General features: G+C 74.6%; 58 protein-coding genes (1 of these 58 cut by a window edge). 24 read left to right on the top strand and 34 right to left on the bottom strand.

Annotation, left to right across the window (positions count from 1 at the left end):
- The 6 genes in view from ACFP6A_RS08785 to ACFP6A_RS08760 are tightly spaced (at most 5 nt apart) and all read right to left on the bottom strand, a layout consistent with a single transcriptional unit that may run on beyond the window.
- A protein-coding gene (locus tag ACFP6A_RS08785) for an NADH-quinone oxidoreductase subunit J (RefSeq protein WP_379603118.1) crosses the window boundary here: on the bottom strand, positions 1-441 show its 5' portion. Its footprint begins 126 nt before the window's first position; only the first 441 of its 567 coding nucleotides appear in the window; its start codon is at positions 439-441; its stop codon lies beyond the left edge, outside the window.
- Entirely contained in the window at positions 438-1,337 is a 900-nt protein-coding gene (locus ACFP6A_RS08780) for an NADH-quinone oxidoreductase subunit H (protein WP_379603117.1), read from the bottom strand. Before ACFP6A_RS08780 ends, ACFP6A_RS08785 begins: the two co-directional genes overlap by 4 nt.
- A complete protein-coding gene (locus tag ACFP6A_RS08775) occupies positions 1,330-2,433 on the bottom strand; it encodes a hypothetical protein (protein ID WP_379603116.1) in 1,104 nt (367 codons plus the stop codon). Before ACFP6A_RS08775 ends, ACFP6A_RS08780 begins: the two co-directional genes overlap by 8 nt.
- Positions 2,424-2,762 carry an NADH-quinone oxidoreductase subunit A gene (locus ACFP6A_RS08770; RefSeq protein ID WP_379603115.1) on the bottom strand — a complete coding sequence of 113 codons (339 nt, stop codon included), beginning with the start codon at positions 2,760-2,762 and terminating at the stop codon, positions 2,424-2,426. The genes ACFP6A_RS08775 and ACFP6A_RS08770 overlap by 10 nt, the downstream gene beginning before the upstream one ends.
- Entirely contained in the window at positions 2,759-4,300 is a 1,542-nt protein-coding gene (locus ACFP6A_RS08765) for a multicopper oxidase family protein (protein ID WP_379603114.1), read from the bottom strand. Before ACFP6A_RS08765 ends, ACFP6A_RS08770 begins: the two co-directional genes overlap by 4 nt.
- 5 nt (positions 4,301-4,305) lie before the next feature.
- Complete coding sequence (locus ACFP6A_RS08760) at positions 4,306-4,566, bottom strand: SHOCT domain-containing protein (RefSeq protein ID WP_379603113.1); 261 nt, start codon at positions 4,564-4,566, stop codon at positions 4,306-4,308.
- 167 nt (positions 4,567-4,733) lie between these two features.
- Between ACFP6A_RS08760 and ACFP6A_RS08755 the strand changes: the two genes are divergently transcribed.
- Together ACFP6A_RS08755 and ACFP6A_RS08750 are read left to right on the top strand one after the other, a co-directional pair.
- A complete protein-coding gene (locus tag ACFP6A_RS08755) occupies positions 4,734-5,486 on the top strand; it encodes a response regulator (protein WP_379603242.1) in 753 nt (250 codons plus the stop codon).
- Positions 5,483-6,628 carry a sensor histidine kinase gene (locus ACFP6A_RS08750; protein ID WP_379603112.1) on the top strand — a complete coding sequence of 382 codons (1,146 nt, stop codon included), beginning with the start codon at positions 5,483-5,485 and terminating at the stop codon, positions 6,626-6,628. The genes ACFP6A_RS08755 and ACFP6A_RS08750 overlap by 4 nt, the downstream gene beginning before the upstream one ends.
- A 6-nt stretch (positions 6,629-6,634) precedes the next feature.
- Here the strand turns inward: ACFP6A_RS08750 and ACFP6A_RS08745 are convergent, their stop codons facing one another.
- Positions 6,635-7,162 (bottom strand): DUF305 domain-containing protein, encoded by a 528-nt coding sequence (locus ACFP6A_RS08745; RefSeq protein ID WP_379603241.1) that lies wholly within the window; start codon positions 7,160-7,162, stop codon positions 6,635-6,637.
- Between the two features lie 356 nt (positions 7,163-7,518).
- On the opposite strand from ACFP6A_RS08745, the gene ACFP6A_RS08740 reads away from it, so the two are divergent.
- From ACFP6A_RS08740 to ACFP6A_RS08730, 3 genes are all read left to right on the top strand, one after another.
- On the top strand, positions 7,519-8,157 hold the full coding sequence (locus tag ACFP6A_RS08740) for a DUF305 domain-containing protein (RefSeq protein ID WP_379603111.1): 639 nt from the start codon (positions 7,519-7,521) through the stop codon (positions 8,155-8,157).
- Positions 8,158-8,749: 592 nt separating this feature from the next.
- On the top strand, positions 8,750-8,953 hold the full coding sequence (locus ACFP6A_RS08735) for a cold-shock protein (RefSeq protein ID WP_379603110.1): 204 nt from the start codon (positions 8,750-8,752) through the stop codon (positions 8,951-8,953).
- Between the two features lie 74 nt (positions 8,954-9,027).
- A complete protein-coding gene (locus tag ACFP6A_RS08730) occupies positions 9,028-10,758 on the top strand; it encodes an alpha-glucosidase (protein WP_379603240.1) in 1,731 nt (576 codons plus the stop codon).
- 13 nt (positions 10,759-10,771) lie between these two features.
- On the opposite strand, the gene ACFP6A_RS08725 is transcribed toward ACFP6A_RS08730, so the two are convergent.
- The 3 genes from ACFP6A_RS08725 to ACFP6A_RS08715 form a co-directional block, all read right to left on the bottom strand.
- Positions 10,772-12,445, bottom strand: coding sequence for an alpha-amylase family protein (locus ACFP6A_RS08725; protein ID WP_379603109.1), 1,674 nt, complete (start codon positions 12,443-12,445; stop codon positions 10,772-10,774).
- A gap of 14 nt (positions 12,446-12,459) precedes the next feature.
- Positions 12,460-13,422, bottom strand: coding sequence for a TIGR03885 family FMN-dependent LLM class oxidoreductase (locus tag ACFP6A_RS08720; RefSeq protein WP_379603108.1), 963 nt, complete (start codon positions 13,420-13,422; stop codon positions 12,460-12,462).
- Between the two features lie 152 nt (positions 13,423-13,574).
- Positions 13,575-15,812 (bottom strand): HelD family protein, encoded by a 2,238-nt coding sequence (locus tag ACFP6A_RS08715; RefSeq protein WP_379603107.1) that lies wholly within the window; start codon positions 15,810-15,812, stop codon positions 13,575-13,577.
- A gap of 201 nt (positions 15,813-16,013) precedes the next feature.
- On the opposite strand from ACFP6A_RS08715, the gene ACFP6A_RS08710 reads away from it, so the two are divergent.
- Complete coding sequence (locus ACFP6A_RS08710) at positions 16,014-16,499, top strand: hypothetical protein (RefSeq protein WP_379603106.1); 486 nt, start codon at positions 16,014-16,016, stop codon at positions 16,497-16,499.
- Between the two features lie 9 nt (positions 16,500-16,508).
- Positions 16,509-16,970 (top strand): DUF421 domain-containing protein, encoded by a 462-nt coding sequence (locus ACFP6A_RS08705; RefSeq protein WP_379603105.1) that lies wholly within the window; start codon positions 16,509-16,511, stop codon positions 16,968-16,970.
- Positions 16,971-16,973: 3 nt separating this feature from the next.
- On the opposite strand, the gene ACFP6A_RS08700 is transcribed toward ACFP6A_RS08705, so the two are convergent.
- The 3 genes from ACFP6A_RS08700 to pgm form a co-directional block, all read right to left on the bottom strand.
- Entirely contained in the window at positions 16,974-17,618 is a 645-nt protein-coding gene (locus tag ACFP6A_RS08700) for an ACT domain-containing protein (RefSeq protein ID WP_379603104.1), read from the bottom strand.
- A 105-nt stretch (positions 17,619-17,723) separates the two neighbouring features.
- Positions 17,724-18,890 (bottom strand): PP2C family protein-serine/threonine phosphatase, encoded by a 1,167-nt coding sequence (locus tag ACFP6A_RS08695; RefSeq protein ID WP_379603103.1) that lies wholly within the window; start codon positions 18,888-18,890, stop codon positions 17,724-17,726.
- 4 nt (positions 18,891-18,894) lie between these two features.
- Positions 18,895-20,526, bottom strand: a complete 1,632-nt coding sequence (pgm, locus tag ACFP6A_RS08690) for a phosphoglucomutase (alpha-D-glucose-1,6-bisphosphate-dependent) (protein WP_379603102.1) — start codon at positions 20,524-20,526, stop codon at positions 18,895-18,897.
- Between the two features lie 174 nt (positions 20,527-20,700).
- Between pgm and ACFP6A_RS08685 the strand changes: the two genes are divergently transcribed.
- The 3 genes from ACFP6A_RS08685 (at position 20,701) to ACFP6A_RS08675 (ending at position 23,608) form a co-directional block, all read left to right on the top strand.
- Positions 20,701-21,678, top strand: coding sequence for an EamA family transporter (locus ACFP6A_RS08685; RefSeq protein WP_379603101.1), 978 nt, complete (start codon positions 20,701-20,703; stop codon positions 21,676-21,678).
- Positions 21,647-22,867, top strand: coding sequence for a phosphotransferase family protein (locus ACFP6A_RS08680; protein WP_379603100.1), 1,221 nt, complete (start codon positions 21,647-21,649; stop codon positions 22,865-22,867). Before ACFP6A_RS08685 ends, ACFP6A_RS08680 begins: the two co-directional genes overlap by 32 nt.
- Before the next feature lie 120 nt (positions 22,868-22,987).
- Positions 22,988-23,608, top strand: coding sequence for a hypothetical protein (locus ACFP6A_RS08675; protein ID WP_379603099.1), 621 nt, complete (start codon positions 22,988-22,990; stop codon positions 23,606-23,608).
- 62 nt (positions 23,609-23,670) lie between these two features.
- On the opposite strand, the gene ACFP6A_RS08670 is transcribed toward ACFP6A_RS08675, so the two are convergent.
- The 8 genes from ACFP6A_RS08670 to ACFP6A_RS08635 all read right to left on the bottom strand — a co-directional run bounded on the left by ACFP6A_RS08670 (position 23,671) and on the right by ACFP6A_RS08635 (position 29,447).
- Positions 23,671-24,333: a response regulator transcription factor gene (locus ACFP6A_RS08670; protein WP_379603098.1), complete on the bottom strand. Its 663-nt coding sequence runs from the start codon at positions 24,331-24,333 to the stop codon at positions 23,671-23,673.
- Complete coding sequence (locus ACFP6A_RS08665) at positions 24,330-25,877, bottom strand: sensor histidine kinase (RefSeq protein WP_379603097.1); 1,548 nt, start codon at positions 25,875-25,877, stop codon at positions 24,330-24,332. Before ACFP6A_RS08665 ends, ACFP6A_RS08670 begins: the two co-directional genes overlap by 4 nt.
- Complete coding sequence (locus ACFP6A_RS08660) at positions 25,864-26,316, bottom strand: hypothetical protein (protein WP_379603096.1); 453 nt, start codon at positions 26,314-26,316, stop codon at positions 25,864-25,866. Before ACFP6A_RS08660 ends, ACFP6A_RS08665 begins: the two co-directional genes overlap by 14 nt.
- Positions 26,317-26,473: 157 nt before the next feature.
- A complete protein-coding gene (locus ACFP6A_RS08655; RefSeq protein ID WP_379603095.1) occupies positions 26,474-26,737 on the bottom strand; it encodes a DUF202 domain-containing protein in 264 nt (87 codons plus the stop codon).
- A gap of 8 nt (positions 26,738-26,745) precedes the next feature.
- Positions 26,746-27,111, bottom strand: a complete 366-nt coding sequence (locus ACFP6A_RS08650; protein WP_379603094.1) for a YidH family protein — start codon at positions 27,109-27,111, stop codon at positions 26,746-26,748.
- Positions 27,112-27,141: 30 nt separating this feature from the next.
- Positions 27,142-27,861: a 1-acyl-sn-glycerol-3-phosphate acyltransferase gene (locus ACFP6A_RS08645; protein WP_379603093.1), complete on the bottom strand. Its 720-nt coding sequence runs from the start codon at positions 27,859-27,861 to the stop codon at positions 27,142-27,144.
- Complete coding sequence (locus tag ACFP6A_RS08640) at positions 27,848-28,660, bottom strand: patatin-like phospholipase family protein (RefSeq protein ID WP_379603092.1); 813 nt, start codon at positions 28,658-28,660, stop codon at positions 27,848-27,850. The genes ACFP6A_RS08645 and ACFP6A_RS08640 overlap by 14 nt, the downstream gene beginning before the upstream one ends.
- Before the next feature lie 145 nt (positions 28,661-28,805).
- Positions 28,806-29,447, bottom strand: a complete 642-nt coding sequence (locus ACFP6A_RS08635) for a TetR/AcrR family transcriptional regulator (protein WP_379603091.1) — start codon at positions 29,445-29,447, stop codon at positions 28,806-28,808.
- A gap of 122 nt (positions 29,448-29,569) precedes the next feature.
- On the opposite strand from ACFP6A_RS08635, the gene ACFP6A_RS08630 reads away from it, so the two are divergent.
- Positions 29,570-30,433 carry an Fpg/Nei family DNA glycosylase gene (locus ACFP6A_RS08630; RefSeq protein ID WP_379603090.1) on the top strand — a complete coding sequence of 288 codons (864 nt, stop codon included), beginning with the start codon at positions 29,570-29,572 and terminating at the stop codon, positions 30,431-30,433.
- A 181-nt stretch (positions 30,434-30,614) separates the two neighbouring features.
- Here the strand turns inward: ACFP6A_RS08630 and ACFP6A_RS08625 are convergent, their stop codons facing one another.
- Positions 30,615-31,067, bottom strand: a complete 453-nt coding sequence (locus ACFP6A_RS08625; RefSeq protein ID WP_379603089.1) for an SSI family serine proteinase inhibitor — start codon at positions 31,065-31,067, stop codon at positions 30,615-30,617.
- A gap of 91 nt (positions 31,068-31,158) precedes the next feature.
- On the opposite strand from ACFP6A_RS08625, the gene ACFP6A_RS08620 reads away from it, so the two are divergent.
- Complete coding sequence (locus ACFP6A_RS08620) at positions 31,159-31,485, top strand: rhodanese-like domain-containing protein (protein WP_379603088.1); 327 nt, start codon at positions 31,159-31,161, stop codon at positions 31,483-31,485.
- A gap of 53 nt (positions 31,486-31,538) precedes the next feature.
- A complete protein-coding gene (locus tag ACFP6A_RS08615; RefSeq protein ID WP_379603087.1) occupies positions 31,539-32,729 on the top strand; it encodes an ATP-binding protein in 1,191 nt (396 codons plus the stop codon).
- A 21-nt stretch (positions 32,730-32,750) separates the two neighbouring features.
- Here the strand turns inward: ACFP6A_RS08615 and ACFP6A_RS08610 are convergent, their stop codons facing one another.
- Positions 32,751-33,392, bottom strand: a complete 642-nt coding sequence (locus tag ACFP6A_RS08610; RefSeq protein WP_379603086.1) for a methylated-DNA--[protein]-cysteine S-methyltransferase — start codon at positions 33,390-33,392, stop codon at positions 32,751-32,753.
- The gene (locus ACFP6A_RS08605; protein ID WP_379603085.1) at positions 33,389-33,880 is read right to left on the bottom strand and encodes an RNA polymerase sigma factor; all 492 of its coding nucleotides are present in this window, start codon (positions 33,878-33,880) and stop codon (positions 33,389-33,391) included. The genes ACFP6A_RS08610 and ACFP6A_RS08605 overlap by 4 nt, the downstream gene beginning before the upstream one ends.
- Before the next feature lie 49 nt (positions 33,881-33,929).
- Between ACFP6A_RS08605 and ACFP6A_RS08600 the strand changes: the two genes are divergently transcribed.
- The 4 genes from ACFP6A_RS08600 (at position 33,930) to ACFP6A_RS08585 (ending at position 37,015) form a co-directional block, all read left to right on the top strand.
- A complete protein-coding gene (locus ACFP6A_RS08600) occupies positions 33,930-34,796 on the top strand; it encodes a glycerophosphodiester phosphodiesterase family protein (RefSeq protein WP_379603084.1) in 867 nt (288 codons plus the stop codon).
- Positions 34,797-34,885: 89 nt separating this feature from the next.
- Positions 34,886-35,395: an ATP-binding protein gene (locus tag ACFP6A_RS08595; protein WP_379603083.1), complete on the top strand. Its 510-nt coding sequence runs from the start codon at positions 34,886-34,888 to the stop codon at positions 35,393-35,395.
- A gap of 67 nt (positions 35,396-35,462) precedes the next feature.
- A complete protein-coding gene (locus ACFP6A_RS08590; protein WP_379603082.1) occupies positions 35,463-36,419 on the top strand; it encodes a DUF5926 family protein in 957 nt (318 codons plus the stop codon).
- An 89-nt stretch (positions 36,420-36,508) separates the two neighbouring features.
- On the top strand, positions 36,509-37,015 hold the full coding sequence (locus ACFP6A_RS08585; protein ID WP_379603081.1) for a hypothetical protein: 507 nt from the start codon (positions 36,509-36,511) through the stop codon (positions 37,013-37,015).
- Here the strand turns inward: ACFP6A_RS08585 and arcA are convergent.
- Positions 36,993-38,240 (bottom strand): arginine deiminase, encoded by a 1,248-nt coding sequence (gene arcA / locus ACFP6A_RS08580; protein WP_379603080.1) that lies wholly within the window; start codon positions 38,238-38,240, stop codon positions 36,993-36,995. The two genes, ACFP6A_RS08585 and arcA, sit on opposite strands and share 23 nt — an antisense overlap.
- A gap of 189 nt (positions 38,241-38,429) precedes the next feature.
- Here arcA and ACFP6A_RS08575 point away from each other — a divergent pair, with 189 nt between their 5' ends.
- Positions 38,430-39,152, top strand: a complete 723-nt coding sequence (locus tag ACFP6A_RS08575) for a glycosyltransferase (protein ID WP_379603079.1) — start codon at positions 38,430-38,432, stop codon at positions 39,150-39,152.
- Positions 39,153-39,186: 34 nt separating this feature from the next.
- Here the strand turns inward: ACFP6A_RS08575 and ACFP6A_RS08570 are convergent, their stop codons facing one another.
- Together ACFP6A_RS08570 and ACFP6A_RS08565 are read right to left on the bottom strand one after the other, a co-directional pair.
- Positions 39,187-41,436: a hypothetical protein gene (locus tag ACFP6A_RS08570; RefSeq protein WP_379603078.1), complete on the bottom strand. Its 2,250-nt coding sequence runs from the start codon at positions 41,434-41,436 to the stop codon at positions 39,187-39,189.
- Between the two features lie 9 nt (positions 41,437-41,445).
- Positions 41,446-42,066, bottom strand: coding sequence for a TMEM165/GDT1 family protein (locus ACFP6A_RS08565; RefSeq protein WP_379603077.1), 621 nt, complete (start codon positions 42,064-42,066; stop codon positions 41,446-41,448).
- A gap of 46 nt (positions 42,067-42,112) precedes the next feature.
- Here ACFP6A_RS08565 and pheA point away from each other — a divergent pair, with 46 nt between their 5' ends.
- Positions 42,113-43,069, top strand: a complete 957-nt coding sequence (gene pheA / locus ACFP6A_RS08560; RefSeq protein ID WP_379603076.1) for a prephenate dehydratase — start codon at positions 42,113-42,115, stop codon at positions 43,067-43,069.
- Here the strand turns inward: pheA and ACFP6A_RS08555 are convergent.
- Together ACFP6A_RS08555 and ACFP6A_RS08550 are read right to left on the bottom strand one after the other, a co-directional pair.
- Positions 43,041-43,673, bottom strand: a complete 633-nt coding sequence (locus ACFP6A_RS08555; protein ID WP_379603075.1) for a phosphatase PAP2 family protein — start codon at positions 43,671-43,673, stop codon at positions 43,041-43,043. The genes pheA and ACFP6A_RS08555 overlap by 29 nt on opposite strands.
- Before the next feature lie 6 nt (positions 43,674-43,679).
- Positions 43,680-44,801: a diacylglycerol/lipid kinase family protein gene (locus tag ACFP6A_RS08550; RefSeq protein ID WP_379603074.1), complete on the bottom strand. Its 1,122-nt coding sequence runs from the start codon at positions 44,799-44,801 to the stop codon at positions 43,680-43,682.
- Positions 44,802-44,908: 107 nt separating this feature from the next.
- Here ACFP6A_RS08550 and serS point away from each other — a divergent pair, with 107 nt between their 5' ends.
- From serS to ACFP6A_RS08525, 5 genes are all read left to right on the top strand, one after another.
- Positions 44,909-46,177 carry a serine--tRNA ligase gene (gene serS, locus ACFP6A_RS08545; protein ID WP_379603073.1) on the top strand — a complete coding sequence of 423 codons (1,269 nt, stop codon included), beginning with the start codon at positions 44,909-44,911 and terminating at the stop codon, positions 46,175-46,177.
- Positions 46,174-46,995 carry an HAD family hydrolase gene (locus ACFP6A_RS08540; RefSeq protein ID WP_379603072.1) on the top strand — a complete coding sequence of 274 codons (822 nt, stop codon included), beginning with the start codon at positions 46,174-46,176 and terminating at the stop codon, positions 46,993-46,995. The genes serS and ACFP6A_RS08540 overlap by 4 nt, the downstream gene beginning before the upstream one ends.
- A 14-nt stretch (positions 46,996-47,009) precedes the next feature.
- Entirely contained in the window at positions 47,010-47,825 is an 816-nt protein-coding gene (locus ACFP6A_RS08535) for an HAD family hydrolase (protein ID WP_379603071.1), read from the top strand.
- Positions 47,826-48,117: 292 nt separating this feature from the next.
- Positions 48,118-49,398, top strand: coding sequence for a lycopene cyclase family protein (locus ACFP6A_RS08530; protein ID WP_379603070.1), 1,281 nt, complete (start codon positions 48,118-48,120; stop codon positions 49,396-49,398).
- An 84-nt stretch (positions 49,399-49,482) separates the two neighbouring features.
- Complete coding sequence (locus ACFP6A_RS08525; RefSeq protein WP_379603069.1) at positions 49,483-50,118, top strand: VOC family protein; 636 nt, start codon at positions 49,483-49,485, stop codon at positions 50,116-50,118.
- A 32-nt stretch (positions 50,119-50,150) separates the two neighbouring features.
- Here the strand turns inward: ACFP6A_RS08525 and ACFP6A_RS08520 are convergent, their stop codons facing one another.
- The 5 genes from ACFP6A_RS08520 to ACFP6A_RS08500 all read right to left on the bottom strand — a co-directional run bounded on the left by ACFP6A_RS08520 (position 50,151) and on the right by ACFP6A_RS08500 (position 54,640).
- Positions 50,151-50,894, bottom strand: coding sequence for a CPBP family intramembrane glutamic endopeptidase (locus tag ACFP6A_RS08520; RefSeq protein ID WP_379603068.1), 744 nt, complete (start codon positions 50,892-50,894; stop codon positions 50,151-50,153).
- A 124-nt stretch (positions 50,895-51,018) separates the two neighbouring features.
- A complete protein-coding gene (locus ACFP6A_RS08515) occupies positions 51,019-53,250 on the bottom strand; it encodes a heavy metal translocating P-type ATPase (RefSeq protein WP_379603239.1) in 2,232 nt (743 codons plus the stop codon).
- A gap of 152 nt (positions 53,251-53,402) precedes the next feature.
- Entirely contained in the window at positions 53,403-53,615 is a 213-nt protein-coding gene (locus ACFP6A_RS08510) for a heavy-metal-associated domain-containing protein (protein WP_379603067.1), read from the bottom strand.
- A 43-nt stretch (positions 53,616-53,658) separates the two neighbouring features.
- Positions 53,659-53,952, bottom strand: a complete 294-nt coding sequence (locus ACFP6A_RS08505; protein ID WP_379603066.1) for a metal-sensitive transcriptional regulator — start codon at positions 53,950-53,952, stop codon at positions 53,659-53,661.
- A gap of 130 nt (positions 53,953-54,082) precedes the next feature.
- Complete coding sequence (locus tag ACFP6A_RS08500) at positions 54,083-54,640, bottom strand: hypothetical protein (protein WP_379603065.1); 558 nt, start codon at positions 54,638-54,640, stop codon at positions 54,083-54,085.
- Positions 54,641-54,835 lie beyond the last annotated feature (195 nt).

Here is a 54,835-nt window from a genome sequence, read left to right as displayed (position 1 = left end):
CACCCCGACGACGATCATCACGAGCATGTGCGAGCCCATCACCGCCTCGCCGAGCTGGCGGGTGCTGTCGGCGGGCCGGGGGCCCGCGGGCTCGGGCCAGTCCACCGTCCAGATCCCGGCGGTCAGCACGAGGAACGTCGTCAGCCCCACCGCCGCCGACCCCCTGGCGTTGTGCACCATGGTCATCGGCATCAGCCCGGCCGGGTTCATCATGAACATGATCATGAAGACGGCCATCACGGCCATCTCCATCGTCATCATCAGCGCGGTGACCAGGGCCAGGTAGGGCAGGTCGAGGACGAGCAGCATGAGCGCCACGGCGAGGAACGAGGCGAGCAGCGCGAACGTCGCCCGGGCCATCGAGTCGACGACGAAGACGAGGACGCCGGCTGCCACGGCCAGTGCGCCGAGGGCCCCGAGGACGACGGTCAGCGTGCTCACCGGTACACCCCCGCCAGGGCCAGCACCGACACCACCAGGGCCTGCAGCAGGGTGAGCGGCACGAGCACCATCCACGCCACCTCGACGAACCGGTCCGGGCGGATCGCGGGCACCCGGCGCCCCACGGTGACGAGCACGGCGAGCACGGCGAGCGTCTTGACGGCGTGCCAGGCCGTGTCCGGCAGCCACGGGCCGTGCCCGGCACCGAGGAACAGGGCGGCGGCCATCGCCGCCGACACCCCGAGGAAAACGTACCGGCCGAGCTGTACGAGCAGCCGGTCGGCGCCGGCCAGGTCGGAGAGCAGCCCACCGCCGGCGTCCGCCGACACCGGCGGGTCGAACGGCCCCCAGAACGCGAACGCCGCGCTGCCGGCGAGGAACACGACGAACGCCACCGGCATGGTGACGACGAACCACAGGTCCTGCTGCGCGGAGACCACGTCGGTGACCCGCAGCGACCCCGCGCCCACCCCGACGGTGATCAGGGCGAACATCAGCGGCAGCTCGTAGGCCAGGCCCTGGGCGAGGAAGCGGTAGCCCCCGACCAGGGAGTACACGGCGTTGGGCCCCCAGCCGACCAGCCACAGCGCGGCCCACAGCAGCGCCTCGGCCGCGTTGAACCACACCAGCTCGGCCGAGGAGGGAGCGAGGACCTGTCCCCCGAGCGGGACGACGGCGGCGGCCAGGACCGCGAGCACCGGGACGGCGACCACCCCGGCCCGCAGCAGCAGCACGTCCGGGCGCAGGGTCCGGCGCGGCTGGGTGCTGAGGTGCCGCAGGCCCGCGCGCACGGGGTCGGACCACGCTGCGGCGCCGTGCAGCACGACGGAGTCCGCGGCGGCCACGACGAGCCCGGCGCCCAGTGCGACGGCGAGCACCACGAGGGCCTCAGCCATGGCCGTGCTCGTCCGGTGGGTGGCTGCCGGCCGGCGTGGTCGCCGGCGACGCGTCGAGCGTGGCGACGGCCAGCCGGACGGCGGCCAGCTCCGCGCCGTCCGTCATCGCGGCCACGGCCTGCGGGGACGCCGGCGGCGGCGGGTCGCCGTCCCCGGTCAGCGAGCCGGCCCACTGCCGGACCCGGTCGACGGCGTCCCGGCCCTGTTCGTCGTGGCCGACCCCGCGCAGCGACCAGGTGAGCACCCGGGAGCCGGTGACCCGGCGGGCGAGCCGCTCGGCGTTCGCGCCAGCGCCGGCCGTCCCGGCCACCAGGTCGGCCCGGGTGCGGCGGGCCTGGCGAGCGGCCAGCGGCCACCCTGCGACGAGCAGCAGCCGCGACAGCACGTCGGCGGCCACGACCTGCGGGGAGGCCGGTGGGGGCGGTGCGGCGTCCGGATCCACCCAGGTGACGTGCGGCTCGGTGAGGACGTCGCCCTGCAGCCGGCCGTGCACCACCAGGCCGGTCGGCCAGCCGGGCAGCCACGGGCCGATGGTCACGGCCAGGGAGTCGAGCTGCAGGCCGTCTCGGTCCGGCGCGGTCTGGGCCATCGCCAGCCCGGCGACGTCACCGCCGCCGTGGTCCCCGTGCCCGCCGTGGTCCCCGTGCTCCCCGTGGTCCATGTGCTCCCCGTGGTCCATGCCGTCCATGCCGTCCATGCCGTCCATGCCGTCCATGCCGTCCGTGCCGTCGTGCACGTCCGGTCGGGGGGCTGCCTGCCACGGGTCGTCCGGTGCCGGGTCCGCGCCGGAGGCGGCCAGCCGGGCCGCAGCGTCGGCGAGCGACTCGGCGAGCGCGGCCGGCGTCCGGGCCTGCACCCGGAGGCGGGGGGCCGGCAGCTGGCTCCACAGCAGGTCGACCGCGGCCGCGAGCCCCGGCCCCGGCTCTCCCAGCACGAGCAGGACGTCGGCGTCCGCCGGGGAGAGCGCCGCGGACCAGCCCCGGCGGTCGAGCTCCGCCTCCGCGGCCCAGCGCAGCGCCCGCGCCTCGGGGGAGTCCACCACCAGCACCCGCGGACGAGCCAGCGCCCACGACGTGACGGCCGCTCTCAGGCCCACCGCAGCCCCCCCTCCCGCCAGACGTAGACGACCCCGACGAACAGCACGGCGAGAAAGCCGAACATCTCCACGACGGCCGTCGTCCCCATGTCCGCGACGACGACGGCCCACGGGTACATGAACACCATCTCCATGTCGAAGGCCAGGAACAGCAGGGTGACCGCGTACCAGCGGACGTGGAACCGGGAGACGGCGTGCTGCTGCGGCACCGAGCCGCCCTCGAACGGCAGCACCCGCGCCGGGGCGCGGGTGACCGCGAGGGCTGCGGCCGCGCCGTACACCCCGACCACGAGCGCCGCCGCGGCGCCCAGCAGCGACACCGCGCTCATGGCCCCGACCCCTCGGCGAGCACCGTGCCCATCATCCCCAGGTCCTCGTGGTCGAGGATGTGGCAGTGGTACACGGTCAGCCCGGGGAAGTCGTCGAAGCGCACCCGGACCGTCACCGTCCTGCCGGCCGGGACGTTGACGACGTCCAGCCACCGCGGCGGACCCTGGACCGGCGCACCGTCGCGGGCGACCACCTGCACCGGCCACACGTGCAGGTGGAAGGGGTGGTCCATCGGGCTGTCGTTGGCGACGGTCCACTCCTCCACCGTGCCCACGGTGACCGGCGTGTCCACCCGCTCGGCGTCGAACTCCCGCCCGTCGATGGTGAAGGCCATCCCCCGGCCCATGGCCATCCCCATGGCGAAGGTGAGCGTGCGGCGTCCGTCGACCACGGCCTCGCGCAGGTCGGGCAGGTCCACGAGCCGGTCCGGCAGCGCGGGACGGTCGGCGGAGGTGGCGCCTCCGGTGAGGTCCAGCAGCACCGTGGCGTCCTGCTCACCCCGGCCCGGCCCCGACGGGCCTGCACCCGTCCCCGGGCCCGTCCCGGGCCCCCTGCCCATGCCCATGCCGCCCCGGTCGACGGGCAGGGTCGTCAACCGGGCGTGCGCCGCGGTGGCCCGGGCGAGCAGCTGCACCCGGTTCCCCGGGGCCAGCAGGACGTCGTCCACCTCGACCGGCTCGGCCAGGTGACCGGCGTCCGCCGCGACCTGGACCAGCTCCCCGCCGTCCAGCCGCAGCCGCAGGAAGCGGGAGGTGCAGGCGTTGACCACCCGCCAGTGCTCCCAGCTCCCCGGCTCGACCTGCACGGTCGGCCGCAGCTGGCCGTTGACGAGCACGAGCTGGCCCTCGCGGCCCATCATGACGTCCATCGGGCCGGCGGCCGCGACCCGGTCCCCGTCCAGGCTGAGGTCGCTGACGACGAGGACCCGTTCCCGGCCGGCGGGCAGGTCCGGGTCGTCCTGCGACTCGATGACGATCGCGCCGGCCAGGCCGCCGAAGAGCTGGTCGGCGACGAGCCCGTGCAGGTGCGGGTGGTACCAGAACGTCCCGGTCGGGTGGTCCGGGGGGACGTCGTACTCGTACCGGAACGTCTCGCCGTCCTCGATCCGCACGAGGGGGTTGTCCCCGTTGTCCTGCGGGGACACGTGCAGTCCGTGCACGTGCAGGTTGGTGGCGGTGCCCAGGGCGTTCTCGACGTCCAGCCTGACCCGGTCGCCGGGCCGTAGCCGCAGCGTCGGTCCGGGTACGGACCCGTTGTAGGACAAGGCGTGGACGGTCCGGCCGGCCAGCGTCACCGGCCCGGCGGCCGCGCGCAGCCGGGCCTCCAGGACGCCACCGGCGCTGCGCAGCTCGTCCGGCTCGGTGAGCGCGCTGCCGCGCACGTCGTCCAGGGGTGTCGTCCCGGTGCTGTCGTCGGTGCCGTCCCCGGCGCCCCACCGGCCGATGACACCGGCCGCCCCCAGCGAGATCGCGGCCACCCCGGTCCCGGCGAGGACCAGTACCTGGCGCCGGCTGGGACCGCTGCGCTCGTCCGGCACCCGGGTCAGTCCCCGTCCAGCTCGTGCCGGCGGGCCCGGTACTCGGCCTCGTCGATCTCCCCCCGAGCGAAGCGCTCGTCGAGGATCCGGCGCGCCGAGGACTCCCGGGGTGCGGTGCCGGCGTCGGAGGACCGCCCTCCCGAGGACCCGCCGACGGTGCGCGCCAGCACGACGACGAGGACGATGAGGCCGACGAGGACGAGCAGCCACCACAGCCACATCCAGCCCATGCCGGCCCCCCAACCCATGCCGAAACCGGGTCCCATCGGTCCACCACCTCTCCTCGCCGAAGCCCATCCTCGGTCGACGGCCACCACCGTGCCAGCCGGGCCTGGGCGCAGGCGCGGAAGAGCGTCAAGGTTCGATGAAGAACCGTCCGGGCGGGCCGCCGGGACGGCTGCGGCGGTCGGCCCGGTTCCCCGAGGGCGGCACCATGGAAGGCATGGTGCCCAGCCCGGACGGACGACGCGCCCTGGTCGTCGACGACGAGCGGCCGTTGGCCGCCGTCATCGCGAGCTACCTGGAGCGGGAGGGGTTCGAGGTGGCGCAGGCCTACGACGGCCCCGGCGCTCTCGAGGTGGCCCGCGAGCTCGACCCGGACGTCGTCGTCCTGGACCTCGGCCTGCCCGGGCTCGACGGGGTGGAGGTGTGCCGGGTGCTGCGCACCTTCTCGGACTGCTACGTCGTCATGCTCACCGCGCGCGGCGACGAGACGGACACCCTCGTCGGCCTGTCCGCCGGCGCGGACGACTACGTCACCAAGCCGTTCAGCCCCCGCGAGCTCGTCGCCCGGATCCGGGCGATGCTGCGCAGGCCCCGTGCTCCGAGCCGCCCAGCCGACGACGGGGAGGCACCGGTGCTGTCCTTCGGCGACCTCGTCATCGACCCGGTGTCCCGTGAGGTGAGCGTCGAGGGCCGGCCCGTGCCGCTCACCCGCACCGAGTACGACGTGCTGGCGGCGCTCGCGGCACGTCCCCGGCTGGCGTTCACCCGTCGCCACCTCATCGACACCGTGTGGGGCCGGGACTGGGTGGGCGACGAGCACCTCGTCGACGTCCACGTCGGGCACCTGCGCCGCAAGCTCGGGGACGACGCGGCGGCGCCCCGGTTCGTCCGCACCGTCCGGGGCGTGGGCTACCGGATGGGGGACGGCGTCCCGCAGCCCGCGGCCGGTGGTGCGGGATGACGCCGCCGGGCCGTGCCGGCGGCCGGACGGGGCTCGGGACGCGGCTGGTCGCCGCCCAGGCGCTCGTCGTCCTCACCGGGGCCGCGACCGCGTGGCTGGTGGCCGGGGTCATCGGACCGCCGCTCTTCGACGAGCACCTGGCCCGGGCCGCGCGGGCCGAGCCGGGGCAGGAGCTGCTGCACGCGGAGGCGGCCTTCCGGTCCGCGACCGTCATCTCCCTGGCGGTGGCCCTGCTCGCGGCGACGGCGGCGGCGCTGGCCGTCAGCCTGTCGGTGACCCGCCGGGTCCGGCGCTCGCTGCGCACGGTGTCGGAAGCGGCGTCCACCGTCGCCGACGGTCGGTACACCGCCCGGGTGCACACGGCCGGCCTGGGTGCCGAGTTCGACGCCCTGGCGCTGTCGTTCAACCGGATGGCGGACCGGCTGGACAGCGTCGAGGCGACCAGGCGGCGGCTGCTCGCGGACCTCGGCCACGAGATGCGGACGCCGGTCGCGACCCTGGACGCCTACCTGGAGGCCTTTGAGGACGGCGTCCGGGACCTGGACGCCGACACCGTGGCGATGCTGCGCACGCAGACCCGGCGTCTCGGGAGGCTCGCTCACGACATCAGCGCGGTGTCCCGGGCCGAGGAGCACCAGGTGCCGCTCGCGGCTCGGCGCGTCCCGGCACAGGAGCTCGTGCGCTCCGCGGTCGCGGCCGGGGCGGCCCGCTTCGCCGACCGGGGCGTCACCCTGACGGCGCACATCGGCGCGGGAGTGCCGGAGGTGGAGGTCGACCCCGACCGGCTCGGTCAGGTCCTCGGCAACCTGCTCGACAACGCCTTGCGGCACACTCCCGGCGGCGGCCGGGTCACGGTGTCGGCCGACCGCCGCGGTGCCGGCGTCGAGCTCGCCGTCAGCGACACCGGCGAGGGGATCGCGCCCGAGCACCTCGAGCACGTGCTCGAACGCTTCTACCGAGTCGACTCCGCCCGGGACCGCGAGCACGGCGGGTCCGGCGTCGGGCTGGCGATCTGCAGGGCGCTCGTCGAGGAGCACGGCGGGCGGATCACGGTTCACAGCGACGGGAAGGGTGCCGGTACGACGGTCAGCGTGTGGCTGCCGGTGCCCGGCCGGCGGACGGCGCCGGCGGCGTCCGGGTGAGACGGTTCAGGTGGTCGGGCAGTCCCGGAGCGCGGCGCGGTCGAAGTCGGGCACCGGACGCTCGCGCGCCTGCTCCGGCGTGGTGGCCAGACCGTTCTCCTCGATGTCCTGGATGAGCCAGTCCATCTCGAGGATCTCCCGCCGCTGCGCCTCACTGATCTCGACGGCGAGCTCGCACACCCGGACGTCCTGCATGCCGGCGCGCTCGGCCCGGGTGATCGCTAGTGAGTGGTGCGGGATCATCGCCTGCATGAAGTCGACGTCCCCGACCGTCGCCTGACTGCGGTCCAAGGCGATCCCGCCGCCGAGCAGCAGCAGGCTCACGACGACGACCACCGTGTTGGCCTTCGTGCTGCGGTACATGTTGAGCATCCACGCGAGCATCACCAGACCCATGGACCCGCCCATGGTCAGCGCCATGAAGACCCGGCTCTCACTGAACCGCACGTGGCTCCACTCCCACGAGCCGACGAACATGAGCCAGTACATGAGCACCATGGCGGTGAGGATCATCGCCGCGAACCGCAGGTACATGCCGCGCTGGTGACCTCCGTGCTGACTCTGCTGGTCGTGCTGGTCGTGCTGGCCCTGCTGCTGCTGGTTCCGGTGCTCGTTCGGCTGCTGCGTCATCTGAGGTGACCTCCGTGCTCCTCTGCTGCCCTGCGCCGTCCGCGACGTGCCGGCCGGCCGGACCAGCCTGACGGCGAACCCTGGAGCCTGCGACTCGAGGACGTCGTCTTCATCGAATCTTGAGGCTCCGCGGGGCCCGGCAGCGACGTCCGTCGGCGACCATGGAGGCAGCCGGGACCGGTCGGTCCCGTCGCGTCGTGCGCACCGGACGCCAGTGGTCCCGCGTACGCCTGTCCGTCCACGATCCTCGGAGTTGCCCCATGCCCCGTCTCGCCCTGCCCGCCGTCGCCGTCAGCGTCGTCCTCGCCCTCGCCGGCTGCTCCGGCGACACCTCACCCGGGACGCCGACCGGCGGGTCGTCGGCGGTCACGCCGTCCGAGTCTGCGGTTACGCCGTCCGAGGCTGCGACGTTCAACGCCGCCGACGTCGCCTTCGCTCAGGGGATGATCCCGCACCACGGCCAGGCGCTCGCGATGGCGCGGATGGCGCCGGGCCGCGCAGAGTCGCCCGAGGTCGTGGACCTCGCCCGCCGGATCGAGGCCGCCCAGGAGCCGGAGATCGCCGAGATGACCTCGTGGCTGGAGGCCTGGGGCGAGGAGGTCCCGGACGCCGCCGCCGGTGGCGCGACGGACGGGCACGCCGCGCACGGCATGGACGCCGAGGAGCACGAGGCGGGAGGGATGCTCACCGCCGAGGAGATGGCCGAGCTCGAGCAGGCGACGGGGGCGGAGTGGGACCGGCTGTTCCTGACCGGGATGATCGCTCACCACGAGGGGGCGGTGGCGATGGCCGAGCGGCAGCTGACGGAGGGCAGCTACCCGCCGGCCCTGGAGCTCGCGGAGGCCATCATCGAGGGCCAGCAGGCCGAGATCGAGGAGATGCGGGCCCTGCTCGGCTAGCCCCCAGCGCCGCCCCCATCCCATCCCCCTGCCCCCGTGATCATGCAATCCCGCCACCCCCACGACCCATCCGTGATCATGCAATCCCGCCACCCGTCATCGAGTGGGGCGAGCCGGCACAGCTGTGACCAACAAGCACTCTGCGACCGGGGCGGTCGGTCGGCCCGGTCGTGCAGTCGGTCCGGGTGGCAAGGTGGCGGGGATGCATGAGCGCTTCATGGCAGCCCACGTCGGCTCAGACGCCTCGATCACAGAATGCTGCGCTCGGTACCGCCTGCCCGGCGTGTCGCGCCACCAACCCAGCATCCTGCGAGCGGGCAGTGAGGGTGGCTGGGGTGGCGGGATTGCATGATCACGGATGGGTCGTGGGGGTGGCGGGATTGCATGATCACGAGAGGGAGGGGGCGGTGGGTGAACTCCTGGTGACCGTCCACAGGGAGGCTGTCGCGGCGGCCCCGGCTGGGCTACGCTTCGTGGGCAGTTGCAGTGCTCGCACGTCTTGTTTTCCTGCTTCAGGAGCGGACGACGAAACACCGTGACGCGCGGACCCGGAGGTCGGGTCTGTCGGAACACTCCGAAGGGAAACACGCACGTGACCACAGGCACCGTGAAGTGGTTCAACGCCGACAAGGGCTACGGGTTCATCACCCCCGACGACGGCGGCGCCGACGTCTTCGCCCACTTCTCCGCCATCGAGATGAGCGGGTACCGCTCCCTCGAGGAGGGTCAGCACGTCGAGTTCGAGGTCACCCAGGGCCAGAAGGGCCCCCAGGCCGCGAACATCCGTCCGCTCTGACGAGCGACGACTCCACGGACGCCCCGGCTCGCCGAGCCGGGGCGTCCGTGCCTGCCGGGGACTCGTCCGGCAGGATGCGGCAGGTGAGCGAGCCGTGGTGGAAGAGCGCCGTCGTCTACCAGGTCTACCCGCGGAGCTTCGCGGACTCCGACGGCGACGGCATCGGTGACCTCGGCGGCGTCCTCGCTCGGCTCGACTACCTGCACGCCCTCGGCGTCGACGTCCTGTGGCTGTCCCCGATCTACCCCTCTCCGCAGCACGACAACGGCTACGACATCAGCGACTACACCGCCGTCGACCCGGTGTTCGGCAGCCTCGAGCAGCTCGACGAGCTGATCGCGGCCCTGCACGCGCGTGGCATGCGTCTCGTCATGGACCTCGTCGTCAACCACACGAGCGACGAGCACCCGTGGTTCGTGGAGTCCCGCAGCGGGCCGGACTCTCCGAAGCGGGACTGGTACTGGTGGCGGCCGCCCCGCCCCGGAATGCGCCCCGGGGACCCCGGCGCCGAGCCGACGAACTGGCGCTCGTTCTTCTCCGGTCCCGCCTGGCAGCTCGACGAGGCGTCCGGCGAGTACTACCTGCACCTGTTCTCCCACCGGCAGCCGGACCTCAACTGGGAGAACCCCGAGGTCCGTCAGGCCGTGTACACGATGATGCGCTGGTGGCTCGACCGCGGGGTCGACGGCTTCCGGATGGACGTCATCAACCTCATCTCCAAGGACCCGGCGCTGCCCGACGGTCACGTCACCGGCAGCGGGATGCTCGGCGACGGCTCCCCGTACTACGTCTGCGGGCCGCGGATCCACGAGTTCCTCGCCGAGATGCACGCCGAGGTGATGGCCGAGCGGGAACAGGTGCTGCTGACGGTCGGGGAGATGCCGGGCGTGACGGTGGAGGAGGCCGTCCTGTTCACCGACCCGGCCCGCCACGAGGTCGACATGGTGTTCCAGTTCGAGCACGTCCAGATCGACCAGGGCGACACGAAGTGGGACGTGCACCCGTTGCGCCTGCGCGAGCTCAAGGCCTCGCTCAACCGCTGGCAGCTCGGGCTGGCCGAGCGCGGTTGGAACAGCCTCTACTGGAACAACCACGACCAGCCGCGCGTCGTCTCCCGGTTCGGGGACGACGGCCGCTACCGGGTCGAGTCCGCCACGCTGCTCGGCACGGTCCTGCACCTGCACCGGGGCACGCCGTACGTCTACCAGGGCGAGGAGCTCGGGATGACGAACACGTCGTTCACGAGCATCGAGGACTTCCGCGACATCGAGTCGCTCAACCACTACGCCCACGAGGTGGCTGCCGGCACCCCGCCGGACGCCGTCCTCGCCGGGCTGCGGACGATGAGCCGGGACAACGCCCGCACCCCGATGCAGTGGGACGACACCGAGCACGCCGGGTTCACCACGGGCACGCCGTGGATCCCGGTCAACGCCAACTACACCGAGGTCAATGCGGCCGCGGCGCTCGCCGACCCGCACTCGGTCCTCCACCACTACCGGCGGCTGATCGAGCTGCGGCACACCGAGCCCGCCGTGGCGTTCGGGGACTTCCGGATGCTGCTGGCCGACGACGACCGGATCTACGCGTTCACCCGCCGGTACGAGGGGACCGAGCTGCTCGTGGTGGCCAACTTCTCGGCCGAGGACGCCGAGGCGCCCGTTCCCGACGCCGCGGCCTGGGCGGCGTCCGAGCTCGTCCTCGGCAACTACCCGGACGCCGGCGGCGGCCCGCCCAGCGACCCGGACGCCGCCGGGTTGACCCTGCGCCCCTGGGAGGCGCGGGTCTACCGGCGCCCGGCCTGACCGGCGTCCGTTCTCACAGCAGGCGCCGGTCACCGGGCCTGCGGACCCGCAGCCAGCGGAACCCGTAGCCGTCGAGCAGCACCTCGGCGGCGCCGCCCTCGGCGAGCTCGCACCCGCCCTCCTGCAGCAGGTCGGCGAGCGTGCAGCCGGGCCCGACGTCGCCGAGCCGCAGCGGCACGGTGACCGGGTCAGGGCCGAGGTTGTGCAGGGCGACGACCGAGGCGTCGTCCCAGGTGCAGCGGTGGGCGAGGACCTGGGCGTGCGGCTGCTCGAGGATCTCGTAGGCGCCCCAGCCCAGCTCGGGGCACTGGCGGTATCGCTGAGCCAAGCGGGTGATGAAGCTCCACAACGAGTCCGGGTCGCGCTTCTGGTCGGCGACGTTGACGTGCTGGGGGCCGAAGCCGCCGGTGACGACGGGGCTCACCAGCCGGCGGGCGGGCGCCGTGGAGAACCCCGCGTTCTCCTCCGCCGTCCACTGCATCGGCGTCCGGACGGCGTGCCGCCCGGGAGCGTCGAGATCCTCCCCCATCCCGATCTCCTCGCCGTAGTAGAGGACGGGGGTGCCGGGCAGGGAGAACAGCAGGCTGTACACCATCCGGACGCGGCGCGGGTCGCCGTCGAGCATCGGCGGCAGCCGGCGCTTGAGCCCACGACCGTAGATCTGCATCCGCTCCTCAGGTCCGAAGGCGGCGAAGACCTCCTGGCGCTCCTCCTCGGACAGCTGGTCGAGGGTGAGCTCGTCGTGGTTGCGGACGAAGTTGGCCCACTGGGTGTCCGGGGACACCACCGGGCGGCGGCGCAGCGCGTCGGCGAGCGGGCCGGCGTCCTGGCGGGCAAGGGACAGGTACATCGCCTGCATGCCGACGAAGTCGAACTGCATCGTCAGCTCGTCGCCGTCCTCGCCGCCGAAGTAGTCGACCTGCTTGTCGTAGGGCAGGTTGACCTCGCCGAGCAGGACGGCGTCCCCGGTCCGTCGTTGGAGGAAGCGCCGCAGCGACCTGAGGTAGCCGTGCGGGTCGGCGAAGTCGTCGGCGTTGCGCTCGAGGAGCGTCTCGAGCAGGAACGGCACCGCGTCGACGCGGAACCCGGACAGGCCCGTCTGCAGCCAGAACCCCATCACCTTGGCGATCTCGTCGCGGACGACCGGGTTGGCGACGTTGAGGTCCGGCTGGTGCTTGTAGAACCGGTGCAGGTACCACTCTCCGGTCCTCTCGTCGTGCTCCCAGATGCTGTCCTCCTGACCGGGGAAGACCACCTGGCCGGAGGTGTCCGGCGGCTCGTCGGCGCGCCACACGTAGAAGTCGCGGAACGGGTTGTCGGTGCTCTTGCGGGCCTCTTTGAACCACGGGTGCTGGTCGGAGGTGTGGTTGACGACGAGGTCGGCGATGACACGGATCCCGCGGTCGCGGGCGGTGCGGACGAGCTCCACCAGGTCGCCGAGGCTGCCGAGCCTACGGTCGACGCCGTAGTGGTCGGAGACGTCGTAGCCGTCGTCCCGGTCCGGGGTCGGGTAGAACGGCATGAGCCACAGGCAGGTCACACCCATCTCGGCGAGGTAGTCGATCCGCTCGGCGAGGCCCTGCAGGTCGCCGACGCCGTCGCCGTCGGCGTCGAAGAACGTCTCCACGTCGAGGCAGTAGACGACCGCGTTCTTCCACCACAGGTCGCTGGTGTCGGTGATCCGCATCGGTGCTCCCGGGGTCACAGGCCGCTCAGCTGCGGCAGCACGTGCTGGCCGAAGGCGTCGAGGTAGGGCTCCTGGTCCTGCCCGACGTGGTGCAGGTAGACCTCGTCGAAGCCGAGGCCGACGAGGTCGGCGATCCACCCGGTCAGCCGGCCGAGATCGCTGCTGACGAGCACGGAGCCGCGCACCTGCTGCTCGCTCACCCCGTCGCCGAGGGCGTCGAAGTGTCCGGCTGTCTCCAGGTCCCAGGGCACCGGCGGGGCCCACACGTTCGTGCGCCACTGGTCGTACGCGATGGCGTACGCCTCCTGCTCGGTGGGCGCCCACGACAGGTGCACCTGCAGGACCGTCTTGCCGCGCCCGCCGGCGTCCCGGTAGGCCGCGAGCATGTCGGCGAGGTGGTCGGCCGGCTGGTTGATCGTCGCCAGTCCGTCAGCCCAGGACGCGCCCCAGCGCGCCGTCTCGACGCTCACCGCCGGGACGACGAGCGGCGGCGGGCTCGCCGGGCGCGACCAGACCCGCGCCCGGTCGACGGTGACCAGCCCGTCGTGGCTGACCTCCTCGCCCGCGTGCAGCCGGCGGATGACGTCGACGCACTCCAGCAAGCGCTGGTTGCGCTGCTCCTTGCGCGGCCAGTGCTGCCCGGTGACGTGCTCGTTCATGTGCTCGCCGCTGCCCAGCGCGACCCAGAACCGGTCGGGGAACATCTCCGCCAGCGTCGCGGAGGCCTGGGCGATGACCGCCGGGTGGTAACGCTGCCCGGGGGCGCTGACGACGCCGAACGGCAGGTTCGTCGTGGCCATCGCGGCGCCCAGCCAGGACCAGGCGAAGCCGGAGTGTCCCTGCCGTTGGCTCCACGGCTCGATGTGGTCGGAGCACATCGCCGCCTGGAAGCCGGCCTGCTCGGCGTGCCGGACGTCGCCCAGCAGGCGGCTCGGCGGGATCTGCTCGTGCGAGGCGTGGAAGCCGATGACGGTCACGACGCCCTGTCTACCGGTCGCGCCCTCGGTGCGCAGGGCGAGCGGACTCTCCCCGCACGACGTGGGCAGGGGACGCCGTCCCGTCCCTGGTCCTGGTGGGGTGGCGGGATTGCATGATCACGGTGAGGGGGGAGGGTGGCGGGATTGCATGATCACGGGGAGAGGGGGGCGGACAGGGAGGTGAGGCCTGGGGGGAGGGGCTGGCGGTGCAGGACGACGAGCCGCTGCGTGGGCCGGGTCAGCGCCACGTACAGGTCGTTGACGCCCCGCGGGGACGCGGCGACGACGGCGGCCGGTTCGAGCAGGACGACGACGTCGAACTCCAGGCCCTTCACCTGGCGGACCGAGGTGAGCGTGACCGGCGCGTCCCGGTCCTCGTCCGGGGTGCGCACCGCGGCCGCCCCCAACCGTTCCCGCAGCGCCGCCCCGACGGGGACCAGCTCGGCGTCCGGGACGACGACAGCGACCAGTCCGGCGTCCAGCCGGTCCACCTCGGCGGCCACGACGTCCGCGACGTCCGCGGGCCCGGCGACCCGACGTGCCGGCGGCGGGGGCTCGCCGTCCCGGACGGACGACGGCACGTCGACGTCCAGCCCCGCCGCCGCGAGCACCTCGCCGGCCAGGTCCATGACCGGGCGCGGGGTGCGGTAGTTGACGGTGAGGTGCTCGACGGTCCAGCGGCCGGCGACGAACGGGTCGAGCACCTGCGCCCAGGACGACGCGCCGGCCGCCGACCCGGTCTGCGCGACGTCCCCCACCACGGTCATCGACCGGCTGGGGCAGCGCCGCACGAGCAGCCGCCACGCCAGCGGCGAGAGCTCCTGCGCCTCGTCGACGACCACGTGCCCGTACGCCCAGGTGCGGTCCGCCTCCGCGCGCTCGGCCAGGGTGAGCGACGCCCCGTAGGCGGTGAACCGGTCGGTGAGCGTCTCGGCGCCGACGACGCCCTCGCTGCCGGACAGCTCGATCACCTCGCGGGCGTACTCGAGCTCACGGCGGCGGCGCGCCGCGGTGCGCTCCGCCTCGGCACGCGCCGCCTCGTCGTCGGAGCCGATGAGCTCGGCCACCTCGTCGAGCAGCGGCACGTCGGCCGGGGTCCACGGCGCACCACGGTCCCGGCGCAGCAGCGCCTGCTCGGCACGGTCGAGGATCCCGTCGGCCGCGGCGGCCAGGCGCTCCGGGACGGCGTAGAGGGTCTCGAGCAGCCCGGTCGCCGTCAGCGGCATCCAGCACAGGTTCACCTCGCGGCGCACGTCCGGCGCGGCGCGCAGGTCGGCCTCCAGACCCGGGCGGGTGTCCTCGTCCAGCGGCAGCCGCTGGGCCTGGGCGAGCTGGCGCAGCAGGTCGCCGAGGACCCGCTTGACGAAGGTCACCCGGGCCTCGTTGTGCGGGCGTCCGGTGTCGCGGGCCGCGCTGCGCGCGCTCGCCACGACGCCCGGCCGCAGGTGCACGGTGGTCCCGGCGACGTCGAGCGGAACCGGCCGGTCGGGGACCCGCTGGCGCTGGCGGACGGCGTTGGCCAGGACGTCGACCATCCGCAGATCCCCCTTGAGGGCGGCGACGTCGTCCGGCTCGGTGCCGGTGGCCCGCACCCCCGGGAACAGCTCGCCGACCGTCGACATCACCACCCCGGTCTCGCCGAGCGCCGGCAGCACCTGCTCGATGTACCGCAGGAACGCCCGGTTCGGTCCGACGACGAGGACGCCGGAGCGCGCGATCCGCTCCCGGTGGGCGTAGAGCAGGTAGGCGGCCCGGTGCAGGGCGACCGCCGTCTTGCCCGTGCCGGGCCCGCCCTGGACGACCAGCACTCCGGGCAGGGGGGCGCGGATGACGCGGTCCTGCTCGGCCTGGATCGTGGCGACGATGTCGCGCATCCGGCCGGTGCGGGCAGCAGTCAGCGCGCTCATCAGAGCTCCCTCGCCGGTGACGACCATGTCGTCGTCCACGGCGTCGGGATCCAGCACGTCGTCCTCGACCGAGGTGACCGTGCGGCCCCGGAGCATGAGGTGCCGGCGTCGCACGACGTCCCCCGGCTGGACGGCGGTGGCCCGGTAGAACGGCTCGGCGGCCGGCGCCCGCCAGTCCGTGAGCAGCTGCTCCTGCCGGTCGTCGGACAGCCCGATCCGGCCGATGTAGCGGGTCTCGCCGGAGGCGAGGTCCAGCCGGCCGAACGTCAGCCGGTCCTCCACGGCGTGCAGCTGGGCCAGCCGGTCCTCGTAGAGGGTGGCGAACGCGTCCCGCTCGCTGCGCATCGCGTGCGTGCCGGAGGCGCCGGCCCGGCGGACCTCCGCGAGCCGTTGCGCGGTCACCTCGCGCAACCGGTCCAGGCGGGCGTACAGCCCGGAGACGTACTCCTGCTCCCGGGCGATCTCGTTCTCGACGACCCCCACGCGGCACGGCCTCCCTCGCGGCGCAAACGGCACACCAGCCTGCCACGCCACGTCGTGCGGGCATGACGCGGGGTGGCGCCGGCCCCGGCCCACGTCGTGCGGGCATGACGCGGGGTGGCGCCGGCCCCGGCCCACGTCGTGCGGGCATGACGCGGGCATCACCGGGGCATGACTCACCGCGATTGCGGGCACGAGACGACCATGACTCTGCAGATCGACGACCACGCCGCGTTCCAACGCCGCGAGTGGGCGGCGCAGCGGGTGGGCTGGACGCTCCTCGCCGTCATCCCCGTGGCCGGGTTGCTCGGCCTGACCGGTGCCGGTCCGCTCAGCTGGACGACGGCCGTCTCCGGCGGGCAGACCTTCGCCGTGGACTACCAACGGGTCACCCACCACGAGGCGGACGACGCCCTCACGGTGACGTTCCGACCGGCGGCGGTCGAGGACCGGCGCCTCCGGCTCGAGCTGACGGGCGAGTGGTGGCGGTCCGTGGACGTGCAGGGCGTCACGCCCGCACCGAGCAGCGAGTCGCTCACGGCGGACGGCATCGTCCTGGAGTGGGACGTCGAGGAGCCCGGCAGCACGGCGGTGCACGTGACGTTCCGCGCCCAGTCGTACGGGAGCCTCGACGGCACCCTCGCCGTCGGGGCCGACCGGCTCACCCTGTCCCAGCTCGTCCTGCCCTGAGGAGGCCCGATGGACGCCGTCCTGCGCGGTCTGGTCGTCTACGTCGTCCTGTTCCTGCTCTTCCGGCTCACCGGCAAGCGGGCGATGTCCCAGGTGACGACGTTCGACTTCGTCATCCTGCTCGTCATCGGGGAGGCGACCCAGCAGGCGCTGCTGGGCGAGGACTTCTCCGTCACCCACGCCGCCGTCGTCATCGCCACCCTGCTGGCCGTCGAGCGGTTCTCGGACTACCTGTCGTTCCGGTTCCCCCGCTTCCGCCGGGTCACCGAGAGCGTCCCGCTCGTCCTCGTCGAGGACGGCCGCCCGCTGACCGACGTCCTGCACCGGGAGCACATGACGGTGGACGACGTCCTGCAGGCGGCCCGGGAGAAGGCCGGGGTCGCGCGAATCGAGCAGGTGCGGTGGGCCGTGCTCGAGACATCCGGTGGGATCAGTGTCGTCCCGCAGCCGGACGCCGCGACCCAGGGGTGACGGTCAGCCGGCGCCGGTGTCGAGCGCGGGAGCGACGACGGGCCCGACGATCCGGCCGACCTGCTCGAGCCGCCACAGCTCGCTGCGGTGGAACGGCGGGCCCGACTCCCGGACGACGGCGAGCCCCAGGCGGGTGCCCGCCAGCGGCGCGAGGGCCGCGCCCGCGGTGCCCGGCCAGCTGAGGGCGGCGACCCGCAGCGGCGCGGTCAACGGCACGCGGTCCTCTCCCGGGCACGCGGTGCTGCGCTCGCGGACCCCGGTCGCGGCGCCCCGCTCGTCGTAGACCAGGCACGCCGCCCAGTCGGCGCCGACCGCGCCGGGAGCGCCGTCGACGAGCGTCTGCAGCGCCCGGTCCGGCTGGGCGAGCACCTGCGCCACCAGCTCCAGCTCGGCGTGCCCGGTCGTCGGCGGGGCCGGGTGCTGCAGCCCCACCACCGTGACCCCCGGGACGCCCGCCAGCACGGTGCTCAGCCGGTCCAGGTGGTCGACGTCCCGGACGTCGACGTGGACGTCGTCCAGGGCCCGGCCGGCCTCGGCCTCGAGCACCTCCACCTGGACGATGTCGGCACCCACGGTGCCGAGGGCGGTGGCCACCCGGCCGAGCGAGCCGGGGCGGTCGGGGACGCTGATCCTGATCCGGGCGAGCATGGGGTCACTGTGCCCGTTTTCGGTTACGGGTATGTCAACGGCGGGCACACGGCCGCTGCCAGGGTGGCGGGATTGCATGATCACGAACAGGGTAGTTTCGACTGATCACCGAGGGGGGCGGCGGTGACGGCGTGGGGTCCCGCCGGAGCGGACCTGCAGGACGAGGACGGCGAGGTCGTCGGCGAGCCGGCCCCGGGTCCAGCGGCGCACGTCCTCGACTACCCCGGCCAGTCCCGCACCGAGCGGCACCGGCGCCGCCAGCCGTGCGCCGAGCACGTCCGGCGCAGGCAGGAACCTCCCCGCCAGGGACCGGTCGCGTGCCAGCCGGCGCCACGGGCCGGCCTCGAACCACCGCCGCGGACGACGCGCCTCGAGCAGGCCGTCGGTGACGAGCACGAGCCGCTCGCCGGCGCCGAGCCGGGACGTGGACTCCACCGGCGCGGAGCCGAGCATCCCCAGCGGCGGGGACGGGTCCACCTCCAGGGTGCGCGCCGGACCGCCGCCGGGGGCGACGACGTACGGCGGCGGGTGACCGCAGCTGCAGGTCGTCACGACGCCGTCCCACGTCATCTGGACGAGCACCGCGGTGACGAAGTCCTCCGGCCCGGCGTCCCGGCGCACCGCCCGGTCCAGCGGCAGCGCCACGTCCCGCAGGGCGCCGACCGTCCAGGCCACCTCCCGGAACGAGCCGAGCACCTGGCCGGCGAGCCGGACGGCGTCCAGCCCCTTGCCGCGGACGTCGCCGACGATCGCCCGGACGCCGAACGGCGTGTCGAGCACCTCGACCAGGTCCCCGCCGATGGTCGCCTCCGACGTCGCGGACAGGTACACGCTGGCGCACTCCAGCGGCCCGACGACCGACGGCACCGGCCGCAGGATCGCTCGTTGCGCGGCGTCGGCGACACCGGCGACCCGGCGCAGCTGTCCCGCCCGCTGCACCCGGGTGCGGGCGACGATGACGGCCAGCACCGCGGCCGCGGCGATGAGCGCGAGGCGCACGAGCTGCGGCTGGCTGAACGCGGCGACGTCCCCGGTGTCCTGGTCGACCTGCACGAACCCCGTCCCGAACGCCGCGGCCAGGACCACGGCGCCCACCGCCGCGGTGGCCAGCGGCCCGACCAGTGCAGCGGCCAGCAGCGGCATGGCGGTGAGGACGCCGACGTACTGCGTCGCCGGGCCCTCGAGGACCTCGACGACGACGAGGACCGCCGTCAGGGCCAGCGGCGCCCAGACGCCGGACGGCGTGGACTCGGGGTCCGTGGTGCGCTGCACCCGCTCAGCGTGCCAGGGCCGCTGAGACGACGGCCCTGGCTTCCTCGAGGACCTGCTCGAGGTGCTCGGCGCCGCGGAACGACTCGGCGTAGATCTTGTAGACGTCCTCGGTGCCGGAGGGCCGGGCGGCGAACCAGGCGTCCTGGGTGGTGACCTTGAGCCCGCCGATCGGGGCGCCGTTGCCGGGGGCCTCGGTGAGGCGGGCGGTGATCGGCTGCCCGGCGAGCTCGGTGGCGGTGACCGCGTCGGGGGTGAGCGCCCCGAGCCGAGCCTTCTGCTCGCGCGTCGCCGGGGCGTCGACGCGGGCGTAGGCCGGGTCGCCGTACCGCTCGGTGAGGTCCCGGTACACCTCCGACGGCGACCGGCCGGTGCGGGCCCGGACCTCCGCGGCGAGCAGGGCGAGCAGGATCCCGTCCTTGTCCGTCGTCCACACGGTCCCGTCGGTGCGCAGGAACGAGGCACCGGCGGACTCCTCCCCGCCGAACCCGATGCTGCCGTCGAGCAGCCCGGGGACGAACCACTTGAACCCGACCGGGACCTCGACGAGCCGGCGGCCGAGGCCGGCGACGACCCGGTCGATGAGCGAGGAGGAGACGAGGGTCTTGCCGACGGCGACGTCCGCCCCCCAGCCGGGCCGGTGGGCGAACAGGTAGGAGATCGCGACGGCGAGGAAGTGGTTGGGGTTCATCAGTCCGGCGTCCGGGGTGACGATCCCGTGCCGGTCGGCGTCGGCGTCGTTGCCGGTGGCGACGTCGAACCGGTCCCGCTGGGCGACGAGCGGGGCCATCGCGGACGGCGAGGAGCAGTCCATCCGGATCCGCCCGTCGTGGTCGAGCGTCATGAAGGACCACTGCGGGTCGACCCGGTCGTCGACGACGGTGAGGTCGAGGCGGTGCCGCTGGGCGATGACGGCCCAGTAGTCCACGGCCGCCCCGCCGAGGGGGTGGACGCCGATCCGCACCCCCGCCTGCCGGACGACGTCCAGGTCGAGCACCGTGGGCAGGTCGTCCACGTAGTGGCCGAGGAAGTCGTAGCCGCCCGCGGTCGCCCGCGCCCGCTCCCAGGGCACGCGCCGCACCGAGCCGGTGCCGGCGCGCAGGATCTCGTTGGCCCGCCGGGCGATCCAGCCGGTGGCGTCGCTGCCGGCCGGTCCGCCGTGCGGCGGGTTGTACTTGAACCCGCCGTCCCGGGGCGGGTTGTGGCTCGGGGTGACGACGATGCCGTCCGCGGTGCCCGCCGTGCGGCCGGCGTTGAGCCGCAGCACCGCGTGCGACAGCGCCGGCGTCGGCGTCCAGCCCTCCCGCTCGTCCACGAGCACCTCGACGCCGTTGCCGACGAGCACCTCGAGCGCGGTTCGCCACGCCGGCAGGGACAGCGCGTGGGTGTCCCGGGCCAGCAGCAGCGGACCGTCGGTGCCCTGCTGGCGGCGGTACTCGCAGATCGCCTGGGTGATGGCCAGGATGTGGGCCTCGTTGAACGCGCCGTCCAGGCTCGACCCGCGGTGCCCGGAGGTGCCGAACACCACCTGCTGGGCGGGGTCGTCGGGGTCGGGGCGCACGTCGGTGTACGCCGCGAGCAGGGCGTCCACGTCGACGAGGTCGCTGGGCTGGGCGGGCTGACCGGCGCGCTCGTGCATACCTCCATCCAACCTGACCGCGGGCGCCGTGTCGCGATGCGTACGGGTAGTCTCTGACCTCGTCAGGAGGCCCCCGGCCCTGGATTGGGCCGGTGCCGGCGCTTGGTCATAGGCGCCCCGGCCGGACGGCGAGCTGTGCCGCCAGTCCCAGCCGCGAGCCGACAGGAACCCACCGTGACCGGATCCGACGTCGCCACCGGCGAGCGCGCCCCCGACCGCACCTGGCTCATCGCGCTCGCCGCCTCGCTGTGGGGGTTCTCCTCCCTGCTGCGGGAGCCGCTGAGCAAGGTAATGCCGCCGCTCTCCGTCGTCCTGCTCGAGCACGTCGTGCTCGTCCTGCTCGTCTCCCCGTGGGTGGTCCCGGCCGTGCGGGCAGTGCTGCGCGCCAGCCGGCGCACCCAGGTGGGGGTCCTCGTCATCGGTGCCGGCTCCAGCGCGCTGGCCACGACGCTGTTCACGGCCGCCTTCCGCCTCGGGGACCCGGTGACCCCGCAGGTGCTGCAGAAGCTGCAGCCGGTCATCGCGGTGCTGCTGGCCGCCGCGCTGCTCGGTGAGCGCCTCGCGCCCCGCTTCGCGGTGTTCGCGGTGCCGGCCCTGGCCGGGGCCTGGCTGCTGTCGTTCCCGGACCCGTTCGCCGTCGAGGTGCGCAGCCTGCTTGCCGCCGGTCTCGCGGTCGGCGCCGCCGCGCTGTGGGCGGCCGGCACGGTGCTGGGCCGGATGGTCAGCGCGGAGCTGTCCTTCCTGCACGTCACGACGTTGCGGTTCACCGTCGGGCTGGCCGCGCTCGTCGTCGTCGCCGCGGTCGACGGCGCCCCGGTGTCCGTGCCGCTCGAGCTCGTCCCCCGGCTGGTGCTGCTGGCCCTCGTGCCGGGGCTGCTGGCCCTCGTCCTGTACTACATCGGGCTGCGCACGACCGCCGCCGCCCGGGCCACCTTCGCCGAGCTCGCCTTCCCGCTGACCGCCGCCGCGGTCGGGGTCGGCCTTCTCGGCGGCCGCCTGGACCCGAGCCAGTGGCTCGGGTTCGCCGTCGTCCTGGTCTCGGTCGTAGCGCTGGCCCTGCACGAGCGGAGCAGCAGCCGCCCGGCCGTCCGGGCCCCGGCCGGCTGGCAGGCTGGCCTCCGTGAGCGACACCCTGCGCCTGCTGACCGGTGAGGACGCCGGCCCGCTGCTCGCCGCGGCGGTCGAGACCGCCGGCGGCCGGCTCGTGCGCTGGCAGGCCACCCAGGTCGACCACCGGCCCGGGCGCAGCACGACGGTGGCGTACTCGGCGCTGGTCCGCTGGGCCGACCGCGACCAGCAGGAGACTCTCGCCGCAAGTGCCGGCATCCCCACCGACCGGGACCGCCCCGGAGTGCTCGTGCTGTCCGACGGAGCGACCGAGGTCGCCGTCTGGCGGTTCCCGCAGGACCCGGGGCTGCCCGCGCTGGAGGCTGCCTGCGACCCCGCCGCCGTGCTCGAGCTGCTCCGCCGCCTCGGCCTGGCCCGGACGACGACCGCCGAGCAGCTGACCCTGCGGACCCGGGCCTACCGGCCGCGCCGGCGCGCCGTCATCGAGGCCTCGGTACCGCAGGCCCGGCTGTTCCTCAAGGTGGGCCGGCCGGACCGGGTCGCCGACCTGCACCGGCGGCACCGGGTGCTGCGCGACGCGGGCGTCCCGGTGCCCGAGCCGCTGGGCTGGACCGACGACGGGCTGCTCGTGCTGCAGGCGCTGCCGGGCCGCGGCCTGCGCTCGGCGCTGCGGCGCGAGGGTGCGGCAGCGGTTCGTGCCGAGGACCTCATCGCCACGCTCGACGCCCTGCCCGCCGAGCTGCTCGACCTGCCCGCCCGGGCGTCCTGGAGCGACGGCGCCGCCCACTACGCCCGGGTGGTCGCCGACGCGCTACCGGACCAGGCGGACCGGGTGCACGCGCTCGCCGGCGCCGTCCAGGACGGTCTGGCCGACAGCGACGAGCCGCTCGTCCCGGTGCACGGCGACTTCTACGAGGCCCAGCTGTTCGCCGCCAGGGGAAGGCTCACCGGCGTGCTCGACGTCGACTCGGCCGGCCCCGGCCGCCGCGGCGACGACCTCGGCTGCCTGCTCGCGCACGTCGAGGTGCTGGCCCAGATCCACACCGCGGACGCCGACCGCCTGCGAGGGGCCGTCCGCACCTGGCTGCCGGTGCTGGACGGCGACCGCAGCACCGACCCGCGCAGCCTGCGGCTGCGCACCGCCGGCGTCCTCATCTCGCTGGCGACCGGACCGCACCGGGTGCAGCAGGCCGGCTGGCAGCAGGCCACCCGCCAGCGGCTCGACCTCGTGGATCGCTGGCTGGAGGCCGCTCGCACCGGCGCCGGAGTCTGAGAGACCTCTCATCTGCGGCTCCGGGTCCCCTTAGGGACTCTGGGCAGTCTCAGGGATGCACGGTGCCGCACTCGGCATCTCGAAGCCCGCAAGGGCGGACCGAACCAGGAGGAGCACCTGATGATCTCGGCGAAGAAGTGGGTCGTGGTGGGCGCGGCGGCGGCGCTCGGCGTCAGCGGCGGGGTCGCCTCGGCCGCGCTGGCCGGAGGGCTCAACGACGCGCCGGCCGGTGAGCGGATCGCGCTGTCCACGTCCGCCGACCCGACCACCGACCGGTCCGACGGCCTGGACGACGCCGCTCCCGAGGACAGCGACCACAGCGGCGCCTCTCTGACGACATCGCCCGCCGCCGACGACGGTCAGGACGGTGGGCAGGACGGCGGTCCGGTGGGGGACACCTCGTCCGTCGACGACAGCACTGAGCTCGACGACAGCACTGAGCTCGACGACAGCACTGAGTTCGACGACAGCACTGAGTTCGACGACAGCACTGAGTCCGAGGACAGCACTGAGTCCCCGGCCTCGGCTCCGGTGCCCGCTCCCGCACCGGCGCCCGCTCCCGTGCAGCCGCCCGTGGAGAGCCCGCAGTCCCCGGCCAGTGCCGACTCCGCGGACGAGGAGATGGCCGACGAGACCCACGAGGCCGACGACGCCGACGACGCCGACGACGCTGACGACGCCGACGACGCCGACGAGAGTGACGACACCGACGAGCCGTCGTCGGACAGCGCGGACGACTGACCACGGCGCCCAGGGCAGGTGCCGGTCCCCTTGGCCGGGACGGGCACCTGCCGCATCCGGCGTCAGCCGGGCTCGAGCCGGTAGCCCATCCCCCGGACGGTGACGAGGTAGCCGCCGCCGAGCTTGCGGCGCAGGTAGCCGACGTAGACGTCGACGACGTTGGACCCGGGGTCGAAGTCGTAGCCCCACACCCGGCTCAGCAGCTGCTCGCGGGTCAGCACCCGCCCGGGGTTGCGCAGGAACGTCTCGGCCAGCGCGAACTCGCGGGCCGACAGGTCTACCTCGCGCCCGTTGACTGCGAGCCGGCGGCTGTGCAGGTCCAGGCTGAGGTCGCCTGCGCGCAGCACGGTGGGCGCAGCGGTCCGGTCCTCCCGCAGCCGCAGCCGGATCCGGGCCAGGAGCTCCTCGAACCGGAACGGCTTGGCCATGTAGTCGTCCGCGCCGCCCTCCAGGCCGGCGACGGTGTCCGTCACCGAGTCACGGGCGGTGAGGATGATGACCGGCAGCTCGCTGCCGGAGGCCCGCAGCCGCCGGAGCACCTCGAAGCCGTCGAGGCCTGGCAGGCCGATGTCGAGCACGAGCAGGTCGAAGTCACCGGTGGTGGCGTAGTCGAGTGCGCTCGGCCCGTCGGTGACGACGGTCGGGATCAGCCCCGCCCCGCGCAAGCCCTTGGCGACGAACGAGGCGATCCTCGGTTCGTCCTCGGCGAGGAGGATCCCGGTCATCGGCCGGGCGCCGGTGCCGTCGTCCGGTCATCGGTGCCGGTGTCCGGGAGTGGCACGGTCCCCGGCAGTGGCACGGTGTCCGGGAGTGGCGCGGATTCCGGGTGGTTCAGCACGATGCTGAACGTAGCTCCGTGTCCCGGCTCGGAGTCGAGCTCGACCCGCCCGCCGTGTGCCTCGGCGATCGCCGTGACGATGGTGAGCCCGAGGCCTGAGCCGTCCTGCCCGCGGGCCGACGTCCCCCGCTGAAACCGGTCGAAGATCCGGTCCCGGTCGGCGTCGGCGACCCCGGGCCCGGTGTCGCGCACCCACAGCCGGACGACGCCCCCACCCTGCGCCGACCCGAGACCGATCTCGTCCGCCTCGCCGGTGTGAGCCGCGGCGTTGGCGACCAGCTGCAGGAGCGCCTGGGTCAGCCGTTGCGGGTCCGCCGTCAGCACGGCGCTGCTGCGGGCGTCGCGCACCCAGCGCCGCCGCCCCAGGCCCCGGGCCTTGACGAGCACCTCGTCGAGGAGGTCGTCCACGTCGACGATCTCTCGGCGCAGGAAGTCCGGACGCCGGGCCTTCGCGAGCGTGAGCAGGTCCTCGACCAGACGGTTCATCCGGTCCAGCTCGTCGAGCAGCAGCGTGCGGGTCTCGGCGACCTCGGCGGGGTCGGTGGCGTCAAGGAGCTCGAGGTGCCCCCGCAGCACGGTGATCGGGGTGCGCAGCTCGTGCCCCACGTCGTCGAGCAGGTCGCGCTGGGTGGCCAGTGCGTGCTGGAGCCGGTCCAGCATGCCGTTGACCGTCCGGGCCAGCTCGGACAGGTCGTCGTGCCCGGTCACCGGGATCCGCTCGTCCAGGTCGGTGTCGGTGATCCGCTGGGCCGTCTCACCGAGCGCCCGGACCGGGGCGAGCAGCCGGCCGGTGACGACCCAGCCGAGCAGCGCGACGAGGGCAAGCGACGCGAGCGCGACGACCGTGAACGTCCGCGAGGCCTCGGCCACCTGTGCCTGCTCGAGGTCACGGCCAATGCCGACGACGTAGACGCCGTGGCGGCCGGGGGAGGCGCCGTCAAGCAGTACCGGCACGGCGGCGTACCGGATGTCCCCCACGGCAGTGGCGACGGTGGCGACCCGGGCGGCGTCGTCCGGACCCAGCACGGCGGCCGCCTCCACCACGGGAGGCAGGTCCTGGAGGCGGACCGGGCGCCGCCCCGGGGAGAAGTACACGACCTCGCCGCCGACGAGGGTGAGGAAGGCCTCGTTCTCGTCCGGCACGTTGCGCTGCAGGGCCGCGTAGAACAGCGACTCCAGGCTGTCGAACGGTTGCCCAGTCGCCGGGTCGACGCCGGTGCGGGCGAACGTGCGGAACTCCTCCACCTCCTGCTGCAGGGAGCGGTCGATCCGGGCGTCGACGAGGTTGCGCTGCACGAGGTAGGACGCAGCGCCGGCCAGCGCCATCCCGAGCGCGGCGACGAGCAGCAGCCACCCGAGCATCCGGGTGCGGACCGTCCGGCGGCGCAGCCACGACGGTCCGCGCGTCCCGCCGGGATCAGTCGTTGTCATCGGAGTCGTCGGAGTCGGAGTCGGAGTCGTCGGAGTCGACGTCGTCACCCCCGTCGTCGGAGTCGCCGTCCGCGGAGTCGTCGGAGTCGTCGTCCGCAGGGGGCAGCGGGACCGGTGCCGGCGCGGGTGCAGGCGCCGGCGTCGTCCGGGCAGTGGGCTGGGGCGCCGGCTGGGGTGCGCGGTCCGGTGGGTCCGTGGTGGGCGGCGCGGTGGGGTCCGGTGCGGGGCCCGGGTCGGGTTCGGCGGTCGGTGGGGCGGTGGGGCTGGCGCCCGGTGCGGAGGGGTCCGGCGCGGGCGTCAGCCGGGTCGAGGGGACGACGACCACCGGTCCACCGAGGTCCGGAGACTCGGACGCGCCGAGGGCGAGCGCACCGCCGACGAGACCGACCAGCAGCCCGCCGGACAGGCCCCAGGCGGCAAGCGCGCGCACGGAGGTCACTCCGGGATCCTCCCGTCTGCAGGTGCGCCGTGGGTGAGGACTGGATGAGAACCGTCTCATCGCAGCAGCGGCGCGACCAGCAGTCCAAGTGCGGCGACGGCCAGGGTGGTGGTGAGCAGTGCCGCGCCGAGCACCGGTCCGACCGCCGGGTCGAGCGTCACCCCGGCCCGCAGGGTGCGGTCTCCCGGAAGTGCCGGCGACGTTGCAGGGCGACGAGGAGGGCGGCGACCGTCGTGCCGCCGAGCCCGACGGCGGCCGCCAGCAGGCCGCTCTCACCGGCCAGTCGGGCAGTCAGCAGGCTGACGACGGTGAGCGTCAGGGCCGTGCGGATCCAGGCGAGCGTCGTCCGCTCCGGCTGCAGCCCGGCGTCCCACGGACCGTCGCCGGGTTCGGCCGGCTGCCGCCGGTCCCGGCCTGGCATCGGTCTCCTCACCCCGTGGTGAGCAGGACGCCGAGCAGCACGAGTGCCGTCAGTGCGATGCCGGCGGCGAGGACGGGGGCCACCGCGGGCACCGGCAGCGACCGCTCGAGGCGCAGCGCCCGCTCGGTGGCCAGCCAGCGGGTGAACGCGGAGACCGCCAGCGCCCCGCCGAGCAGGACGAGCACCCCGGCGATGACCCGTCGAGGCAGTGCGGGCAGCTGCTCGACGAGGAACACCTCGAGCCCGACGCCGGCGGCCAGCAGGGCGAGCGCCGTCCGGATCCAGGCCAGGAAGGTCCGCTCGTTGGCCATCGTGAACCGCGGGTCGGGGTCCCTGCCCTGGGCTAGCAGTGAGCGGCCCCACCTCGACGTCACGCCGGGCACCATACTCAGCCCCGGTGCTGCTCAGGTCTCCGGCAAGCCGCTCAGGAGCTCGACCATGGTCGCGCGGGCGGCCACGGTGGCCTGGTCCGCCGGCATCGGGCCCGCGCCGAGGTGGCGGGCCCGGAGCGTGACCACCGGACGCCGCCAGGGCAGTGGGAGGTGCGGGCCTCGCTGGCCGGGCGGCCAGGCGCGGGAGGCGCCGGCGATGGTGACGACGGTCAGGTCTGCCCCGGCCTCGGCGAGGCGGCCCGTCCCGCCACGGACGGTCCCGACGCCGTCCGGCCTGTCCTCGGCGGGGACGAGGCGTCCTTCCGCGGCAATCACCACGACCTGGCCCGACTCCAGCAGTCGGCTGGCGCGTTCGAGCGCGCGCGGAGCACGACGGCCGCGCGAGGCGGGGATGAGGCCGAGGGCACGGAGCACCCATCTCGAGAGCGGGCGGTCGAAGAAGTCCTCGCGTGCGAACATCGACGGCCAGACACCTCTGGCGCGGCAGGCGGCTACGACGACGAAGTAGTCGAGCGGACTGCGGTGGTTGGTGACCAGTAGCGGTCGCCGACCCACAGCCAGGTCCTGCGGGACACCGGAGTGGTCGAGCCGGACCAGGCAGCGGAGGCCAGCGGTGATGACCAGCCCGGCGGCACGGCGCAGGAGTCGGGCCGCAGTACCCGTCAGTGGCGCCAGTGGGTCGGGAAGGGCGTGTGACAGCGGCGGCGGCTGCCCGGCCTCAACGGCGCGCACCGGCCACGCCGCGTCCGGTCAGCACCTCGCGATGCGCACCTGCCAACGCCGCGCGGGTGGCGTGCGCACCCAGCTCGACGAGCCTCGGCACGTCGCGTGCCGACCAGCCTGACATGCCGGAGGTATCGATGAGGATCTCCAGATCAGGCCGGACGTCGTCGGGCGGTGGCAGGAGTCGCCCCTGCAGCTGGCTCAGCGGACCAGGTTCGCGCTGCGGACGCAGCCTGACCCCGATGGTGCGGGTGGCGCCCAGCTGCAGCGCCGCCCAGACGGGCAGCGGAGAGCTGAGGACGCCGTCCACCAGGAACCGCCCGTTCGAGCGGACTGGCGGGAAGACACCGGGCACGGCGATGGACGCCTGGACGGCACGGGCGGCGTCCCCGGTGGAGATCAGGTAGGGGCGGCGGGAGTACAGGTCCGTCGCCACGGCACCGAACCGGAGGGGCAGCTCCTCGATCGCCCGGCCACTGAAGACCCATTCGAGGTTGGCCCGCAGGGCCGTGGTCTCGATCACCGCCAGGCTCCGGTTCGGCCGCAGCCGCCCGAAGTCGGCCCAGCCCGCGGTCGCCAGGCGGTCGGCGATCTGCTCCGGCCTCAGGCCGGCGGCATAGGCTCCGCCGATGAGCGCACCGGCGCTCGTCCCGACGACGACCTGTGGCTCGATCCCAGCCTCGGCCAACGCGATCAGAACCCCGACATGGGCGGCGCCCCGTGCGGCGCCACTGGAGAGCACGAGCCCGAGCGGCGCAGCCGCGCACCGTCTCGAGGCTTCGTTCTCGTTCGTCGTGTCGCTCCGCAAGGGCCTCTCCTCGGTGTCTGTCCAGGTCGATGAAATGATAGCCCACTATCACATCATCCCCGGACGTCGATCCCCCCCGCGACGGGCAGGCGGGGAGCGAGCGGATGGGCAGCAGGCAGTCACCGAGGCTCCTACGGAGCCTTCGTCAGACTGTCGCCCGTGGGGCCGCCGGCGCCTGTCCGGCCTCGACCCCAGGCTCGACCGGAGGCAGCGGGGTGGCGTGCTCGGGCTTGAGCGCGTCGAACACCAGCGTGACGTACCGCAGGTAGGCGCCGTGGGCTAGATCCGGCACCGTGAGGCCTGCCACGGCCATCACCAGGACGCGAGGGATGTCGTCACGTTGGATGTCTGCCCGGAGCTCTCCGGCCTGCTGGGCACGGACGACGATCTCGTAGATCGGGTCGGCGAACCCGCGCAAGAGCTCGTCGGTCAGGGCCGGGAAGTTTCCGGCCGAGGCGATCAGGCCATCGACTCGCGCCACCGCGGTGACGAGGACCTCGGCGGCGGTCTTCAGCCCGTGCAGCGGGCTCGGGTCGTCTCGGGCGGCCTCGAGGGCTGGAGCGAACTCGTCATGGAGGATCTGCGTGAACACCGCAGACGCAAGGCTCTCGCGGTGAGAGAAGTGGCGGTAGAGAGTCGCGATACCGACGCCCGCTTCTCGCGCGATCTCTTCGAGAGACCCCAGGCCGTCGCCTCGGGCGAAGACCCGCCGTGCGGCGGCGACGATCCGCGCGGCGTTGGAGCGCGCATCGGCCCGTCGCTGGGCCCGGTCGGGTGTCGAACTCACGGGATCATCCTCTCGCGCCGTTCACTGCGCGCACCACACGGCCGGCTGCGCGTGACCGGGCTCAGGGTGATCGACTGCACGAGCGGTGAGGCGGATCGCGTTGAGCGTGCCAGGCTTGACTCGTGCCCGAGCTGCCCGAGGTCCAGGCGCTCGCCGCGTTCCTCCGCGAGCGGGCCGTCGGCCGCGTCGTCGCCGCCGTCGAGGTCGGGTCGGTGGCTGTGCTCAAGACCTACGACCCTCCGGTGACGTCGCTGCAAGGGCTCGAGGTTCTCAGCGCCACCCGGCACGGCAAGTTCCTCGACCTCGACGTCGACGGGCTGCACCTCGTCCTGCACCTGGCCCGGGCCGGGTGGTTGCGCTGGTACGACGAGCTGCCCGCCCGACCGCTGCGGCCGGGCGGGCGCTCGCCGCAGGCGTTGCGGGTGCGCCTGGACGACGGCTCCGGTTTCGATCTCACCGAGGCCGGGACCCGCAAGGGCCTGGCCGTGTACGTCGTCCGGGACCCGGCCGAGGTCCGTGGGATCGCCACCCTGGGTCCGGACCCGCTGGACCCACGCTTCGACCGGGCCGCGCTCGCCGACCTGCTGCGGGGCTCCCGCCACCAGGTCAAGGGCCTGCTGCGGGACCAGTCCGTGCTCGCCGGGGTCGGCAACGCCTACAGCGACGAGGTGCTGCACGCCGCCCGGATCTCCCCGTTCGCGCTCGCCGGCTCGCTGGACGACGAGCAGGTGGACCGGCTGTTCGCCGCACTGCAGGAGGTGCTCACCACGGCCGTCGCGGCGGCTGCTGGTCGGCCCGCTGCCGAGCTCAAGGACGCCAAGCGGGCCGGGATGCGGGTGCACGGGCGGACCGGGCAGGCGTGCCCGGTGTGCGGGGACGTCGTGCGGGAGGTGTCGTTCGCGGACCGGTCGCTGCAGTACTGCCCGACCTGCCAGACCGGCGGCAAGCCGCTCGCCGACCGGCGGACCTCGCGCTTCCTCAAGTGAGCCCTGGCTGACGCACCAGGTCACCACCCGCTTGCGCGCCCGCCCCCTCCCCGCAGCTCCCCCCTCTTCGCAGAATGCTGGGTTGTTGGCGCAACACGCCGCGGAACCCACGGAAGATCCAGCATTTTGTGATGGGTACCTGGCGGGTGGCGCGCGGCGCGCGGCGCGCTGGGTGCTGGGCTCAGGCGCCGCCGGTGCTGCCGAGCAGCGGGGCCAGAGCGTCCCAGCGGGCGATCTGGCAGCCGTCGGTCCGGGTGAACGTCGCGTCGACAGCGGTCCCGTCCACGGTCCCCCGGACGACGGCCACCTGGGGACCGCCGTAGATCTCGGTGCACATCCGGTCGGGAGGGACTGGGTCGAACGCCGCGGCCCCGCCCGCCTCGCGTACCGCGCGACAGGCCGCCTCGGCGTCCGGGTGGTCCCCACCCACCGGGTCGCAGGTGAGCCGCCAGGTGCGGGTGCTGCCCGAACCGGTCTCGTCGAGCTCGACGGTCAGCTCGGTCCGCGGCCCGGTCGGGCTCGGGGTGTCCGCCGGTTCGACGTCCACGGTGTCGCCTCCTCCAGCGCAGCCGGCCACCACTGCGGCGAGCAGGGTGGTCACCAGCAGTGTCCGGGTCGTCGCGGGACGGCGCACGGTGAGCTCCTCGGGACGGGATGCCTGTCATGGGTGGGACGTCGACAATGGCACCGAACGTTCCCGACCGTGACGAAGGAGTTCCGTCCCGATGAGCGAGGTCCCGTCGGTGCCCGTGGAGGACGTGGGTCCGCAGACCGTGCTGCTCGACGTCCGGGAGCAGGACGAGTGGGACGCCGGGCACGCCCCCGGCGCGCTGCACCTGCCCGCCACCGAGCTGATGGCCCGATACGGGGAGGTGCCGGTGGACTGCGAGGTGCACGTGATCTGCCGAACCGGCCGCCGCTCCGCGGCCGTCGCCCAGTGGCTGAACCAGGAGGGGTTCGAGGCCGTCAACGTCGACGGCGGGATGGACGCCTGGGTGCAGGCCGGCCGGCCGCTCGTCGCCGAGAACGGCCAGCCCCCGCGGGTGCTCTGACGCTCTCTGCGTGTCTATCGGGTCGCGGCTAGACACGTCGATACTGTCTGAGCGTGGACCCGGTCGCGAACCCCTACGCCCCCGGTGCCGGGCAGCGCCCACCCGAGCTCGCGGGTCGCGACCGGGAGCTGCACGCGTTCGACGTCGTGCTCGAGCGGGTGTCCCGGGGCCGGCCGGAGCGTTCGCTCGTGCTCACCGGGCTGCGCGGCGTGGGCAAGACCGTGCTGCTCAACGCGTTGCGCTCGGCCGCGGTGCGCCGCGGCTGGGGCACCGGCAAGCTCGAGGCGCGCCCGGACACCGCCCTGCGCCGGCCGCTGGCCGCCGCCCTGCACCAGGCGGTCCGCGAGCTGTCCGGGCGCAACCGGGCTGAGGCCGACGAGGTGCTCGGCGTCGTCAAGGCCTTCGCGCTGCGCAGCGCCGAGCCCGGCGCCCGGCTGCGGGACCGCTGGCACGCGGGGATCGACGTGCCCGCCGCCACCGGTCGGGCCGACTCCGGGGACATCGAGATCGACCTCGTCGAGCTGCTCACCGACGTCGCCGGCCTCGCCGCGGCCAGCGGCAAGGGGGTCGCGGTGTGCATCGACGAGATGCAGGACCTGCTGCCCGAGGACGTCTCCGCGCTGTGCGCCGCGGCGCACGAGCTGAGCCAGCAGGGCCTGCCGCTCATCGTCGTCGGCGCCGGCCTGCCGCACCTGCCGGCGGTGCTGTCGGCGTCGAAGTCCTACAGCGAGCGGCTGTTCCGGTACCTGCGCATCGACCGGCTCGAGCGCGAGCAGGCCGACCGGGCGCTGCGCGCCCCGGCCACCGAGGAGGGCGCCGACTTCACCGACGACGCGCTCGGCGCGCTGTACGCCGCGACGGACGGCTACCCGTACTTCGTTCAGGCCTACGGCAAGGCGGTGTGGGACGTCGCCCCCGCCTCGCCGATCACCGCCGAGGACGTCGCCGTCGCCGCGCCGCAGGCCGAGGCCGAGCTCGCCGTCGGCTTCTTCGGCTCGCGGTACGAGCGGGCCACCCCAGCAGAGCGGGAGTACATGCGGGCGATGGCCGACCTCGGCCGGGACGGCGGCGACGGCGCCGTGCCGACCTCAGCCGTCGCCCGCGAGCTCGGCCGCACGCCGCAGTCGCTGTCCCCGGCGCGCGACTCGCTGCTGAAGAAGGGGCTGGTCTACAGCGGCGAGCGCGGCCAGATCGCCTTCACGGTGCCCCACTTCGGCCGCTACCTGCGCAGCCACGGCGACTGACCGCTCCGCGGCCCCGCGGCGTCAGACATCCTGGGCGTCGCTGCGCAGCGCCGCTGTCTCGAGGGCCAGCAGCCGCTCCTTGGCGGCCAGCCCCCCGGCGTACCCGGTCAGTGACCCGGACGCCGCGACGACCCGGTGGCAGGGCAGGACGACGCACAGCGGGTTGGCGCCGAGTGCCGCGCCGACCGCCCGGGACGCCGAGGGCCGGCCGACGTCCGCGGCCAGCCGGCCGTACGTCGTCCGGGACCCGTACGGCACGGACGCCGCCAGGTGGGTCAGTACCTCCCGCTGGAACCCGCTGGCCACGGCCAGGTCCACCCCGACGTCGAAGCGCCGCCGCCGTCCCGCCAGGTACTCCTCGAGCTGGCGGCGCAGGACGTCGGTCGGACCGGGCCGGCGCAGCACCCGCGGGGAGACCCGGGCGGCCAGCCGGGCGAGCACGACGTCCTCGTCGCCGCCGCGGGGCACGAACGCGCACGTCACCACCGGGCCGTCGACCCGCACCGCGAGCAGCATCCGGCCGACCGCGGTGTCCTCGACCGTGTAGGCGACGTCCTCGCCGTCCAGGTCCGGCGGCGTCACGGGCGGGTCGAAGCCCGCCAGCCGGGCCTCCAGGTCCGTCGGCGGTGTCGGCGGCTGCGGCCGCCGGTGGCTGGGGGTCACGGTGCTCCTTCGGTGCGGCGCAGGGCGGCCAGCGCGTCGGAGACGAGCCGGCGGGTGGCGGTGGGGGTGGTGCCGAGCACGCGGGCGATGGCGGCGTGGTCGAGGTCGGCGACGTACCGCAGCGCGAGGGCGGTGCGCTGCCGCTCGGGCAGGGTGCGCACCCGGCCCCACAGCACGCCGTCCAGGATCCGGTCGCCGGCCACCTCGTCGGCGCCGGCCGCGGTCGGCGCGTCGAGCAGCGTGGCGACCGGCACGGGGCGCCGGGACCGGGCCCGGTAGGAGTCCGTCGCGCACCGGGCGGTGATGGTCATCAGCCAGCCCCGCAGGTTCCGCCCGCTGGTCAGCGTCGGGTACGCGGCCAGCGCCTGCGTCCACGCCTGCTGGGCCACGTCGTCCCCGTCGACGGGCCCGGCCAGGGCGTGCGCCAGCCGCGCCACGTCGCGCCAGTGGGCGTCGACGAGCTGCTGGAACGGCGGCAGGATCGTCACGAGGAGTTCAACGCTAGGACGCCGACACGTGTGAGGGTTGCTCGGCAGCATGGTCGCTGTGAGCGACACCAGGCTCCGTCAGGGCCCGCAGGTCGTGGCGCACCGGGGTGCCAGCCACGACCACCCCGAGCACACCCTCGGAGCCTACCTGCGCGCCATCGAGGCCGGCGCGGACGCCCTGGAGTGCGACGTCCGGCTCACCGCCGACGGTCATCTCGTCTGCGTCCACGACCGCCGGGTCGACCGCACCTCCTCGGGCCGGGGCAAGGTGTCCACCCTCGAGCTGGCCCAGCTCGAGGGCCTGGACTGGTCCTCGTGGAAGGCGGGCCGCGACCTGTCGACGGTCGCCGAGCTCCCCGACCGGGACGCCGGCCGCCTGCTGACCCTGCGCCGGCTGCTGTCCGTGGTGGCCGACGCCGGCCGCCCGCTGGAGGTCGCGGTGGAGACCAAGCACCCGACCCGGTACGCCGGCCAGGTCGAGCAGGAGCTCTACGACGTCCTGGACTACTTCGGCTGGGCCCGCCCCCGGCCCGGGCGTCCCTCCCCGGTGCGGGTGATGAGCTTCTCCACTCTGGCCCTGCAGCGGGTGCGGGCGCTGTCGCCGACGCTGCCGCTCGTCCAGCTGCTCGACCACGTGCCGGTGCGGATGCGGGACGGCCGGCTGCCCCGCGGGGTCGGTACCGCCGGGATCAGTGTCGAGCTGCTGCGCCGCGACCCCCGGCTCGTCGACGCCCTGGGCCGCCGCGGCCACCCCGTGCACGTGTGGACGGTGGACGAGCCGGACGACGTCCGCCGGTGCCTGGCGGCCGGCGTCGAGGCCATCATCACGAACCGGCCGGACGCCGTGCTCGCCCAGCTGGTCGCCGCCGGCGTCCGGCGGGGGGAACCGGTGAGCCCGGGCTCAGGTTTGCCCTGAGCGGGCCCGGGGTACACCGGCCCACGACTCAGTGGCCGGTCAGCAACCGTGTCCGAGAAGACCGTGCCCGAGACCGAGAGGACCCGCCCGTGGCGACCGCGACGCTCGACGCGCCCCTCGCGGACGTGCCGGTGCCCGGGGGTGCCCGGGGCCTGCGCGTCCCGCACCGGCCGCAGGCGGTCCCGGCAGCCCGCCGCGAGTTCGTCGACGACGTCACCGAGCGGTTGAGCCGCGCCCGTCGCCACCGGACCGGTGCCAGCGAGACCGCCGAGACCGTCGAGGACGTCGTGGCCGAGGCCGCCGTCGTGGTGTCCGAGCTCCTCGGCAACGCCGTCCGGCACGCCCAGGAGCTGCCCGAGGGCGGCATCCTGCTGCGTTGGCAGGTCCGTGGCGACGTGGTCGTCGTCGAGATCACCGACGGCGGCGGCCCGACCCGGGTGCGACCCGCTCGCCCGACGGCGTTCTCCAGCCACGGCCGGGGGCTGCGCATCGTCGGCGTCCTGGCCCGGGACTGGGGCGTGCGTGAGGGTCCCGACGGTCGCCGCACCGTGTGGGCGTCCCTCGACGGCACCGCCGCCCGCTCCGCGTCGAACGGCTGACCCGGGCGGACCCGGGAGCACTCGGGCGCACACGGGCGCACACGGGCGCTCGGTACGCTCCCCGCCCATGGCCTCGTCGTCGCGCCGCCGCGTCGCTCCCGGCGCCCTCGCTGATCAGGACGTCCCCGTCGTCGGACCCCGTGAGCCCTGCCCGTGCGGCTCCGGCAAGCGGTACAAGCAGTGCCACGGCCGCCGCGCCCAGAGCGAGGCCGTCACCCTGGTCCGCCGCCCGTTCGAGGGCTTGACCGGTGAGTGCGACTGGGTCGCGCTGCGCGAGATCGTGCCCGCGGCGACCGCGACCGCCCGGCTCACCGCCGAGCACGGCGGCTCCGAGGTGACCGTCGCCAGCGTGCTGCCGATGGCCTGGGCTGCCATGCACCGTCAGGACGGGCGACTGTTCCTCGGGCTGCAGGTCCAGGGCGGCAGCGGCGACGCCAGCCGGGACGCCGCGGCCGCGCTGCTGCGGGCGGCGCAGTCCGAGCCGGGCACCCCGGTGGAGGCGGTCGGCCTGCCCGGCCCCGGCCCGCGCCTGCAGGACCTGCTTGACCCCGACGTCCCCCTCGACGTCCAGGTCCACTCCGGCTTCGACTTCTGGCTCGAGGGCGGCCAGGAACGCACCCCGGACGTCGAGGCGTCCCTCGAGCGGGCCAACGCCGCCGTCGTGCCGACCGAGCGGCTCAGCGGGGTCGAGGCCGCGTACTGGGCCCGGATCGGGGACCGGGAGCACCTGCGCTGGGTCCTCCCGCACGACGAGGAGGCGTTGCTCGACGCGCTCGCCCGCCTGCACGCCCGCGGTGAGTCCGCCCTGGGCGAAGGGTCCCGGTACGTCGGCGCCTTCCGCGCCCACGGTCTGCTCGTGCCGGTCTGGGACCTGCCGGTCGGCACGTCCGTGGACGGCGCGGAGGAGCCCGCCGCAGCCTTCGCCGGGCGGCTCGAGGCAGCGCTCGCCGAGGACGCCCCGCTCACCGCGGAGGAGCGCCGGGCCCGCGCCGGCGTCGTGTCCCGCCAGCTGACGCTGCGCTGAGCTGACGGTGTGGTGAGCTGGCGCTGCGCCGGACGTCGCCGCCGCCTACCGTGGCGGCCACAGGCACACCGGAGGAAGGAACACCAATGATGGGGACGTCGATCCGCGGGTTGCTGAGCGTCGCCACGAGCGCGGCGGAGATCGCCGGGGCCGGCCTGCGGCAGGTCGCCAAGACCCTCACCGAGGGGTCCGGCGAGGAGGCGCTCGGCGGCGTGCAGCGGATGCGAGACATGGTCCGCTCGGAGGTCCAGCGCTCGATCGGGCAGCTCGGGGGTGTCAGCCCCGCCGAGGTCGCGGACCTGCGTCACCGGGTCGCCGTCCTGGAGGGCCTGCTGGCGGCCGCCGAGGAGCGCACCGAGCAGCCTCAGCCGGAGCGGCCGGGCCAGCCGGCGAGGAGGGCCGCCAAGAAGGCGACCCCGGGCCGGACGGCGAAGAAGGCTGCCGCGCGCCCGGCTCCACGGCGTCCGGCCTCACGGCGTCAGGCTCCGGCGAGCAGCGTGCCGGCCGAGGGGTCCCGGCCCGTCGCCTCGGTGGGCCCGGACACCTCGACGACCGTCGCGGACGTCGCCGAGGTCAGCCCGCTCGACGAGGGCTGACCGGGTCCCGCCACACCGGGCAGCTCATGCACCGTGGGCCGCCGCGGCCGGAGCCGAGCTCGGCCGCCGACAGCCGGATCACCTCGATGCCGGCGTGCTCCAGCCGCGCGTTGGTCTCGGTGTTGCGCTCGTAGGCGACGACGACTCCCGGCGCGACGGCGAGGGTGTTGTTCCCGTCGTCCCACTGCTCCCGCTCGGCGGTGACCGGGTCGAGGCCGGTGTCGATCACCCGCAACCGCTCGATCCGCATCGCCGCCGCCGCCGCGTCGAGGAACGGGCGCGGTCCCTCGACGTGCAGGTCGCCGTCCCGGGGGGTCAGCGTGTACGCCTCCAGGTTGTGCGCGATGTTCGGGTACATGACGACGGCGTCCGCGTCGACCATCGTGCACACCGTGTCGAGGTGCATCGTGGCGCGGTCCTGGGCGATCGGCACCGCGAGCACGCTGCGGGCGACTCCGGCCTCGAACACCTGGCGGGCGAGCCGCTCGACCCCGGCGGGCGTCGTCCGCTCGCCGGTGCCGACCGCGAGGACGCCGTCGGACAGGACGAGGACGTCGCCGCCCTCGAGGTGCTCCAGGTTCGGGGTGTAGACCATCGGGGTCCCGGCGAACCGTGGGTGGTGGGTGTAGACGACCTCGGTCAGGGACGTCTCGCGCTGCCGGGCCGGCATCGCCAGCGAGGCGACCGCCACCCGGTCCCCGACCCACGCCGAGGAGTCGCGGGTGAACAGCAGGTTCGGCAGCGGGTCGACGACGAAGTCGTCCGCCGCCGCGAGCGTGGTGACCAGCCCCGGCTCGCTCACCGGCCGGCGGGCGTTGAGCTCGTCCACCCGCAGGCCGGCGACGAGGACGCCGGCCAGCTGGGTGGGCTCCAGCTCCTCGAGGTAGGCGCCGACCCGGCGGGCCAACGACACCCCGAGCCGCGGCTCCGCGAGCACCGCGGCGATCGCCTCGGCCCGGGCAGCGGGGACCTCGAGCGCCTCGCGGACGAGGTCGCCGAGGTAGAGCACCTCGACACCCCGGTCCCGCAGGACGCCGGCGAAGGCGTCGTGCTCCTCCTGCGCCCGGGTCACCCACGGGATGCCGTCGAACAGCAGCCGGTCGTTGTTGCGGGGGGTGAGCCGCTGCAGCTCGGCGCCGGGCCGGTGCAGGATGACGGACCGCAGCCGCCCCACCTCGCTCGTGACACCCCGCCCGCTGACCGCCTGGGACCGCTCGCTCGACATGGGTCGGGAGGGTATCGACCGGCCGGGGGCCGGCCGGTCACGTCCGCCACGTGCCGCCACCGCGCGAGCAGGCGGTGGGTGGGGTGGCGGGATTGCATGATCACCGAGGGGGAGGAGGGTGGCGGGATTGCATGATCACCGAGGGGTTCGGTGGTGGGCGGGCAGAGGGGCCCTCAGTAGGCTTCGGCGGTGAGCAGCCCGCCGACCCGCACGGCCGTCGTCGTGCCCGCGAAGGACGAGGCGGACCGGGTCGCGGCGACCGTCCGCAGCGCGCTGACGATCCCCGGCGTCGACCTCGTCGTCGTCGTGGACGACGGCAGCACCGACGACACCCAGCGGGCCGCCCGTGACGCGGGCGGGTACGTCGTCCGGCACCTGCGAAACCGTGGCAAGGGGGCGGCGATGACGACCGGCGCGCTCGCCGTCGCCCGCCGCGACGCCCGCGACGGCACGGCCGCCCGGGCCCTGCTGTTCATCGACGCCGACCTGGGGGAGACCGCCGCCAGCACGGCACCGCTCACCGTGCCGGTGCTGACCGGCCAGGCCGACATGACCATCGCCGTGCTGCCGCCGCAGCGCACCGCCGGCGGCGGGCGCGGCCTCGTCGTCAACCTGTCCCGCAACGGGATCCGCCGGGCTACCGGGTGGACGCCCACCCAGCCGTTGTCGGGGATGCGGTGCCTGACCCGCGAGGCGTTCGACGCGGCCCTGCCGCTGGCCGCAGGGTGGGGCGTGGAGACCGGGCTGACCATCGACCTGCTGCGCCGCGGGTTCCGGGTCCAGGAGGTGCCGTGCGACCTGCACCACCGGGTGACCGGGACGGACTGGCGGGCGCAGCTGCACCGCGCCCGCCAGTACCGCGACGTCGCCCGCGCCCTGCTCGCGCGCGGCGTGCGGCCGTGGGGCGGCTGAGGCCGGCTCGTCGGGCTCAGCCGTCTGTCAGACCTCAGCGCCGCCCGGCGTGCCGCGCTCGCTCGGCTTCCTGTGCTGGCTGCGCCGCTGAGCCGTCACCGGGCGCCGGACCCGACCGGCTGTCGTCCTCGATCTCCAGCACCCGGACGCTGGCCGCGATGAGCAGCGGGATCGCCAGGGTGGCGCCGACGGCCGGCACCACCGTGCCGGAGTCGTTGACGGCGAAGCCGATCGCGAGCATGACGATGAGCGCGGTGAGGCCGGGACGCAGCGCCGGGCAGTACTCGTAGGTGCGCTGGAGCGCCGGGGCACCCCAGGCGACCGGCCGCATCAGGATGAGGCCGATGAACAGCGCGCCGACCGGCACGAGCACCGACAGCCAGCTGCCGAAGAGGATCTCGACGTTCTGGGCGAGTTTGCGCTCGACCACCGTCCAGGCCCCGCCGTCCAGGACGGTCTGGACGAACCGGCCCAGGTGGGTGCGGTCGTCGGGCGGCCGCAGCCAGTCCACGACGGACAGCGCGGTCGCGGCGGCGAGCGTGCCCAGCCCGATCAGCAGCAGCGAGCGCCAGGAGATCCGCACCCCGCCGACGACGAGGGCCAGCAGGGCGAACGCCGGGATCATCGACGGCGGGCCGCCGAAGTCGCTGCCCAGCCCGGGGGCGCCGTCCACGACCACCGCGACGACCCCGATGACTGCGACCGCGGTCACGGCGGCGCTCCGGCGTCCGCGGCGCAGCAGGTGGTCGGCCAGCGCGGTCGCGGCGAGCAGGGCGCCGGTCGCGAACAGCGCGTACTGCACGTTGCCGAGTCCGTAGAACCGCCCGGCGACAACCGGTTGCAGGCCCATCAGGCTCGAGGTGATGAGCCGGGTGCCGGCGACGACGTCCGCGGCCAGCACGAGCGCGGTGATCCCGGAGACGACGCCGAGCGGGCCGAGCGGACGACGTCCCCACGGGCCGGCCTGGGCGACGACGGCGACGAGCACCGCGAACACCGCGACCGCGGCGACGACGGCGAGGAAGTCGTTGTCGGCCCGCCACCACGGCACGAGGTTCGCCAGGAACGTCGACACAGGGACGGCGGCGAACAGCACCGACACCCGGCGCAGTCCGGCGAGCACCCGACGGCGCCCCTCCGGGCCCCGCCAGCGGTTCCGCAGCGCCAGCGCGGCGGCCCCGTACAGGGCGAGCTGTGCGGCGACCAGGAGGTTGAAGAACCACGGGACCAGCGGCTGGACGGCTCGGGAGGCGGCGTCGACGTCGAGCAGCCGCTCGAGCCGATCGGCGGCGTCCGGGGACGAACCGGCCAGGGGGACGACCGGTGCCCCGACGAGGGAGGCCGGGGCGTCGAGGTCGAGCAGCGCCAGCAGCGTCGGGGTGAGGTCGGTGGCCTGCACGATCCCGTCCTGGCGGGTGGAGCTGCTGGCGAGCAGCGCCTCGGCGTAGGCCGAGCCGCCGGGCGCTGGGCCGGTGGCGGCGGTGAGCTGCAGCCGGGCGGTGAGCCCCGCGTCGGCGAGGGCGGCCACGAGGACCGTGGCACCGTCCGGGACGGCGTCCAGGACGGCGCCGACCCGGGCGTCCAGGGCGGCGGCCTGAGTCAGCCGGTCGGGGCCGAAGGCCTTGGGGTCGGACGGCGGCAGGTCGTCCGGGTCGCGCAGCGCCCCGGCGTCCACGACGACGAGGTCGCGGTCGGCGACCGCCCGGACGTCCGCGGCGAGCGCCGCCGGTTCCGTGGCCCCGCGACGGTAGTCGCCGACGACGGCGCCGTCGGTGTCGGCGAGCGCGATCGCGGCCCCCGGCCCGACGGCCGCGGCCCGTACGTCGGCGGCGCGCAGCTGCTCTCCGAGCAGTCCCGGCTCGGCGTCGAAGTCTCCGGCGGCCGCTTCTGCCGCGTACACGTCCCACCGTGGGACGACGCCGTCGACGGGGTCCTGCGGGACCCGGCACAGCGGCTCACCGGGCTCACGCGGGGCGTCCCCGGCGCGGCGTCCGGCCGAGACGGCGAGCCAGCCGTCGACGGGGCAGGCGCGGCTACGGACGCTGCGGGCGGCCAGCACGCCGGCGGCACCGTCCTCGAGCAGGGACCACAGCGCCGGGGTGCGCTCGGGATCGACGTCGTCCCAGCGCAGTCCCGGGACGCCGACCAGGACGACGGGTCCGGGGACGGCGTCCGGACCCAGGGCGGCACGTGCCGGGACGGCGGCCGGCACGGTGAGCGCGCCGAGCAGGGTGCACAGCGCCAGCACGGCGACGAGCAGTCGAGGACGTCGTGTGGCCGGCACGGGCCCAGGCTACGTGCCGAGTGCTCCGGCGGCGCTCACCACGGCGAGCACGGCGCACACCGCGGCGCCGATCCGGCGCACGGTCGCCAGCCTCAGCCGGGCCAGCAGTGCCCGGCCCAGCAGTGCCCCGGCACCCGAGACGAGCAGCAGCGCCAGCCAGGCCCCGGCGAACACCGAGACGGGGTCCCCGGTCTGCGCGGCCAGGCCCGCGGTGAACAGCTGGGACAGGTCTCCCCACTCGGCGAGGAACAGCACGACGAAGCTCGTCCCCACCGCCCTCAGCGCGTGACCGCGGCCCGTCTGCGCCCCGGCGCCGACCTTGGCGGTGACCTCGGCCTCCGTCTGCGCCTCCTCGGCGTCGGCGCCGGCGGCGGAGCGCCACAGCAGGACCGCGCCGACCGCGAACAGCAGCGCGACGAGGACGAGCACGGGCGTGCGCGGCAGCTGGGCGATGAGACCACCGACCGTCACGGCGATCGCGGTCTGCACGGCGAACGCCAGCGCGACCCCGACCCACACCTGCAGCGGCCGGAACCTGGTGGCGAGCACCAGGGTCGCCACGAACGTCTTGTCCGGCAGCTCGACCGGCAGGATGACGGCGAGCGCGGTGAGTGCGACGGTGACGTCCATGACGGGGCGAGGCTAACCGCCCGGCACCCGGCCCTAGGCTGACGCCATGCCCGGCGTCCCCCCTGCCCGCTACGCCTTCCTCGGACCGGAGGGCACGTTCACCGAGGCGGCGCTGCGCCAGGTCCCGGCCGCCGAGCACGGCGACCACGTCCCGTGCGCGACGGTCGGGGCGGCGCTCGACCTCGTGCGCGCGGGCGACGTCGCCGCCGCCATGGTCCCCATCGAGAACTCCGTCGAGGGCGGGGTGAGCGCCACCCTCGACGCGCTGTCCGCCGGGGACCCGCTCGTCGTCGTCCGGGAGGTCCTCGTCCCGATCACCTTCGTCCTGGCGGCACGGCCCGGGACCGGGCTGGACGGCGTCCGGGTGGTCTCCAGCCACGCCCACGCCCAGGCCCAGTGCCGGGGCTGGCTGTCCGAGAACCTGCCGCACGCGACCTACCTGCCGGCGCTGTCCACCGCCGCGGCCGCCGCAGGACTCACCGCCCCTGCCGGCCACGACGGCGCCCTCGGTTACGACGCCGCCCTGTGCGCGCCGATCGCCGCGCACCGCTACGGCCTGGAGGTGCTCGCCGAGCACGTCGAGGACAACCCCGGGGCGGTGACCCGGTTCGTGCTCGTCGGCCGCCCGGCCCCGCCGCCGCCGCGCACCGGGGCGGACAAGACGACCCTGCTCGTACACCTGGCCGACGACCACGCCGGCGCGCTGCTCGAGCTGCTGGAGCAGTTCGCCACCCGTGGGGTCAACCTCACCCGGATCGAGTCCCGGCCACGCGGTGACGCCCTGGGCCAGTACGCGTTCTCCATCGACTGCGAGGGGCACGTCGAGGACGAGCGGGTCGCCGAGGCCCTCATCGGGCTGCACCGGACCAGCCCCTTCGTGCGCTACCTGGGCTCCTACCCCCGAGCGGACGGCCGGCCGACCGAGGTGACGACGTCGACGACCGACGGCGCGTTCACCGCCGCCCGGGCCTGGGTCAGCCGGCTCCGGGAGGGCCGGAGCTGACCTGCCGCGCCTCGGCGCCGTCCGGCCTGCCGCGGGACAGCCTGCCCGCCAGCGCGGTGAGCACCACGCCGAGCAGGACGCCGGCGACCACGTCGGACAGGTAGTGGACGCCGAGCACGAGCCGGTCCAGCGCGGTGACCACGACGACCAGGACGCCGGCGCCGGTGACGGCGGCGACGGCCGCGCGGGACCGGTGGTGCAGCCAGGGCGCGGCCAGGACGACGAGCAGCAGGCCGGTGCCGAGTGCCGCGTTCAGCGCGTGCAGGCTCGGGAAGGCGTATCCCGACTCGGCGGCCACCGGCTCGCCCCCGGCCGGTCGGGGGCGCGCCACGGCCAGCTTGACGGCGAACCCGAGCAGCCCCCCACCGGCCATCACCACCGCGGCCACGACGGCCGCCCGGCGACGCCCGGCACGCCAGGCGAGGACGCACCCGACGGCGACCAGCACGCGGAACGTCCACGGGTGCAGGGCGACCGCGCCGATCTCGCCGGCGGCGACGAGTGCCTCGTTCGACACGACGTGCTCGCGAAACCACAGCGCGACCGAGCGGTCCGGCTCCAGGGAGGTGAGCCCGCCGGCGACGAGGCTGTCCTGGTCGACCACGACGTCTCAGTCGCCGTCCGGCCGGCGGAGGACTCCCTGGTCACGGCTCCCGGCCGGGACCCGCACCAGCAGGGCCTGCGGCTCGACCCGCATCCGCAGCTCGACCGCCTCCCCGACGGGGTCGCCGTCCAGCTGCGCCGGCTGCGGGGTGTCGCTGGTGATGACGATGTCCCGGGCGCGCCAGTGCTCGACCCGGCCGTGCCCCCGGCGGCGCCGGCTGATCACCCGGGCGGCGACGGCGGCCCAGCCGACGACGCCGCGCGGGGAGATGGTCACCATGTCCAGCCAGCCGTCGTCGACCTCGGCGTCCGGCATGAGCACGAGACCACCGAGCAGCTCCCCGCAGTTCCCGACGACGACGGTGCGCACCCGGCGGGTCACCGGCGCCTCGCCGTCGACGCGCAGGTGCACCCGCGCCTGCTGGCCGCGCAGCTGGCGCAACCCCGAGATCGCGTAGGCCAGCGGACCGACCCTCGCCTTGAGGGCCTCCGGGGCGTTGGCCATGATCGCCGCGTCGAATCCCATCCCCGCCATGACGAGGAACGCCTGCTCCTCGGGGCGGCTGTGCTCGACTCCTCCCGGCCCCACGACGGTGATCCAGCCCACGTCGACCGGCCGGTCGCGGCCGGTCAGCGCGATCCGTACCGAGCCGGGCACGTCGGTGGCGCTGACGTCGAGGTTGTGGGCCAGCAGGTTGCCGGTGCCGGCGGGCAGCAGCCCCATCGGGACGCCGGTGCCGGCCAGGGTCTCCCCGACCGTACGGACGGTACCGTCGCCGCCGCAGGCGATGACCACGGCGGCTCCCCGCTCGAGCGCCTCCCGGGTCTGACCCACGCCGGGGTCCTCGACCGTCGTCTCCAGCCACAGCGGCGGCGCCCACCCGGCGGCGGTGCACGCCACCTCCACCTGGGCGCGCACGCCGTCCGTGCCGCCGTCGAACTTCGTCGGGTTGACGACCACCGCGGCGAGCGGGCGCTCCCCCGGGTCCTCGGCGAACGGCTCGGTCGCGGGCGCGGCGGCGGCCCGGTCGGCCCAGCGCCGGCCGCGGGTCGTCAGCACCGCGAACAGCCCGGCGAGCAGGACCACGGCGAGCAGGACGCCGACGAGGACGGTGGTGTCCGCGCTCACCGGCGCCCGCCGGGAGCGTGCGGTGGCCGGCTCGCCGGCGTCGGGGTCATGGGCGAACGGTAGTGCCGCCTCCGGTGCCGGGCAGCGCGGGACCGTACCCTCGTGCCGTGATCGACCTGCGACTCCTGCGCACCGACCCGGAGACGGTCCGCGCCAGCCAGCGCGCCCGCGGCGAGGACGAGTCCCTCGTCGACGCGCTGCTCGACGCCGACGCGCGTCGGCGCGCGGCGCTGGCCCGGTTCGAGTCGCTGCGGGCCGAGCAGAAGGCCTTCGGTCGCACCGTCGCCCAGGCCACCGGCGAGGACAAGCAGCGGCTCCTGGCGCAGGTGCGCGATCTGGCCGACCAGGTGAAGGCCGCCCAGGCGGACGCGGACGACGCCGCCGCCGAGGTGGAGCGCCTGCAGCTCGCGCTGTCCAACGTCGTCCTGCCGGGAGTCCCGGCCGGCGGGGAGGACGACTACGTCGTCCTGGAGACCCACGGCGAGCCGCGGGACTTCGCCGCCGAGGGTTTCGCCCCGCGCGACCACCTCGAGCTGGGCGAGCTGCTCGGTGCCATCGACACCGAGCGCGGCGCGAAGGTCTCCGGGTCCCGCTTCTACTTCCTCACCGGGGTGGGGGCGCGGCTGGAGCTCGCCCTGCTCCAGCTGGCGATGGACACCGCCGTCGACGCCGGCTTCACCCCGATGATCACCCCGACGCTGGTGCGGCCGGAGATCATGCGGGGCACCGGGTTCCTCGGGGCGCACGCCGACGAGGTGTACCGGCTGGAGGCCGACGACCTGTACCTCGTCGGCACCTCGGAGGTGCCGCTGGCCGGCTACCACGCCGACGAGATCCTCGACCTGTCCGACGGGCCGCTGCGCTACGCGGGCTGGTCCGCCTGCTACCGCCGGGAGGCCGGCTCGCACGGCCGGGACACCCGGGGGATCATCCGCGTGCACCAGTTCCACAAGGTCGAGATGTTCGTGTACTGCCGGCCGGAGGACGCCGAGGCCGAGCACGAGCAGATGCTCGGCTGGGAGAAGCGGATGCTGGGCGCGGTCGAGGTCCCCTACCGGGTCATCGACGTCGCGGCCGGCGACCTGGGCTCCTCCGCGGCCCGCAAGCTCGACTGCGAGGCGTGGGTGCCCAGCCAGCAGCGCTACCGGGAGCTCACCTCGACGTCCAACTGCACGACGTTCCAGACCCGGCGGCTCGGGATCCGGCAGCGTGCGGGCGAGGGGCAGACCGCACCGGTGGCGACGCTCAACGGCACCCTGGCCACGACCCGCTGGCTCGTCGCCATCCTGGAGAACCACCAGCGCCCCGACGGGTCGGTGCGGGTGCCCGAGGCGCTGCGGCCCTACCTGGGCGGCCTCGAGGTGCTGACCCCGTGACGGGGCCGGGCCGGCTGCTCGTCGCCCTCGACGTCGACGGCACTCTCGTCGACCTCGACGAACGCCTCTCCGACCGGGTCCGTGACGCCGTGCGGGCGGTCGTCGACGCCGGGCACGAGGTCGTCGTGGCGACCGGGCGCTCGCTGGTGGCCACCCTGCCGGTCCTCGACCGGCTGGGGCTGACCACCGGGTACGCCGTGGTCAGCAACGGCTCCGTGACGGTCCGGCTCGACCCCGACGCCGAGCGGGGCTACGAGGTCGTCGACGTCGTGACGTTCGACCCGACGCCGGCGCTGGAGCTGCTGCGCAGCGAGCTGCCGGCCGCCGCCTTCGCCGTCGAGGAGCTCGGCACCGGCTTCCGGCTGTCCGGGCCGTTCCCGGCCGACGAGCTCGTCGGCGACATCAGCGTCGTCCCGTTCGAGGAGCTGCTCCACGAGCCGGCGACCCGCGTCGTCGTGCGCAGCACCGACCACAGCCCCGACGACTTCCTCCAGCTCGTCGACCGGATCGGTCTCAAGGGCGTCAACTACGCGGTCGGCTGGACGGCGTGGCTGGATCTCGCCCCCGAGGGCGTGTCGAAGGCCAGTGCGCTCGAGCAGATCCGTGGCTGGGTCGGCGTGCCGGCGCACCGCACCGTCGCCGTCGGGGACGGCCGCAACGACGTCGAGATGCTGCGCTGGGCGGCCCGGTCGGTGGCGATGGGACAGGCACCCGACGAGGTCAAGGAGGCGGCGGGGGAGGTCACCAGCACGGTCGCCGAGGACGGCGTGGCCGAGGTGCTGGAGAGCCTGCTCGAACGCGAGACGATGGCAGGGTGAGTCGCGGTCGGGCCGTGACAGGGCCCCGGATGGTCGCCACCGACCTGGACGGCACCGTCGTCCGGCGGGACCAGACGATGTCGGCGCGCACGGTCGCCGCCGTCCGGGCCTGCCTGGACGCCGGGATCGACGTCGTGTTCGTCACCGGACGCCCGCCGCGGTGGATGGGCCCCGTCGTCGAGGCGACCGGCCACGCCGGCACTGCCGTCCTGGCCAACGGTGCGGTCGTCTACGACCTGGCGACCGAACGGGCGCTGGAGGCCAAGGAGATCCCGGCGGACGTCGTCCTGGAGGCGGCGCAGCGGCTCACCGCGGTGATGCCGGGCGTCGCGTTCGCCGTCGAGACGCTGGCGGGGTTCCGCAGCACGCCGGGCTACCGGCCACGCTGGGACGCGCTCGCCCACCGCGTCGTCGGGGACCTGCCGGACCTGCTCGCCGACGACCCCCGGGTGGTCAAGCTGCTCGCCCGGTGGGAGGGCAGTACGAGTGACGCGATGCTGGCGGTCGGCCGCGAGGTGCTCGCCGGTCTGGTCGAGGCGACCCACTCCAACGCGGCCGACGCGCTGCTCGAGGTGTCCGCGCCCGGGGTGAGCAAGGCGGCGACCCTGGCCGAGCTCGCTGCTCGTCGCGGTGTCTGCGCCGCGGACGTCGTGGCCTTCGGGGACATGCCCAACGACCTGGCGATGCTCCAGTGGGCCGGCACCGGCTACGCGATGGCCGACGGGCACCCCGACGTCCTGGCCGCGGCGGACGCCGTCGCCCCACCGTGCGAGGAGGACGGCGTGGCCCAGGTCCTCGAGCACCTCCTCACCCCCCCACCCCCTCGGTGATCATGCAATCCCGCCACCCTGCGGCCTCCCCCTCCAGCCGTGATCATGCAATCCCGCCACCCTGCGGCCTCCCCCTCCAGCCGTGATCATGCAATCCCGCCACCCTCGCGGCACCAGGGAATGCGGTGACGGACGGCGCACGGTGATGGAGCGCCACTCAGAATGCTGGCTCTGGCGCTGGTTTGTCGGCGTGTCGTGCCACCAACCCAGCATTCTGCGAGGGGGGTGGGGGCGGCGGGGACTGGTGGGTGGCGGGATTGCATGATCACCGAGGGGACGTAGGGTCCGGGACATGGGTGTCGGGCCGGGTGACGCACTGGGGTCCGACGTCGGCCGCGACCCCGACCCCGACCCCAACCACGACCCCGACCGCGGCCCCAAGCACGATCACGACCCCGACGTTGACGTCGACGTCGCGCTGGTCGGCGCGGGCGGGGCCGGGCTCAGCCTCCTCCACCAGCTCGCCCTGCGCGGCCCCGAGCGCCTCCGGGTGGCCCTCGTCGACCCGGTGGACCGGCTCACCACCCGCCCTGACGACCGCACCTGGTGCTTCTGGGACGACGGGCGCAGCGACGTCGACCCCGCCCTGCACCGGTCGTGGGACCGGGTGGTCGTCGTCGGCCCCGACCACCGCCGGCGGGTGCTGCACCTGGCGCCGATGCGGTACGCGATGCTGCGCAGCAGCGACTTCTACGCCCTCGTCGCGCAGGTGGCGTCCCGGTTCGACGTCGTCCACGTCCCTCACCCGGCGGACGAGGTGCTGGACGGCGCCGGCGCCGCGGTGGTGACGGCCGGCGGACGACGGGTCCGGGCCCGCTGGGTGTTCGACTCCCGGTCGTCCCCGCCTGCCCGCCCGGGTGCCACGTCGCTGCTGCAGCACTTCCGGGGTGTCGTCGTTCGCGCCGACCGCGACGTCGTCGACCCGGACCTGCCGGTGCTGATGGACTTCACCACACCGCAACCGAGCACCGGCGTCTCCTTCGGCTACAGCCTGCCCAGCGACGCCCGCACCGCCCTGGTCGAGTACACGGAGTTCTCCCCGGCCGTCCTGTCCGACGCCGGGTACGCCCGGGCCCTGGAGGCCTATGTGCCGCACGTCCTCGGTGGCGACGTCCCGCACCGGGTGGTGCACACCGAGCAGGGCGCCATCCCGATGACGGACGGCGTCTACGTGCGCCGGGTCGGACGTCGAGTGATGCGTATCGGGACGGCGGGCGGGGCCACCCGGCCGTCCACCGGGTACACGTTCGCGGCCATGCAGCGCCAGGCCGCCGCCGTCGCGGTCGCTCTGCTCGACGGGCGTGACCCCGTGCCGCCCCGGCCCTACCCGCGCCGGCACGCGTGGACCGACGCCCTCGTGCTGCGCGGCCTGGCCGACGGCAGTCTCGACGGCGCCGCGTTCCTGACCCGGCTGTTCGACCGGAACCCGCCGCAGCGGGTGCTGCGTTTTCTCGACGGGGTCACGTCCCCGCCGGTGGAGCTGGCGTTGATGTCGACGGCGCCGCCGGCCACGATGACCGCGCTCGCCCTGCGGGACGCCGCGGGGCGCCTGACCCGGCGGCTGCGCCGGTGACGGGCCAGGACGTCGCGGGCTGAGCCGGACGCCGTCCCGGGGGCAGCGGTCGGACGGTCACCGGCCGTGTGCCACCATCACGGCATGCGCCTGGACCACGTCTCCTACGCCGCTGAGCAGGACGGGATGCACGCGACCGCGGAGCGGTTGCGGACGCGTCTCGGGGTCGACTTCGTCGACGGCGGCGTGCACCCGCGGTTCGGGACCCGCAACCTCATCTTCCCGATGGCGAACACCCAGTACCTGGAGGTCGTCGAGGTCCTGGACCACCCGGCGTCCGACAAGGCGCCGTTCGGCCAGGCCGTCCGGGCCCGCTCCGAGGCCGGCGGCGGCTGGATGGGCTGGGTCGTGGCCGTCGAGGACATCACCCCGGTCGAGCGCAACCTCGGCCGTGAGGCGGTCCCCGGCAACCGGTACCGCCCGGACGGCGTGGAGCTGCTGTGGCGCCAGATCGGCATCCGCGGCTTGATCGCGGACCCGCAGCTGCCATACGTCATCCAGTGGCTCACCCCCGACCTGCACCCGGGGGTCGGCGCCGACGGGTCCGCCCGGATCACGACGCTGGAGATCGCCGGCGACCCCGAGCGGGTACGGACCTGGCTGGGCCTCGACCCCGGGCACCGGCCGCAGGACATCGAGTTCTCGTTCGTCGCCCCGGCCGGTACTCCGGGGCTGCTCTCGGTGACGTTCGAGACCCCGATGGGGCGCGTCACCGTCTGAGCGCAGCTCTCAGCCCTTCAGCACTCAGCCCTTCAGCCCGGCAGGTCCAGGACGTCGCCGAGCAGGTGGTACCCGGCGAAGGCGACGACGTCGAGCAGGGTGTGGGCGACGACCAGCGGCATGACCCGCCGGGTCCGCAGGTACACCAGCATGAACACGACGCCCATGACGGCGTTGCCGGCCATCGCACCGAACCCCTGGTAGGCGTGGTACGTGCCGCGCAGCAGCGCCCCGGCCAGGATGATCCCCGGGACCCCCCAGCCCAGCCGCTGCAGCCGCTCGACGAGGTACGCCACGCCCACCACCTCCTCGAGCAGGGCGTTCTGCGCCGCGGCGAGCACGAGCACCGGGACGGACCACCAGTACGTGCCCAGGGCGCTCGGGACGACGATCGCGGTGATCCCGAGCGCCTGCCCGGCCAGGTAGAGCGCCAGTCCCGGGACGCCGATGACGGCGGCCAGCGCGGCGCCGACGGCGAGGTCCCGCCCCGGCGACGCGGCGTCCAGACCGATCCGGCGGACGGCGGAGCGACCTGGTTCGGACAGCAGCCACAGCGCCAGCGCGACCGGCACGAGCGCGAACCCGATGCCGAGCAGCTGGTAGGTCAGGTCGAGCAGCTCACGGGTGCTGCGCGAGGGGTTGAGGGTCGCCGTCTGCTGACCTAGCGGCCCGCGGGTGAGCTTGGCCACGAGGCTGACGACGGCGTACACCGCCGACTGCCCGATCGACAGGCCGAGGACGATGACACCTCCGCCCGCAGCCGCCGCCGCCCCCACCCCTGGTCGTGATCATGCAGTCCCGCCACCTCAGAGGGTGGCGGGACTGCATGATCACGGGGGGTGGTCACGGGGCGGGGGTGGTCACGGGGCGGGGGACACCGCGGTCATGGCGTAGCAACCGTCACCGGCTGGGGGTGAAGCGGCGCAGGCGCAGGGAGTTCGTCACGACGAACACCGACGAGAACGCCATCGCGGCGCCGGCGATCAGCGGGTTGAGCAGTCCGGCGGCCGCCAGCGGGATGGCCGCGACGTTGTAGGCGAACGCCCAGAACAGGTTCCCCTTGATCGTCGCCAGCGTCCGGCGGGAGAGCCGGACGGCGTCCGCCGCAGCCCGCAGGTCCCCGCGCACCAGGGTGATGTCGCTGGCCTCGATCGCGACGTCCGTGCCGGTGCCCATGGCCAGACCGAGGTCGGCCTGGGCGAGGGCGGCGGCGTCGTTGACCCCGTCGCCGACCATGGCGACGACCCGACCGGCCTCCTGCAGCCGGCGGACGACGGACACCTTGTCCTCCGGGTGCACCTCGGCGATGACGTGCTCGTCGTCGGGGTCGATGCCGACCGCTGCGGCGACCGCCCGGGCCGCCCGGGCGTTGTCACCCGTCAGCAGCACCGGGTCGAGGCCGAGGCCGCGCAGCTCACGGATCGCCTCGGCGGAGGTCTCCTTGACCGTGTCGGCCACGCCGAGCACGCCTCGGGCCCGGCCGTCCCAGGCGACCAGGACCGCGGTGCTGCCACGCTCCTCGAGCGACGCGAGCGCGTCGTCGAGGCCGGCCGGCACGTCGATGCCCTCGGCGACCAGCCAGCTGCGCCGCCCGACGAGGACCTCTCGGCCCTCGACCGTGCCGCGCACGCCGGAGCCGGCGAGGTTGGTGAAGTCGGTGACCTCCGGCAGCCGGCCACCGGCGGCGGCACCGTCGGCGATCGCCCGGGCCACCGGGTGCTCGCTGGCGGCCTCGACGGCCCCGGCGAGGCGCAGGACCGTGTCGCGGTCCTCGCCGTGGGCGGGCAGCACGTCGACGAGCGCCATCCGGCCCTCGGTGACGGTGCCGGTCTTGTCCAGGACGACGGTGTCGATGGTGCGGGTGCTCTCGAGGATCTCCGGCCCCTTGATCAGGATGCCGAGCTGGGCGCCGCGGCCGGTGCCGACGAGCAGTGCCGTCGGGGTGGCCAGGCCGAGGGCGCACGGGCAGGCGATGATCAGGACGGCGACGGCCGCGGTGAACGAGGCCTGCACGTCGCCGGACAGCCACAGCCAGCTGACCAGCGTGAGCAGCGCGATGACGAAGACGACCGGGACGAACACCGCGGAGACCCGGTCGGCGAGCCGCTGCACTGGGGCCTTGCCGGACTGCGCCTGGGTGACGAGCCGGCCGATCTGGGCCAGCCGTGTCTGGGCGCCGACCCGGGTGGCCCGGACGACGAGACGTCCGCTGGTGCTCACGGTCGCGCCGGTGACGGTGTCACCGGGGCCGACCTCGACCGGTACCGGCTCACCGGTGAGCAGGGACTCGTCGACGGCGCTGCGGCCGGACACCACCTCGCCGTCCGTGGCGATCTTCTCCCCGGGCCGGACGACGAACTCGTCGCCGACCTTCAGCTGGGAGACCGGCACCCGCTCCTCGACGCCGTCGCGCAGCACCGCGACGTCCTTGGCGCCGAGGTCGAGCAGCGCCTTGAGGGCCTCGCCGGAGCGGCGCTTGGCCTTGTGCTCGGCGTACCGGCCGGCGAGCAGGAACGTCGTGACGGCCGCGGCGACCTCGAAGTACAGCTCGGGGTGCTCCATGCCGTCCTCGCCGGCGCCGGACGCCGGCAGCAGGGTCATCTCCATCCGCATCCCCGGGTCCCCGGAGCCGCCGAGCAGCATCGCCCACAGCGACCACAGGAAGGCGGCGGAGATGCCGACCGAGACCAGGGTGTCCATCGTCGAGGCGCCGTGGCGGGCGTTGACGACGGCGGCCCGGTGGAACGGCCAGGCGCCCCAGGTGACGACGGGGGTGGCCAGGGCCAGCACGACCCAGTTCCACCAGTCGAACTGCAGCGCCGGGACCATCGACAGCAGCGCGACCGGGACGGTGAGGACGGCCGAGCCGATGAGCCGGCGGCGCAGCTCGTCGCCGCTGTAGTCCTGGCCGAGGGTGTCGTCGATGTCCTCGGGCGTCGGGATCCGGGCGGTGTACCCGGTGGCCTCGACGGTGGCCACGAGCAGGTCGTTCGACACGTCGGCCGGCACGATGACGTGGGCCGTCTCGGTGGCGTAGTTGACCGTCGCAGTGACCCCGTCGAGACGGTTGAGCTTCTTCTCCACCCGGTTGGCGCAGGAGGAGCACGTCATCCCACCGACGGCGATCTCGATCTCACGGGTGCCTGCGTTCTCACGGGTGCCTGTGTTCTCACGGCTGGCCGCGTTCTCACGAGTGGGTGTGCTCACGTTCTCTCCTCAGGTGGTGCCGGTGCTGCTGCCGGTGGCGTGCTCCGGGGCCGCCCCGCGGGGCGGCCCCACTGGCCTCAGGCGAGCTCGTAGCCGGCCTCGTCGACGGCTGCGCGGACGGCGTCCTCGTCGAGCGGGGCCTCGCTGGTCACGGTGACCTTCGACGTCCCGCCGGCGTCCAGGTCGACGTCGACGGCGGTGACCCCGTCCAGCCCCTTGAGCTCCGTGGTGACGGCGTGGACGCAGTGGTCGCAGGTCATGCCCTTGACGTCGTAGGTGGTGGTGGTCATCTCGTGCCTCCGGTGGGTGTCTGTGGTGCGGTGCGGTGGGGGGTCAGGAGCGGACGAGGCGGGCGATGGCGTCGGCCACCTCACGGACCTTCTCCTCGGCCTCGGCGTCCCCGGCGCGGGCGGCGTCCACGACGCAGTGCGCGATGTGGTCCTCGAGCAGGCCGAGGCTCACCGCCTGCAGCGCCTTGGTCACCGCCGAGACCTGGGTGAGGACGTCGATGCAGTAGGTGTCCTCCTCGACCATCCGGTGCAGGCCACGGACCTGGCCCTCGATGCGGCGCAGCCGCACGAGGTAGTCGTCCTTGGTGCCCCGGTAGCCGGGTCGGGCCGTCGCCATCGTGACCTCCTGGTCGTCGTGCTGGCACCAGCAACATACCCCCCATGGGTATTCCCGTCCACCTGCACCCCCCGGGCAGCCCACCGGCCCCTGCGCCCAGAAGGCGTCAGGGGCCGGTACGGGGACGAGCTCAGGCGTCCCAGCTGCTAGCCAGGCCGCCGTTGCCCATCCCGTCGCCCCTCGGGCCGTCGCCGTTGACACCGGCGCGCATCCGCATGGGCTCCCCGGACTCCAGGTGGTCCGCGATCCGCTCCGGCAGGACCGCTTCGAGCTGGGCGGCCCGCTCGGGGGTGATGACGCCGGACTCCTCCAGCTCAGCCACCCGCTGCAGGGTCGCGTCGACGACGGTGTCGACGAGGGTCTGCAGCTCGACGCCCTGCTGCTCGGCCAGCTCGGCGAGCGAGGTGCCGGCGCGAACAGCGGACCGGATCTCCTCGGGCGTCATCTGCAGGACGTCGGAGACGGCCTGCACCACCGTCCCGTCGGCGCCCATCCGCAGACCGTGTGCCACCCGGGCGCCAGGTCCGTACCCGCGTCCCTGCGCCTGCTGCTCCTGTACCTGGTTCTGCACCGTGGTGCCGTCGGCCGGCGGCGTCCCGGGCGTCGGTGCCGCGGCGACCGCGACCCCACCGATCCCCAGCGTGCCGATCACTGCCGCGGCGGCGATGGCGCTCGTCCTCTTGCGCATTGCGACCTCCCTGATCCAGGCGGTGGACCCGTTGCCCACCAACACCTGACACGGTGCACCGACGACCTGGGAGGACCCTGGGACACACCTCCCGGTACCCGGGGAGCCGCCGCCCGCCCCCAGACCCCGCCCCCAGCCCCATCCCCACCCTCCCGTGATCATGCAGTCCCGCCACCCCGCACGTCCCATCCGTGA

The organism is Quadrisphaera sp. GCM10027208 (genome assembly GCF_042658805.1).
Taxonomy (GTDB): Bacteria; Actinomycetota; Actinomycetes; order Actinomycetales; family SCSIO-59966; genus SCSIO-59966.
Note: the sequence above shows the minus strand (reverse complement) of the source record. Positions and strands in the feature narration are given on the sequence as shown.

What these genes read in the sequence shown, in the direction of transcription:
- ACFP6A_RS08585 (WP_379603081.1), top strand. Translation starts at nt 36,509, where the DNA reads ATGGGGACGTCGATCCGCGGGTTGCTGAGCGTCGCCACGAGCGCGGCG.
- ACFP6A_RS08525 (WP_379603069.1), top strand. Translation starts at nt 49,483, where the DNA reads ATGCGCCTGGACCACGTCTCCTACGCCGCTGAGCAGGACGGGATGCAC.
- ACFP6A_RS08705 (WP_379603105.1), top strand. Translation starts at nt 16,509, where the DNA reads ATGGACGCCGTCCTGCGCGGTCTGGTCGTCTACGTCGTCCTGTTCCTG.
- ACFP6A_RS08725 (WP_379603109.1), bottom strand. Translation starts at nt 12,445, where the DNA reads ATGCGGATCACCGACACCAGCGACCTGTGGTGGAAGAACGCGGTCGTC.
- ACFP6A_RS08590 (WP_379603082.1), top strand. Translation starts at nt 35,463, where the DNA reads ATGGCCTCGTCGTCGCGCCGCCGCGTCGCTCCCGGCGCCCTCGCTGAT.
- ACFP6A_RS08500 (WP_379603065.1), bottom strand. Translation starts at nt 54,640, where the DNA reads ATGCGCAAGAGGACGAGCGCCATCGCCGCCGCGGCAGTGATCGGCACG.
- ACFP6A_RS08730 (WP_379603240.1), top strand. Translation starts at nt 9,028, where the DNA reads ATGCGGCAGGTGAGCGAGCCGTGGTGGAAGAGCGCCGTCGTCTACCAG.
- ACFP6A_RS08670 (WP_379603098.1), bottom strand. Translation starts at nt 24,333, where the DNA reads ATGACCGGGATCCTCCTCGCCGAGGACGAACCGAGGATCGCCTCGTTC.
- ACFP6A_RS08655 (WP_379603095.1), bottom strand. Translation starts at nt 26,737, where the DNA reads ATGCCAGGCCGGGACCGGCGGCAGCCGGCCGAACCCGGCGACGGTCCG.
- ACFP6A_RS08780 (WP_379603117.1), bottom strand. Translation starts at nt 1,337, where the DNA reads ATGGCTGAGGCCCTCGTGGTGCTCGCCGTCGCACTGGGCGCCGGGCTC.
- arcA (WP_379603080.1), bottom strand. Translation starts at nt 38,240, where the DNA reads ATGTCGAGCGAGCGGTCCCAGGCGGTCAGCGGGCGGGGTGTCACGAGC.
- ACFP6A_RS08760 (WP_379603113.1), bottom strand. Translation starts at nt 4,566, where the DNA reads ATGGGACCCGGTTTCGGCATGGGTTGGGGGGCCGGCATGGGCTGGATG.
- ACFP6A_RS08620 (WP_379603088.1), top strand. Translation starts at nt 31,159, where the DNA reads ATGAGCGAGGTCCCGTCGGTGCCCGTGGAGGACGTGGGTCCGCAGACC.
- pheA (WP_379603076.1), top strand. Translation starts at nt 42,113, where the DNA reads ATGCCCGGCGTCCCCCCTGCCCGCTACGCCTTCCTCGGACCGGAGGGC.
- ACFP6A_RS08665 (WP_379603097.1), bottom strand. Translation starts at nt 25,877, where the DNA reads ATGACAACGACTGATCCCGGCGGGACGCGCGGACCGTCGTGGCTGCGC.
- ACFP6A_RS08770 (WP_379603115.1), bottom strand. Translation starts at nt 2,762, where the DNA reads ATGAGCGCGGTGTCGCTGCTGGGCGCCGCGGCGGCGCTCGTGGTCGGG.
- ACFP6A_RS08600 (WP_379603084.1), top strand. Translation starts at nt 33,930, where the DNA reads ATGGTCGCTGTGAGCGACACCAGGCTCCGTCAGGGCCCGCAGGTCGTG.
- ACFP6A_RS08565 (WP_379603077.1), bottom strand. Translation starts at nt 42,066, where the DNA reads ATGGACGTCACCGTCGCACTCACCGCGCTCGCCGTCATCCTGCCGGTC.
- ACFP6A_RS08750 (WP_379603112.1), top strand. Translation starts at nt 5,483, where the DNA reads ATGACGCCGCCGGGCCGTGCCGGCGGCCGGACGGGGCTCGGGACGCGG.
- ACFP6A_RS08510 (WP_379603067.1), bottom strand. Translation starts at nt 53,615, where the DNA reads ATGACCACCACCACCTACGACGTCAAGGGCATGACCTGCGACCACTGC.
- ACFP6A_RS08755 (WP_379603242.1), top strand. Translation starts at nt 4,734, where the DNA reads ATGGAAGGCATGGTGCCCAGCCCGGACGGACGACGCGCCCTGGTCGTC.
- ACFP6A_RS08675 (WP_379603099.1), top strand. Translation starts at nt 22,988, where the DNA reads ATGATCTCGGCGAAGAAGTGGGTCGTGGTGGGCGCGGCGGCGGCGCTC.
- ACFP6A_RS08530 (WP_379603070.1), top strand. Translation starts at nt 48,118, where the DNA reads ATGGGTGTCGGGCCGGGTGACGCACTGGGGTCCGACGTCGGCCGCGAC.
- ACFP6A_RS08745 (WP_379603241.1), bottom strand. Translation starts at nt 7,162, where the DNA reads ATGTACCTGCGGTTCGCGGCGATGATCCTCACCGCCATGGTGCTCATG.
- ACFP6A_RS08700 (WP_379603104.1), bottom strand. Translation starts at nt 17,618, where the DNA reads ATGCTCGCCCGGATCAGGATCAGCGTCCCCGACCGCCCCGGCTCGCTC.
- ACFP6A_RS08505 (WP_379603066.1), bottom strand. Translation starts at nt 53,952, where the DNA reads ATGGCGACGGCCCGACCCGGCTACCGGGGCACCAAGGACGACTACCTC.
- ACFP6A_RS08710 (WP_379603106.1), top strand. Translation starts at nt 16,014, where the DNA reads ATGACTCTGCAGATCGACGACCACGCCGCGTTCCAACGCCGCGAGTGG.
- pgm (WP_379603102.1), bottom strand. Translation starts at nt 20,526, where the DNA reads ATGCACGAGCGCGCCGGTCAGCCCGCCCAGCCCAGCGACCTCGTCGAC.
- ACFP6A_RS08740 (WP_379603111.1), top strand. Translation starts at nt 7,519, where the DNA reads ATGCCCCGTCTCGCCCTGCCCGCCGTCGCCGTCAGCGTCGTCCTCGCC.